The 56984-nt window shown below is 51.6% G+C and carries 57 protein-coding genes and 1 tRNA gene (1 of these 58 cut by a window edge); 45 read left to right on the top strand and 13 right to left on the bottom strand.

Annotated features, from left to right (window positions below):
* Positions 1 to 240: 240 nt before the first annotated feature.
* Complete coding sequence (locus WKJ03_RS05545) at positions 241 to 1179, bottom strand: LysR family transcriptional regulator (RefSeq protein ID WP_337841174.1); 939 nt, start codon at positions 1177 to 1179, stop codon at positions 241 to 243.
* Positions 1180 to 1268: 89 nt separating this feature from the next.
* On the opposite strand from WKJ03_RS05545, the gene WKJ03_RS05540 reads away from it, so the two are divergent.
* The 5 genes from WKJ03_RS05540 (at position 1269) to WKJ03_RS05520 (ending at position 8813) form a co-directional block, all read left to right on the top strand.
* The gene (locus WKJ03_RS05540; protein WP_337841173.1) at positions 1269 to 2030 is read left to right on the top strand and encodes a type 1 glutamine amidotransferase domain-containing protein; all 762 of its coding nucleotides are present in this window, start codon (positions 1269 to 1271) and stop codon (positions 2028 to 2030) included.
* Positions 2031 to 2249: 219 nt separating this feature from the next.
* On the top strand, positions 2250 to 4727 hold the full coding sequence (locus WKJ03_RS05535; protein WP_337841172.1) for an EAL domain-containing protein: 2478 nt from the start codon (positions 2250 to 2252) through the stop codon (positions 4725 to 4727).
* Positions 4728 to 4837: 110 nt separating this feature from the next.
* Complete coding sequence (locus tag WKJ03_RS05530; protein WP_337841171.1) at positions 4838 to 5251, top strand: hypothetical protein; 414 nt, start codon at positions 4838 to 4840, stop codon at positions 5249 to 5251.
* Positions 5211 to 6398 carry a hypothetical protein gene (locus WKJ03_RS05525; protein WP_337841170.1) on the top strand — a complete coding sequence of 396 codons (1188 nt, stop codon included), beginning with the start codon at positions 5211 to 5213 and terminating at the stop codon, positions 6396 to 6398. Before WKJ03_RS05530 ends, WKJ03_RS05525 begins: the two co-directional genes overlap by 41 nt.
* 3 nt (positions 6399 to 6401) lie before the next feature.
* Positions 6402 to 8813 carry an EAL domain-containing protein gene (locus WKJ03_RS05520; RefSeq protein WP_337841169.1) on the top strand — a complete coding sequence of 804 codons (2412 nt, stop codon included), beginning with the start codon at positions 6402 to 6404 and terminating at the stop codon, positions 8811 to 8813.
* A gap of 36 nt (positions 8814 to 8849) precedes the next feature.
* On the opposite strand, the gene WKJ03_RS05515 is transcribed toward WKJ03_RS05520, so the two are convergent.
* From WKJ03_RS05515 to WKJ03_RS05500, 4 genes are all read right to left on the bottom strand, one after another.
* On the bottom strand, positions 8850 to 11915 hold the full coding sequence (locus WKJ03_RS05515; protein WP_337841168.1) for a transglycosylase domain-containing protein: 3066 nt from the start codon (positions 11913 to 11915) through the stop codon (positions 8850 to 8852).
* Between the two features lie 86 nt (positions 11916 to 12001).
* The gene (locus tag WKJ03_RS05510) at positions 12002 to 12820 is read right to left on the bottom strand and encodes a TIGR02285 family protein (RefSeq protein WP_337841167.1); all 819 of its coding nucleotides are present in this window, start codon (positions 12818 to 12820) and stop codon (positions 12002 to 12004) included.
* A gap of 128 nt (positions 12821 to 12948) precedes the next feature.
* Positions 12949 to 13431: a peptidylprolyl isomerase gene (locus tag WKJ03_RS05505; protein ID WP_337841166.1), complete on the bottom strand. Its 483-nt coding sequence runs from the start codon at positions 13429 to 13431 to the stop codon at positions 12949 to 12951.
* Between the two features lie 48 nt (positions 13432 to 13479).
* A complete protein-coding gene (locus WKJ03_RS05500; RefSeq protein WP_337841165.1) occupies positions 13480 to 14301 on the bottom strand; it encodes a M90 family metallopeptidase in 822 nt (273 codons plus the stop codon).
* 113 nt (positions 14302 to 14414) lie between these two features.
* Between WKJ03_RS05500 and upp the strand changes: the two genes are divergently transcribed.
* On the top strand, positions 14415 to 15065 hold the full coding sequence (upp, locus tag WKJ03_RS05495) for a uracil phosphoribosyltransferase (protein ID WP_337841164.1): 651 nt from the start codon (positions 14415 to 14417) through the stop codon (positions 15063 to 15065).
* On the opposite strand, the gene torT is transcribed toward upp, so the two are convergent.
* Complete coding sequence (gene torT, locus WKJ03_RS05490) at positions 15008 to 16087, bottom strand: TMAO reductase system periplasmic protein TorT (RefSeq protein WP_337841163.1); 1080 nt, start codon at positions 16085 to 16087, stop codon at positions 15008 to 15010. The genes upp and torT overlap by 58 nt on opposite strands.
* Before the next feature lie 46 nt (positions 16088 to 16133).
* Positions 16134 to 17405: a DUF3422 domain-containing protein gene (locus tag WKJ03_RS05485; protein ID WP_337841162.1), complete on the bottom strand. Its 1272-nt coding sequence runs from the start codon at positions 17403 to 17405 to the stop codon at positions 16134 to 16136.
* 227 nt (positions 17406 to 17632) lie between these two features.
* Between WKJ03_RS05485 and WKJ03_RS05480 the strand changes: the two genes are divergently transcribed.
* Genes WKJ03_RS05480 through WKJ03_RS05470 form a run of 3 tightly spaced genes read left to right on the top strand, consistent with a single transcriptional unit; the run spans position 17633 to position 19190 of the window.
* Positions 17633 to 18148 (top strand): hypothetical protein, encoded by a 516-nt coding sequence (locus WKJ03_RS05480; RefSeq protein WP_337841161.1) that lies wholly within the window; start codon positions 17633 to 17635, stop codon positions 18146 to 18148.
* Complete coding sequence (locus tag WKJ03_RS05475; protein WP_337841160.1) at positions 18148 to 18468, top strand: hypothetical protein; 321 nt, start codon at positions 18148 to 18150, stop codon at positions 18466 to 18468. Before WKJ03_RS05480 ends, WKJ03_RS05475 begins: the two co-directional genes overlap by 1 nt.
* A gap of 59 nt (positions 18469 to 18527) precedes the next feature.
* Complete coding sequence (locus tag WKJ03_RS05470; RefSeq protein WP_337841159.1) at positions 18528 to 19190, top strand: LysE family translocator; 663 nt, start codon at positions 18528 to 18530, stop codon at positions 19188 to 19190.
* Positions 19191 to 19197: 7 nt separating this feature from the next.
* On the opposite strand, the gene WKJ03_RS05465 is transcribed toward WKJ03_RS05470, so the two are convergent.
* Positions 19198 to 20373, bottom strand: a complete 1176-nt coding sequence (locus WKJ03_RS05465; protein WP_337841158.1) for a hypothetical protein — start codon at positions 20371 to 20373, stop codon at positions 19198 to 19200.
* Positions 20374 to 20585: 212 nt separating this feature from the next.
* Between WKJ03_RS05465 and WKJ03_RS05460 the strand changes: the two genes are divergently transcribed.
* The 6 genes from WKJ03_RS05460 (at position 20586) to WKJ03_RS05435 (ending at position 25611) form a co-directional block, all read left to right on the top strand.
* Positions 20586 to 21209, top strand: coding sequence for a methylamine utilization protein (locus WKJ03_RS05460; RefSeq protein ID WP_337841157.1), 624 nt, complete (start codon positions 20586 to 20588; stop codon positions 21207 to 21209).
* A gap of 39 nt (positions 21210 to 21248) precedes the next feature.
* Positions 21249 to 21746: a thiol peroxidase gene (tpx, locus tag WKJ03_RS05455; protein WP_337841156.1), complete on the top strand. Its 498-nt coding sequence runs from the start codon at positions 21249 to 21251 to the stop codon at positions 21744 to 21746.
* A gap of 60 nt (positions 21747 to 21806) precedes the next feature.
* The gene (locus WKJ03_RS05450) at positions 21807 to 22268 is read left to right on the top strand and encodes a GNAT family N-acetyltransferase (RefSeq protein WP_337841155.1); all 462 of its coding nucleotides are present in this window, start codon (positions 21807 to 21809) and stop codon (positions 22266 to 22268) included.
* A 246-nt stretch (positions 22269 to 22514) separates the two neighbouring features.
* Positions 22515 to 23609, top strand: a complete 1095-nt coding sequence (locus WKJ03_RS05445; protein ID WP_337841154.1) for an iron-sulfur cluster-binding domain-containing protein — start codon at positions 22515 to 22517, stop codon at positions 23607 to 23609.
* The gene (locus tag WKJ03_RS05440; protein ID WP_337841153.1) at positions 23609 to 24703 is read left to right on the top strand and encodes an acyl-CoA desaturase; all 1095 of its coding nucleotides are present in this window, start codon (positions 23609 to 23611) and stop codon (positions 24701 to 24703) included. The genes WKJ03_RS05445 and WKJ03_RS05440 overlap by 1 nt, the downstream gene beginning before the upstream one ends.
* Before the next feature lie 95 nt (positions 24704 to 24798).
* On the top strand, positions 24799 to 25611 hold the full coding sequence (locus tag WKJ03_RS05435) for a transporter substrate-binding domain-containing protein (RefSeq protein WP_337841152.1): 813 nt from the start codon (positions 24799 to 24801) through the stop codon (positions 25609 to 25611).
* Here the strand turns inward: WKJ03_RS05435 and mutH are convergent.
* Positions 25602 to 26273, bottom strand: a complete 672-nt coding sequence (mutH, locus tag WKJ03_RS05430) for a DNA mismatch repair endonuclease MutH (protein WP_337841151.1) — start codon at positions 26271 to 26273, stop codon at positions 25602 to 25604. The two genes, WKJ03_RS05435 and mutH, sit on opposite strands and share 10 nt — an antisense overlap.
* A gap of 367 nt (positions 26274 to 26640) precedes the next feature.
* Between mutH and rppH the strand changes: the two genes are divergently transcribed.
* The 8 genes from rppH (at position 26641) to WKJ03_RS05390 (ending at position 33545) form a co-directional block, all read left to right on the top strand.
* A complete protein-coding gene (rppH, locus tag WKJ03_RS05425) occupies positions 26641 to 27144 on the top strand; it encodes an RNA pyrophosphohydrolase (protein ID WP_337841150.1) in 504 nt (167 codons plus the stop codon).
* Positions 27145 to 27157: 13 nt separating this feature from the next.
* Positions 27158 to 29425: a phosphoenolpyruvate--protein phosphotransferase gene (gene ptsP, locus WKJ03_RS05420; RefSeq protein WP_337841149.1), complete on the top strand. Its 2268-nt coding sequence runs from the start codon at positions 27158 to 27160 to the stop codon at positions 29423 to 29425.
* A 74-nt stretch (positions 29426 to 29499) separates the two neighbouring features.
* Positions 29500 to 30309: a prolipoprotein diacylglyceryl transferase gene (lgt, locus tag WKJ03_RS05415; protein WP_337841148.1), complete on the top strand. Its 810-nt coding sequence runs from the start codon at positions 29500 to 29502 to the stop codon at positions 30307 to 30309.
* Complete coding sequence (locus WKJ03_RS05410) at positions 30306 to 31139, top strand: thymidylate synthase (RefSeq protein ID WP_337841147.1); 834 nt, start codon at positions 30306 to 30308, stop codon at positions 31137 to 31139. The genes lgt and WKJ03_RS05410 overlap by 4 nt, the downstream gene beginning before the upstream one ends.
* A gap of 111 nt (positions 31140 to 31250) precedes the next feature.
* The gene (locus WKJ03_RS05405) at positions 31251 to 31820 is read left to right on the top strand and encodes a FlgO family outer membrane protein (protein WP_337841146.1); all 570 of its coding nucleotides are present in this window, start codon (positions 31251 to 31253) and stop codon (positions 31818 to 31820) included.
* Positions 31820 to 32551 carry a FlgO family outer membrane protein gene (locus WKJ03_RS05400; protein WP_337841145.1) on the top strand — a complete coding sequence of 244 codons (732 nt, stop codon included), beginning with the start codon at positions 31820 to 31822 and terminating at the stop codon, positions 32549 to 32551. Before WKJ03_RS05405 ends, WKJ03_RS05400 begins: the two co-directional genes overlap by 1 nt.
* 1 nt (position 32552) lies before the next feature.
* Positions 32553 to 33365 carry a FlgO family outer membrane protein gene (locus WKJ03_RS05395; protein WP_337841144.1) on the top strand — a complete coding sequence of 271 codons (813 nt, stop codon included), beginning with the start codon at positions 32553 to 32555 and terminating at the stop codon, positions 33363 to 33365.
* A 105-nt stretch (positions 33366 to 33470) separates the two neighbouring features.
* Positions 33471 to 33545, top strand: a tRNA-Arg gene (locus WKJ03_RS05390).
* Here the strand turns inward: WKJ03_RS05390 and WKJ03_RS05385 are convergent.
* Positions 33546 to 34697, bottom strand: a complete 1152-nt coding sequence (locus WKJ03_RS05385) for a flagellar assembly protein T N-terminal domain-containing protein (RefSeq protein ID WP_337841143.1) — start codon at positions 34695 to 34697, stop codon at positions 33546 to 33548.
* Between the two features lie 151 nt (positions 34698 to 34848).
* Between WKJ03_RS05385 and WKJ03_RS05380 the strand changes: the two genes are divergently transcribed.
* Positions 34849 to 35307 (top strand): flagellar biosynthesis protein FlgP, encoded by a 459-nt coding sequence (locus WKJ03_RS05380; protein WP_337841142.1) that lies wholly within the window; start codon positions 34849 to 34851, stop codon positions 35305 to 35307.
* Positions 35308 to 35331: 24 nt separating this feature from the next.
* Here the strand turns inward: WKJ03_RS05380 and flgN are convergent, their stop codons facing one another.
* The 3 genes from flgN to flgA all read right to left on the bottom strand — a co-directional run bounded on the left by flgN (position 35332) and on the right by flgA (position 36853).
* Positions 35332 to 35757, bottom strand: coding sequence for a flagellar export chaperone FlgN (flgN, locus tag WKJ03_RS05375; protein WP_337841141.1), 426 nt, complete (start codon positions 35755 to 35757; stop codon positions 35332 to 35334).
* Positions 35754 to 36095: a flagellar biosynthesis anti-sigma factor FlgM gene (gene flgM, locus WKJ03_RS05370; protein ID WP_337841140.1), complete on the bottom strand. Its 342-nt coding sequence runs from the start codon at positions 36093 to 36095 to the stop codon at positions 35754 to 35756. The genes flgN and flgM overlap by 4 nt, the downstream gene beginning before the upstream one ends.
* Before the next feature lie 74 nt (positions 36096 to 36169).
* Positions 36170 to 36853 (bottom strand): flagellar basal body P-ring formation chaperone FlgA, encoded by a 684-nt coding sequence (flgA, locus tag WKJ03_RS05365; protein WP_337841139.1) that lies wholly within the window; start codon positions 36851 to 36853, stop codon positions 36170 to 36172.
* 158 nt (positions 36854 to 37011) lie between these two features.
* Here flgA and WKJ03_RS05360 point away from each other — a divergent pair, with 158 nt between their 5' ends.
* From WKJ03_RS05360 to WKJ03_RS05260, 21 genes are all read left to right on the top strand, one after another.
* Entirely contained in the window at positions 37012 to 37941 is a 930-nt protein-coding gene (locus tag WKJ03_RS05360) for a chemotaxis protein (protein WP_337841138.1), read from the top strand.
* Positions 37942 to 37948: 7 nt separating this feature from the next.
* Positions 37949 to 38788 (top strand): protein-glutamate O-methyltransferase CheR, encoded by an 840-nt coding sequence (locus tag WKJ03_RS05355; protein WP_337841137.1) that lies wholly within the window; start codon positions 37949 to 37951, stop codon positions 38786 to 38788.
* A 64-nt stretch (positions 38789 to 38852) separates the two neighbouring features.
* A complete protein-coding gene (gene flgB / locus WKJ03_RS05350; RefSeq protein ID WP_337841136.1) occupies positions 38853 to 39257 on the top strand; it encodes a flagellar basal body rod protein FlgB in 405 nt (134 codons plus the stop codon).
* A complete protein-coding gene (flgC, locus tag WKJ03_RS05345; protein WP_337841135.1) occupies positions 39257 to 39679 on the top strand; it encodes a flagellar basal body rod protein FlgC in 423 nt (140 codons plus the stop codon). Before flgB ends, flgC begins: the two co-directional genes overlap by 1 nt.
* Before the next feature lie 14 nt (positions 39680 to 39693).
* Positions 39694 to 40437, top strand: coding sequence for a flagellar hook assembly protein FlgD (locus WKJ03_RS05340; RefSeq protein ID WP_337841134.1), 744 nt, complete (start codon positions 39694 to 39696; stop codon positions 40435 to 40437).
* A gap of 26 nt (positions 40438 to 40463) precedes the next feature.
* Entirely contained in the window at positions 40464 to 41807 is a 1344-nt protein-coding gene (gene flgE, locus WKJ03_RS05335) for a flagellar hook protein FlgE (RefSeq protein ID WP_337841133.1), read from the top strand.
* A 123-nt stretch (positions 41808 to 41930) separates the two neighbouring features.
* Positions 41931 to 42674 (top strand): flagellar basal body rod protein FlgF, encoded by a 744-nt coding sequence (locus WKJ03_RS05330; protein ID WP_337841132.1) that lies wholly within the window; start codon positions 41931 to 41933, stop codon positions 42672 to 42674.
* A gap of 21 nt (positions 42675 to 42695) precedes the next feature.
* Positions 42696 to 43484, top strand: a complete 789-nt coding sequence (flgG, locus tag WKJ03_RS05325; protein WP_337841131.1) for a flagellar basal-body rod protein FlgG — start codon at positions 42696 to 42698, stop codon at positions 43482 to 43484.
* Between the two features lie 10 nt (positions 43485 to 43494).
* Positions 43495 to 44175, top strand: coding sequence for a flagellar basal body L-ring protein FlgH (gene flgH, locus WKJ03_RS05320; RefSeq protein ID WP_337841130.1), 681 nt, complete (start codon positions 43495 to 43497; stop codon positions 44173 to 44175).
* A 14-nt stretch (positions 44176 to 44189) separates the two neighbouring features.
* On the top strand, positions 44190 to 45284 hold the full coding sequence (locus tag WKJ03_RS05315; protein ID WP_337841129.1) for a flagellar basal body P-ring protein FlgI: 1095 nt from the start codon (positions 44190 to 44192) through the stop codon (positions 45282 to 45284).
* Complete coding sequence (flgJ, locus tag WKJ03_RS05310) at positions 45285 to 46286, top strand: flagellar assembly peptidoglycan hydrolase FlgJ (protein ID WP_337841128.1); 1002 nt, start codon at positions 45285 to 45287, stop codon at positions 46284 to 46286.
* Positions 46287 to 46334: 48 nt separating this feature from the next.
* Complete coding sequence (gene flgK, locus WKJ03_RS05305) at positions 46335 to 48374, top strand: flagellar hook-associated protein FlgK (RefSeq protein WP_337841127.1); 2040 nt, start codon at positions 46335 to 46337, stop codon at positions 48372 to 48374.
* Between the two features lie 2 nt (positions 48375 to 48376).
* Positions 48377 to 49606: a flagellar hook-associated protein FlgL gene (gene flgL, locus WKJ03_RS05300; RefSeq protein WP_337841126.1), complete on the top strand. Its 1230-nt coding sequence runs from the start codon at positions 48377 to 48379 to the stop codon at positions 49604 to 49606.
* An 830-nt stretch (positions 49607 to 50436) separates the two neighbouring features.
* A complete protein-coding gene (locus WKJ03_RS05295) occupies positions 50437 to 51441 on the top strand; it encodes a flagellin (RefSeq protein ID WP_337841125.1) in 1005 nt (334 codons plus the stop codon).
* Positions 51442 to 51743: 302 nt separating this feature from the next.
* Positions 51744 to 52754, top strand: coding sequence for a flagellin (locus WKJ03_RS05290; protein WP_337841124.1), 1011 nt, complete (start codon positions 51744 to 51746; stop codon positions 52752 to 52754).
* Between the two features lie 294 nt (positions 52755 to 53048).
* Positions 53049 to 54053, top strand: coding sequence for a flagellin (locus tag WKJ03_RS05285; RefSeq protein ID WP_337841123.1), 1005 nt, complete (start codon positions 53049 to 53051; stop codon positions 54051 to 54053).
* Positions 54054 to 54109: 56 nt separating this feature from the next.
* The gene (locus WKJ03_RS05280; protein ID WP_337841122.1) at positions 54110 to 54535 is read left to right on the top strand and encodes a flagellar protein FlaG; all 426 of its coding nucleotides are present in this window, start codon (positions 54110 to 54112) and stop codon (positions 54533 to 54535) included.
* Positions 54536 to 54581: 46 nt separating this feature from the next.
* Positions 54582 to 55985: a flagellar filament capping protein FliD gene (gene fliD / locus WKJ03_RS05275; protein ID WP_337841121.1), complete on the top strand. Its 1404-nt coding sequence runs from the start codon at positions 54582 to 54584 to the stop codon at positions 55983 to 55985.
* 17 nt (positions 55986 to 56002) lie between these two features.
* On the top strand, positions 56003 to 56428 hold the full coding sequence (gene fliS / locus WKJ03_RS05270) for a flagellar export chaperone FliS (protein WP_337841120.1): 426 nt from the start codon (positions 56003 to 56005) through the stop codon (positions 56426 to 56428).
* On the top strand, positions 56429 to 56728 hold the full coding sequence (locus WKJ03_RS05265) for a hypothetical protein (protein WP_337841119.1): 300 nt from the start codon (positions 56429 to 56431) through the stop codon (positions 56726 to 56728). It begins immediately after the preceding gene.
* Positions 56712 to 56984 carry the 5' portion of a 6-hydroxymethylpterin diphosphokinase MptE-like protein gene (locus tag WKJ03_RS05260; RefSeq protein ID WP_337841118.1) on the top strand. Its footprint extends 1818 nt past the window's final position, so only the first 273 of its 2091 coding nucleotides appear in the window; it begins with the start codon at positions 56712 to 56714; its stop codon lies beyond the right edge, outside the window. Before WKJ03_RS05265 ends, WKJ03_RS05260 begins: the two co-directional genes overlap by 17 nt.

Genomic DNA, 56984 nt, shown 5'->3' with positions numbered 1-56984 from the left:
AATTTTTAATTTTTTTCCGTTGGGCAACAAATCCCTTGCATGGGGCAGCGCCGGGCTGATAGCAGGTCGCTACAGGCTCCAGCGGGGGCGCCTTTCTGTTCAGTTTGGGTACAGCCAGACAGCTTAGACTTCAGAGGTCAGCCTGATTGCACTCCAGCTGACAACTCCGCTTTTGCATACTGCTGGTATGCATCCGCAGTACTCCCCGCAAGGGAGTACTGACAAATGGCAGGAAGGGGTTCAGGGACGAACCCGATTTTTCTGTGGCTGGTTGGTCAATAGCTGATGAATTTGCCGCCTGAGCCAGGCCAGGGCAACATCGCCCTGTGTCCTTGAATGCCAAATCTGAGATACCTGGATCTGCGGCAGTTCGACCGGGCAAGCCCGGATCTGCAGCGCGGCATTGGTGTGACAGGCCTTTACGGCAATGGACTCTAAGCAGGTCAGTAACAAATCCGTGCCTTGCAGCAGTGTGGCCGGTGTCATAAAGCTGGACAGCCCAGCCACCACCTGACGTTTTAATCCCAGTTTCGCCAGCGCCTGATCCACCAACCCGTTTAAATCACCGGTCAGAGTTGTCATCAGATGCCGTGCCTGACAATAGCTGTCGACAGAAATCTCCTTTTCTCTGGCCAGCGGATGACTGCTGGACATCAGTACCACAAAACCTTCCTGCTGCAGCTTTTGCTGAAACAGAGTGGCCGGTAAATCCTGATAAAAACCTGCAATAGCCAAATCGCAGTCGCCACGCTCCAGCTCCGTTTTAGGCAACTGGCCTTGGGTATTACGAAAAACCAGCTGCAGCAATGGCGCTTCCTCGGCGAGCACCGGCAGCAGCTCAGGCAGCACTAACTGTTCAATATAATCGGTGCTGTAAATCTGGATCTGCCGCTGCAGCCGCTGTAGCTCTGGCGATTGCGCATTTTGATAAAACTGCTCCACTTGACTGACGACTGCCAGCACCTCCGCGGCGAGCCATTGAGCTTTGGGGGTTGCCGTCAGGCCGCGGGCAGCCCGGACAAACAGAGGGTCGCCAAATTCCTTACGCAGCTTGTTCAACTGATGGCTTAAAGCGGGTTGACTCAGATGAAGCCGCTGCGCAGCTTTGGTCAGGTTGAGTTCTTCGTACAGCACTTTAAACAGCAGCAACAGGTTCAGATCGTGGGTTCTGATATTCATAAAATTGATAACTTTTATTGAATCAATTCATTTTACCTGAATTTATCTGTCCTCTAGACTGAACGCAATCAAAACAGGAGGAGCATGACATGAACAAATACCTGACGAGTGCCGTGGCGGCATTATTGACCGCGACCAGTTTGGCCACTCAGGCCGCGGACAAAGTACTGATCGTGGTAACCAGCCACAGTCAGATGGGAAGCAGCGGGGAGAAAACCGGGTATTGGCTCAGTGAAGTCACGCATCCCTACAAAGTGCTGACAGAGGCCGGTTTTGAGGTGGATATTGCCAGCCTGGCCGGTGGTCAGGCTCCAGCCGACCCACGCAGTCTGTCAGAAACCGACGCAGTGAATCAGTGGTTTCAACGCGGCTCTGCGCATCAGCCTAAGTTAGATCATAGCCTGCAGTTAAGTGGTCTGGACCCGAAAAATTACCAGGCTGTGATCTATGCTGGTGGCCACGGCACTATGTGGGATTTTCCGCAGGACAAGGCGGTGCAGCAGTTTACGGCAGCTTTGTACGAACAAGGCGGTATTGTCGCCGCGGTTTGCCATGGTCCGGCGGCACTGCTGAATATTCGTCTGAGCAGCGGGGATTTATTGATCAAAGGCAAACATCTGACAGGCTTCAGTAACGAGGAAGAGCAGGCCGTCAAGCTGGAAAAGGTGGTGCCGTTTTCGCTGCAGGACGAGCTGACACAAAGGGGGGGTCTGTATTCAGCGGCTGGTTTATGGCAGTCTCATTTGGTGGTTGACGGGCGGCTGGTTACAGGGCAAAACCCTCAGTCGGCAGAAGCTGTCGGTCAGGCGGTCCGCAAATTGCTGCTCAGCGCAAAAATGTCATCGAACTGATAGCGGGCTGTCATCAGGCTGCAACCTGTTTATTTCACTCTGAACAGGCTTGTTGCATGCTGTTTCAGGGGTCTGTACAGACCCTTTTTTTATCCTGTTGAACCTGGTCTCAGATCCGCTGCCGCCGGTCGCATCAACCGCCTTTGTGTTGGCTGCTGTCATAAAAACGCCATTTATCCCCTTTATGCTGAGAATACCTGGTGTTTTTGCCTGCCTGTTATGATAAAAGCCCGCTACCTTCCTGTATTAGTTGCCCTGGTGGTTTTGCTGCTGACTGCTTTGTTCAGCGGCTATATCCGTTATGCGGAGCTGAAAAACTCCGAAGTGAAATCTGCTGTCATTGCCCAGCAGGTGGGCAACAACCTAGAAGTGTTCTCGGCAGACCGGGTCAGGGCTATGCAGGATTTGATTGGCAGCTGGCCGGTAAACCATTTTAATCACGTCGACTGGTTTAATGTCCGTTCCCGCACGCTTGCCCGCATGCTGCCGGGCTTTGCCGATATTCTGCTGTTGGACAAACAAGGGCGCCTGTTGTGGTCCATCAACAAAGAATTTCGTGAACAAACTGCAGTGGCCGACTGGCCTGAGCTGAGACAGGATTTGCCAAAGCTGGCAGGTGAGGCGAAAGCCCTGTTGATCCAGCTGCCCGAACGAAGTTACAACCTGATGATCTGGCCTGTGCTGTCGGAACATGCCAAATACGGTTATATAGCGGCTGTGTTTGATACGGCACAAATTCTGACCGTACTGACCGGCGGCCTAGAGCAGGACGATTTAAGTTTTGCTGTGCTGGACGAACAACGACTGGTCAAACAGCACAATGTGTTTTTCAGCGAGCGCAGTGTCAGTGAACAGCCGCTGGAGTTTGCCGGCCGTCCCTGGTTATTCAGGGTGCAGTCGCAACCTGTTGGCCTGAGCATCAGTGTGCTGGTGCTGTTGCTTGGGGTCTTTATTGCCTGTATTTCTGCCCTGATCCTGACCCATTCTTTGGGCAAACAACGCCTGCTGGCCAGCCATGAAGCCAAATACCGCCGTCTGGTTGAAGGCTTACAGGGGCATTTTATTTACCGGGCGTCACGCGACTGGCAGGTTGAGTTTGTCAGCGAAAGTGTCAGCCATATTCTGGGCTATTCAGCGGCAGAGTTTCAGCAACACCACCTGGACTATATCAGCAAGGCGCCGGAAGAGCGGGCCCTGGCCCAAGCCGTCATTGCCAGAGGAGAAACGCCTGAACCTTACCTGGTGGAATACCGCACGCCCGGCGGGGACCATCGGCTGATTGAATACCGGGATGCCCCTGTGTTGGGTGACCAGGGGCAACTGATCGCTATTGAAGGTATAGGCAGGGATGTGACGGCTGAACATGCGATGCAACAGAAGATCCGGTATCAGGCCGATCACGACCAACTGACAGGTTTGTTGAACCGGTATGCCTTTAACCGGCAACTGGAGCAATTGCTGACCAAAGGTGCCGATTGTTGTTTGTGTTATATCGATATGGACCAGTTCAAACTGGTGAATGACAGTTGTGGTCATTTGGCTGGGGATGAACTGTTACGGCATATTGCCGGCATTCTGGCGCTGGATTTGGGCGAAAAAGATGTATTGGCCCGGGTCGGCGGTGATGAATTCTGTCTGATTTATTTTGGTTTGACACTCGAACAGGTGGAGGATCGCTTACGCAGCCTGCTCAGGCGGATCAGCGAATACCGTTTTGTCTGGCAGCAGCATGTGTTTGAAATTGGCGCCAGCATTGGAGTGATGGCACTGTCCGGCAAAGGCCATAATGCGGTCAGTGTGGTGCAGGCCGTGGACAGCGGCTGTTATCAGGCCAAAGTGTCCGGTAAAAACCGTTATTTTGTAGTGCATGACAAAATGGAGCAGCTGAACCACAGGCAGTTTGAGCTGAAATTATTGCATACAGTGCAGCAGGCGCTGACTCATCAGCAGTTCCAGCTGTATTACCAGCAAATCAAGCCGCTGGATCCACACTGTCAGGAGCTGCATTACGAGGTTCTGCTGAGGTTACAAAGTGCGGAAGGGGAATGGATAAGCCCGGCTATTTTTATTCCGCTGGCCGAACGTCATGGCCTGATGCAGCAACTGGATGCTTATGTGTTTGACCGGGTGATGACGGAGCTGGAACGTCAGCCGGACCACCTGGGCCGCCTGACCAAATGTGCGATTAATCTGTCCGGGCTGTCTCTGGGGGACGAGCAGTTGCTGGCGACTATCTCACAACGTTTTGCCCGCTCCAAAGTGCGGCCGGATCAGATCTGTTTTGAAATTACTGAAACGGCGGCGGTCAGCAATATGGCCAGTGCCAGCCGTTTTATCAACAACCTGCGTCAGATCGGCTGCCGTTTTTCGCTGGATGATTTTGGGGTAGGTATGTCCTCATTCAGTTACCTCAAACATATGAAAGTCGATTACGTCAAAATTGACGGCTCTTTTGTGCGCAATATGAAACTGGACAGTGCGGACAGGGCCATGGTGAAAGCCATTGCAGAGATTGCTCAGAGCCTGGGCAAAGAATGTATTGCCGAATTTGTGTCCGACCCGGAATCTGTCTACTGGCTGCAGCAGTTTGGGGTGCGTTATGGTCAGGGGTACAGCCTGCATCAGCCTGAACCTATGACCCGGCTTTGGTCGGCTGAGCCACAGATTTTTGCGTTGCCTCAGGCAGGAAACGCCTGATTTTCCATGTTTATTTACTCTTTCGTCCTTTAATTTCATTGGCGGCTGGCTATACTGCGCATCACTTACTGAATTTTTCAAATTCTGATTTGCGAAGGGAACGCTGCGACGTGAGCCGCCGACTGGTCACTTGTTTGTTGTTGCTTTATTCAGGCTGCAGTTTGGCGCTGGATGTGATTGTGCATCCCGGCGTCGCAATGACTGAACTGAATGTCATACAGCTGCGCAGTATCTATTCCATGCGCCAGCAGAACTGGCCCGACGGTAAACCGATCCGGGTCTTTGTGTTGCCTGCCAAAACACAGCTGCACCAAGAGTTCAGCAAGCAAAAACTCCAGATGTTCCCTTACCAGCTGGACAGGATCTGGCAAAAAATTACCTATTCAGGTCTGGGGTCGGCGCCCGTTGTGGTGAACTCCACCGCACAAATGCTGGAAATGGTCAGCAGCACCACAGGTGCCATAGGATATGTTGAGGATGCCGATGAAGATTCATCCGTTACTGTGCTGCCTGTTCGCCATTAATCTGGCGTTGCCATGGAGTGGCAAGGTGCAGGCCACTGAGCCCAGCTGGCATGGTTTTGTCTCGCAGGGACTGATGCAGGCCAAAGACACCAATTTTGTCAATCTGGATGACAAGGTATCCGCAGAACTGACTGAAGTGGGCCTGAATGCGGCCTGGACACTGACCGAAGAGCTGCGTCTGGCGGGGCAGGTGGTTTATGTGGACGGCGGCCGTCGTTTTGTTCAGGGCAGTAAACTGGATTATCTGTTTCTGGACTGGACTGTACACAGCAGTTTTGACTGGCGGCTGGATCTGTATTTTGGCCGTTTTAAAAATCAGCACTGGCTCTATTCGGCCACCCGCGACGTGCCCTTTACCCGCAATGCCATTGTGCTGCCTCAGTCGGTCTATTTTGATTCGTTCCGTGATATTGCCATGGGCAGTGACGGCCTGGCGCTCAAAGCCATCCGGATGACGGATAGAGGCGAATGGGAACTGAACTGGAGTTATGGCGCCACCAACCTCAGCAAAGAACAAAGCCAGTTGCTGATCAGTACTCTGGCACAGGGCGATGCCGAACAGGATTATGTCCACCAGATGAGCCTGTACTGGCGACCAGCCAACAGTGGCTGGCAGTGGGGCATTTCGTTGCTCGATTCTGATTTCAGTTATGACAGCGCTGAGCAGGATTATTACTTCGACGGGGGTATTACGGTGCAGCGGGTGATGGCGAACTTTCGGTATGCCGCTGAGTTTTGGGAACTGTCCGGCGAATGGCTGCAGGAGCGGATGAGCATTTATGACTTTTTTGCCCCTGGCTTTCGCAGAGGCAGCTTCAGTCAGGGCTGGTATCTGCAGGGGCGTTATCAATGGCTGGACAACAGTTGGTTCAGCCTGACCTATGACAATTTCGATCTGGACAAAGATAACCGCAGTGGCAGCAATTTCCCTGCCAGCACGGGCGGTTTGGTTCCGGCTTATTTTGGGTATCAGAACGATCTTAGCCTCGGCCTCAGTATTGACCTGGACGATAACCTGAGGTTGATGCTGGAGCACCATTGGGTTGAGGGTACTGCACGGCTGGCCTATCCGGTGTTGCCTGATGTTCAGCACAACAGGGAAAAACACTGGGAACTCTGGGCGCTGCAACTGATGTACTGGTTTTGAGTCATGAAATCGGCGTCGTTGTCTTTACCGCTGAAATTTCTGCTTTTAACCAGCACAGTGCTGCTGGTGATGACTTTATTGCATACAGGCTTGAGCCTGTTCAGGATGGATGCCGCCTTTGAGCGGCAGCAGCAATTACGACGTAATTACGCTGAGCAGCAGTTTATGCAGCAGAACCAGATAGCAGAACAACAGATCCGCTTATGGCTGGAAAGTTTTGTTGATTTAATTCAACTGAATCAGCACAAGGATTTCAGCAGCTTCAGCCGCCAACTGGCGGCACAAAGTGCCACTATGCAGCTGCATCTGAATATTGATCAGCTCTGGCTGCATGACGCCAGTCAGCGCATGTTATTTGCCAGCCAGCCCACTCCAGGTTTGTTTGACCCGGCCCTGGTACAACAGGTGCTGCGCCAGCAGAGCCCTGCCAGCGCGTACTTGTGCAAGGACTATTGCGTACGCCAGCTCAGCGTGCCAGTGCTCAATGCCAATGCAGATATTGCGGTGATCAGTGTGACCACTACCCTGGTGGATATGTTGTCGGCGCTGCATCAGAGCCTGGCCGCGGATCTGGCGCTGGTCCGCCTGGACGCAGGCCAGGGGGACGTCAGCCATCAGTTGCTGTCCGGTTCCAATCCTCTGCTGGCCAGACAGTTGCTGCAAAAATTACCGGATGAACTGAACACAGTGCTGCTGCATAAAGGCGTGCAGATGGAGCAGGGGGGCCGTTATTACCTGCTGTCTGCTTTTATGCTGCAGCCCAGAGGGATCTATCTGGCGGTGATTGAAGATATCACCGACTTTGTACAGACAGACCAGCAGTACCGCAGCCAGCTCTGGTGGTCCAGCGTGGCCTTATTGGTGGCTATGTTGCTGCTGGTGTATCTGATGATGCGGCGGATCAGCCTGCGACTGAGCAGTCTGACCCGGGCCTTGCCCCTGTTGTCACAAAAGCAGTACCAGAAATTCCGTCTGGACAGCCAGAGCCGTGACGGTCTCTTGACTGACGAGGTGGACTATTTACGCGAAGCCGCGGTGGAATTGTCGGTGGAGCTGGAACAACTGAACCAACGGCTGGAACTGCACACCCAGGAACTGGAAAAAGTCGCGATGTATGACTTACTGACAGGCCTGCCTAACCGGAATATGTTGCAATCCCAGTTGGGGTTGTTATTGAAGCAGGCTAAGCCTCAAGGCTTTATCAGTCTGCTTTTTGTTGATTTAGACGATTTCAAACGCATCAACGACAGTCTGGGCCATGCGCTGGGCGATGACCTGCTGAAACAGGTGGCTGAACGGCTGAAGTCTGTGCAGGCTGAACAATTGCTGTTGTGTCGCTTTGGCGGGGATGAGTTTGTGTTGGTGCAAAGCCAGTGCAAAGAGGCAGATTTACCCTTTCAGCTCGCCAGTACCCTGCTGCAATTGCTGGCGCCACCTTTTAATCTGGATGGCCGCGATTTTTTGATGACTGCCAGTATTGGTATTGGATTGTGTGACGATGCTGAATCGGCGGCCGATGATTTGATCCGTCAGGCTGATATTGCGATGTATGCAGCCAAGCAGAATGGTGGTAACGGCGCTCAGGCCTATAACCTGGATATGTACCAGCGGGTACGGCAACGCGTCGGGTTGGAGCAGGATTTAACTCTGGCTTTGAGCCAGCAACAATTCAGTCTGAGTTTTCAGCCACAAATGGAAGTGGGCACTGGCCGGCTGGTCGGCTTTGAAGCCTTGATCCGCTGGAAGCATCCGGAGCGGGGCCATGTACCGCCGGACCAGTTTATTCCTATTCTGGAACAGAACCGCCAAATCATTCCGCTGGGCTACTGGATTATTGAACGCTGCCTGCAGCTGAGTCTGAGCCTGCAATACGCCGGCTGGCGTGACTTACGGATAGCGATCAACCTCTCGGCGGAGCAGTTCAGCGATCCGGAGTTGTTCAGCCGTCTGACCGCGTTGTTGCAGCAGTATGAAGTGGACGGGCGTTTTATTGAGCTGGAACTGACCGAACGTACCTTAGTCCAGGACATCGACAGCATGCTTAAACGCATGCAGCAAATTAAGACCTTGGGTGTGTACCTGGCCATTGATGACTTTGGCACCGGCTATTCATCGCTGAACTACCTGAAGCAAATGCCCATGGACAGCATTAAAATTGATAAAAGCTTTTTGTCCGGCATGCTGGAAAACAAAGCGGATGGCCAGATCATTACCTCTATTATTGCGATGATGCATCAGCTAGAACTGCAGGTGGTCGCTGAAGGGGTGGAGACCCCTCAGCAGCTGGAGTTTTTACGCCGGCATGGCTGCGATATGGCGCAGGGCTACCTGATAGCACGGCCTGTGCCACAAGCGGAACTTTTAGGTTATATCGAACAGCATTTCAGCGGCGGTGTCTGGCATCCGGCTTCCTGAACAGAACAGCCAGCCTGAGGCTGGCTGCATGTCGTACTATTGACATAACTCCGGCTGTTGCAGATAAGGCGTCAGCAGCGGGGCCATACCCTTGAGCACCTGCAACGGCAGGGCAGAGGTAAAACTGAAGTTTTCCGCGCTTTTGCCCGGCACAAAAGCGGTCAGGGTACCGAAGTAGTTTTCTCCCAAATAAAACACAAAGGTGGCGGTGCGGCTGACTTTGGTGGCGGCCACGGTTTTACCGCGAATAACCTGTGTCGCCACTTTGTTATCGCCTGTACCGGTTTTTCCACCTATGGCCATAGCACTTTGGTCGCCATTCAGAAATGCCCCCTGCAGACGACGGGCTGAACCGTCGGCCACCACCATTGAAAGGGCGTGTTTCAGTGCCTGTGCTACTTCGGCTTTCATCACCCGCTCTGGGGCAGCCGGCTGGTAACGCAGCTGGGTTTCATAAGGCGTGCCAGCGGCAAAATGCAGTGCGTCGACACGTACAGTCGGCAGGCGCAGGCCACCATTCTGGATAATACCAATCAGCTCTGCCAAAGCGGCAGGGCGGTCGCCCGAACTGCCCAGCGCAGTGCCAAGGGACGGCACCAGGAAATCAAAGGGGTAACCCAGTTTTTTCCAGCGCTGGTGAATATCGAGGAAGGCTTCAACCTCCAGCATAATACGCACGCGGGTGTCGCGGGCCGATTTATTCGAGGTTTTAAATAACCAGCGGTACACCTGCTGGCGTTGTTCTTTGGAATTGTCGACTGCATCCTGGAAGCTGGCTTCCGGGTTCTTCTGCAAGTAGCTTAACAGCCAGAGTTCCAGCGGGTGGACCCGGGCTATATAACCCTGATCCGGCAGGCTGAATTTACCCGGGCCGTATTTGTTGTACAGCTCATCAATGTCTTTGACGGTCAGGTTTTCCTCTGGCAGACGCTGCTGCAAAAAGGCACTGAATACAGCAAAGTCAGACTCGGGCAATAAATAACGGTGCACTGCAGCCAGCCGGTCCGGCGTTTGTTTTAAGCCTTCAAAAAACATATCCAGGCGCTCGGCTTCAGTTTTTTTCTGGTACTTGCGCCAGAAGCGTGACAGGAAGGTGGTGCCTTCTTTATCGACAAACTTACGCAGGTACTCTTCCCGGCGCGGATCGTTGTCGTTTTTCAGCAGCTGCGAGCTGCTGCCGGCCGTCTGGTAACTGCTGCTGTACGCCACAATGTCACGCATCAGCCGGACAAAGGGCAGGTTCAGCGATTCCTGCAGCGACTGCAACACAGTCGCGACTTTGGCGTCGTCCTTTTTCTGGAAGTTCCCAAACACTTGCGAACCGCCACCGGTAAAAAAGCGCTCATGCGGCGAAGCGGAATAGGTACGCTGTAACGCGGCATCCAACATTTTGCTTAAATCGCGGTCTGTAGTGTGCGCCATGTACTGAGCTGCCCAGCGGGTTAACTGGTCATTGGGCGCAATTTCCAGATTCAGCAGGTTTTCCGGTAATTCTTCGGCAAAGGCGTCATGCAGCTCAGCAATAATTTCCAGATAAGTGGTCAGTACCCGCAATTTGGCGGTTGACCCGAGTTCCAGCTTACTTTGTTCATTTAAATCAAAGGGCTGGTCTGTATTGTCGGTTTGCACCCGCACCCTGTTTCCACTGGGGGTGCGCTCAAACAAGGTAAAGCTGTAAGTGACCTGCCCTGTACTGTCCGCTGATAAGAGGCGCTCGCCCAACAGACCGACTTTTTCAGCAAAAGCAGGGGAGGCCAGGTTGTTCAGGTACTGGCTGACTTTCTGTTGCAGCTCATTGTGCAGGGCGACCTTGGCCGTCAGATCCAACCGGTCCAGATCATAAAGCTGTTGGTTCAACAGATTGCCAAGCCGGCCGCGGGCCACATTAATGCCTTTCAGCTCCTGCGCACTTAACTTCAATACCGGGGCTTTGCCGCCTTTAAACACCAGACGCTGCGCCAGCGCTGCATCGGCAATGGCTTTGTCGACCACCCGGGCATTGGCCAGCACCCGCAGGTGGCTGTCGGTCAGTTGCTCCAGATCGTCGTGGCCCTGCAGCAAATAATAGGAGGGGCGACGCTGGGCTATCATCAGCGCCAGCACCTGACGCAGCGCCAGTCCTTTGAGTTTCAGGTTTTGTTCGGTCAGTGGAGCCCGCATCACTTGATTAAAGCGGCCAAAGTCGGTGCCAAACCAGGCCCAGAGTGCATCCCCTACACCGTGCACTTCGCCAAAAGCCGGCGCCGAAGACAGAGGGACAGAGTTCAGATAATCCAGCACAATTTCATGCCGGCTGAGCGACGTATCGGCGCCATAGCGGTAAGCCCGCACTGAACCTGACACCATTTGCAGGAATTTATCAGTAAAGTTACGGGTCAGCCCCTGAGGTGAATGCCGGTATTTTTCAATCTGTGTGGCTAAGGTACTGCCACCAGCGGACTGACCTTCCAGGTTCAGCACTTTGCCGACCTGAGACACAGCCGCCATCATAAAACGTGGCCAGTCTACGGCCGGGTTGGCTCGGGGCGGCGACGTCAGCAGTTTCCTGTTTTCAATAAACAGCAGGCTGTCGCGCACCAGTGCCGGTACTTCGGCAGGGTGCTGATACACCCGCTGAGGGTGAGCAAACGAAAACAGTTCTTCATTGCGGCAGTCGCCAATCAACAAGCCTGCCTGAGCTTTTTCGCGGTAGGGGGGGAAAAAGCCCAACTGGCTATAGAAGTGCATCTGTGGTGAAAACTGTGCCTGACGTTCAATCTGAAAGTTATTTTGTGTCAGTCTGGGTAAAAATTTTGGTAGTTTGGAATAGCCGAGGCGCTGATCAAAAGGGCCAGCCACAGGGTAAACCACCTGATCGGTTGGACCTTCACGCAGTTGATAGGTCAGGTTTCTGGCGTATTTACTGATTTCAGTCGACTGATAATGGGCTGTATGTAATTCGTAAGCTACCAGCGCAGCAATGGACAGCAGCAGTAATAAAAACAGCCATGGGATCAGGCTCCTACGTTTGCGTACAGGCAACGCAGTGGCTGCAGCTTCTGCTGCTCTGTCTTCACGGTAATTATCAAACTGTATCTGATTCATTTCTGGTGGGGACGACAAATTGGGTTCCATGGCACTGTGCAACTGTCCGTGATTTCGATTCTAACGTGATTACCAGCCTTGTGCAGCTGAATTTTCCAGACTTATCAGTGCTCAATAGCGGCGGTTGGCGCAGACGGGGCCAGCCAGAGTTTCTGTGCCTCTGTAAAGTCGGGGTCCTGTTTGACTTTCTGCAGTACCTGATTGATCAGCCGGACTTTTTGTTGTCCCCACTCGCTGTTGGCGCAGCCTATAGCGCCGGCAACAGGCTGTCGTAATTCTGCAATTGGCAGGTAAACCAGACCTTGGGCCATCTGCGGCGCCGTTTGCTGCAGGTAACGCAGCACCATGGGGTAATCCAGGCTGTAATCCAGTTTGCCAGACTGGATCATCTGCAGCAGCGCTACCATGCTGCCATCACCCGAGCGTATCCATGGGTCTTGCGCATACTGCTCTAACAAAGGCTGCAGACTGCCATAGCGCCGCCCGGCAGCAAGGCCCAGTTTGAAGCTGTTGCTTTTCAGTACGGCGGCCAGCGAGACCGGTGAGCCAAATTGCTGGCGCAAAAAGTCGGCCAGCGCTTTTCGGGTTAAAATACCCTGCGGCGGATAATAATGGGTGGGCTTGGTAAATACAGCCGTCTTGGTTGCTTTGTCCTGATGGATCATGCAAGGGAAACACAGCTGTTGGTCTTCATTCAGCAATTGGTGAATACGGGGTTGCGGGATGATTTGCTGTGGTTGTGCGATATCGGGTAGCTGGCGTCTGACACTGCGGACCAACGCGTCACAGAGTCCCCGTTGTTTCAATGGCCCTTCCGTAATATGGAAAGGCGGCGCCGCATTAATGGCCCAGTTCAGCTGGTCTTTGGCTGCTGCAGAAAACGGCAGGCTGCAACAGATCAGCAGGCAACAGAGTCTGGCCATGGCTTTCCCTTGAGTGTGAACCAGATGAAGTGAATGACTAAGTTAATGGATCATATCGGGACGGGCAATGGGGTTGCGCGCATTAAAAAGCCCGCACAGCGGGCTTTAAACAACAACAGCAGACGAGATTAGTGATGGTGGTGACCGCCAACGCCATGGGCATGGCCGTGTTCGATCTCTTCGGCACTGGCTTCCCGCACATCAAGCACGTCAATGTGGAAAGTCAGGGTTTTACCGGCCAACGGGTGATTGGTGTCCACTTCGGCTTTAAACATACCCACTTTCACTACAGTGACCTGGCGCTGACCTTCGCTGGTATTGACCACAGCGACCATACCTGGTTTCCATTTTTTAGCGCCCATCAGGTGTTTCACCTGCACAGTCTGGATCGCATCGTCGCGACGTTCGCCGTAAGCGTCGGCCGGAGCCAGGGTCACGCTGAAACTGTCGCCGGCTTTTTTTTCGGCCAGTGCATTTTCCAGACCCTGGATCAGGTTCTGGTGGCCGTGCAGGTACAGCACCGGCTCTTGTGTTTTTGAACTTTCTAGCTGACCGTTTTCATCATGAAGGGTGTAGTGAAATTGCACTACGCTGTTCTGGCTGACTTGCATCTGGGCAATCCTCGGCAAAAAAAGAGGCGCTATTATGGCCGATGGACCCTACCAGCTCAATGGATCGAGCGCATAATACTGCCTCAGCAGTTGGTAAAGTTGTGGATGCCGCACCGACAATTCCTTCGGTTGTTCGAAAAATACTTCCGAGAGCACGGCAAAAAATTCGGCCGGATTGGTGGCCGCGTACGGGTCGATAAAGGTCGTTTCGCCGCGGGCCAGTTGTTGTTGCAACTGCTGCAGTTCAGCCGAAAATACATCGGTCCAGCGTTGGTAAGCGCCTACAGTGGCGAGCAGTGGCACCCCTGTGGCTGCGCCTTTTAGCTGGTCCAGCTGATGGGCAAATTCATGGATCACCAGATTATGACCATCATTGGTGACAGCCGCTGATTGCAGGGTGTCGAGCCAGGACAGTACCAACTGACCACTTTGCCAGGATTCACCAAGCCGCACCTGCGGCTCTTCACGCACCACGCCGGCGGCATCCTGTTGCTGGCTTGGCACCACAAAAGCACTGGGGTAAATCAGGATTTGCCGCAGCTTAGGGTAAAAATGTGCTGGTTTGTTCAGCAGCAACAAACAGGCCTGCGCCGCTATGGTGACCCGCATTTCGTCTGTCACCTGCAGACCGTCACAGCCGACAAAGTTCTTTTCGGCTACAAAGACCTGGATCAGTTTTTTCAGCTGCAGCTGTAAATCGGCCGGTAAGGCGCGGAAATAGGGCATACGCTGTTTCAGAATTTGTCGCCAGGCATGAGGAAAAGGTTGCTGCATCAGCCGGTAACGCTGGTAGCGGCGCCAATAAGGCGGAACAAAAATGGCGGCCAGCACCCCAAGGGTTAAACTGGCAAGAACAACAAGTGCAGTCATTACAGGCTCCGTGGTTTTTACTGAAATGGCTGCGGCTGGCGCCGCTTTCAAGACGGCTTGCCGGAAAGCGTGAAAAAGTTCTAGTCTGTAGTGAAACAACCAAAGGATTGCCCATGAATATTTTTCAGTTAAATCAATCGCCTGGTTTGGTGCATCAAATCCTGTTTCAGTTGCGGGACCCACAGATCCAACAAGACAGGTTACGTTTTAAGTTCAATTTGACCCGGCTTGGTTTTTTATTGGCGGCTGAGATTGGTAAGCAACTGCCCACTACGGAACAGCAGGTACAGACAGTGCTGGGGGACACAACTATTCCGCTTCTGCAGCAGCCACCGGTACTGGTCACAGTGTTGCGGGCCGGACTGGCGTTTTATCAGGGCTTTGCGGATGCGTTTGACGGGGCTGACAGTGGTTTTATCGGCGCCTACCGGGTGGAAAGTGACGGTGAAGCACTGCAGATAGCGCTGAATTATCAGGCGCTGCCAAGCCTGGCTGGCCGGGATCTGATCCTGATTGATCCTATGCTGGCGACAGGTCAAAGCCTGCTGAAGGTCTGGCAGAACCTGCAGTCCTATGGGGTGCCACGTTCTGTGCATATCGCCTGTGCCATCGCAGCTCCGGAAGGCGTGGCTCTGCTGCAACAACAGTTTCCCCCTCACTGCCGGTTATGGCTTGGGGCGCTGGACCAGTGCCTGAACGACAAGGCTTACATAGTACCGGGTTTGGGCGATGCCGGTGATTTGTGTTTTGGCTGCAAGCTCTGAACCTGTTCCGTGAGCGCTGGTAACTGTTGCCGGATCATCCATTGCTGTCTGGGCGCAATAATCTGCTGCAAATCCAGCTCTTTGATGGAACTGGCCGTCAGCAGGCGGATTTGTGGGCTGACCTGTTTGGGGTAAGGACGTTGCTCCAGTGCCCGGATCGCCAAATCAACGGCGATACGGGCTTGCAGCACAGGCGAGTCGGTGGCCGCAGCCAGCAGTTGGTTGTTCTCTAACAGCTGGACGACGTCAGGGTTGGTGTAAAACGACACGATACCGGTGTGCTGTTCCGGGTGGTTTTGCAGGTATTCTGCAGCAACCGCCGCTGCTACTGCATTGGCCAGCACATAGTCCGGTTTATGCTGGCGGAACAGCTGACGCACCAGCGTTGCCTGAGAAAATTTGTCGGGGGCACCATAGCCAGCATGGAGCACTGTCCAGGGCAGGCTGCTTTCCCTGAGTTTCAGACCTTGTTCTGCATCCTGTACCCAGGCCGCCTTTGCAGGCCCAGGTAACCAGGCCAGTTGGTGTTGCGGCTGTACCTGCTGGCTAAGTAAATAGTTCAGGCTATGGTCCACCATATCGGCAAAAGACACCGATGAGCGGGCATCTATCCTGTCGCTGCTGATGCCATTGATCAGATCAATCAGCACCAGGCCCTGTTGTTTGGCCTGCAGCAATAAATCATTCAGACCATGGCTGGAAATGGCGCCAATAATCAGCGCATCAGCCTGTTGTGCAAGGCAGTTTTGCAGCTGCTGGCGCTGTCGGTCCAGGTGCTCATAACCACCAGCTTCGTAGATCCCTAACAATACGCCTTGCCGCTCAGCTTCCTGTTGCAGCCCCCAGGAGACCCCCCACCAGTAATGATCCTTGCCATGAGGTAACAGAGCACAGAGCCGCCAGGGGTGATTTGCCATGGCCTGGGGCTGATAACTCTGTGGCTGGCCGTCGGCAACTACAGGTGCCGGAAACCAGTCTGAGGCCCAAAGCAGTGGGCAAAACAGTAATAACAACCAGTACATAGCGTCTCCAGTGCCAGTCACTGTCTCACTATAGAATTATTTTTGCTCAATGAGCACCGATTTGTTTTTTCAGTCGCCAGAAATACCACAACACCAGCGCGATAACTAATGGAATGCTGATGGCTTCAACCCAGTCGGCAGGCCAGGCAGGCCACCAGTGCAGCAGGCTCTGCTGGGCTTTATCCAATAATTGCAGCGCATAGTAGCTGATCGCCACCACAGACAGACGCTCCACTGCCGCCTGCAGCTTCAGTTGCAGCCCGACCCGCTGTTCCATCGAACTGAGCAGATGCTGGTTCTGCCGGGTCAGCCGAATGGTAATTTGGGTGCGTAATAATTCGGTACTGCGGCCCAGCCGATCCGATAATTGCTGCTGGCGGGTCAGCACGGAACGGGCAGTGCGCCAGGCCGGTGTCAGGCGCCGCTCGGTAAAATGCTGTAATGACATCAGGCCTTCCACCGGACTTTCATCCAGGCTTTTCAGCCGGTCCAGGGTGAGCTGGTAATAGGCGTGGCTGGCCTGCAAGCGGCTCGCGTTGTCAGCCTGTTGATGACCGGACTGCGCGGCCAGTTGCATCAGCTCATCCAGCAACCGGGTTTCATCGTCGGTTTTCTGTTCGATGCGACGGGTGATGTCGGCCAACTGATGTTCCTGCTGTGCTAACTGGTACAGTGCCTGTTTACAGTAAGGCCACCCCAGCAACGCCAGTTTGCGGTAATTGCCCAAATCAAACACCTGCTGCACTGTGGCGGCTAAAGCGCCCGGGCTCAGGCCCCGGTCGAGTAATAAAATGCGACCAGCCCCTTCACTGTGTTTGCGAAAGTCTGTCCAGAGCCTGGCTTTGCCAGCCGCCAGCTCACTGCTGATCAGGTGTTGGCTGGCAAACAGACTGGCTGGGTCACGCCCTGCCAGGTCGGCTGGGCTGACAACAGTCATCAGCACCACCCGGAACACCTGACCCGGCAGTTGTGCCAGCCAGTCAGGTTCAGGCACCAGTGCCATAGGGTCAGCAAACAAAGCAGCCGTCAGGCCCGGCCGGATAAAGGTCAGGGTGGAAAATTCATTGTGACGCTCCCAGCGTAACATCAGGTTGCCCCACTGCAGATTGGCATCCTGTTCATGTTCCAGCACTTGCTGCGCCAGACGCTGTGCCAGCTGTTGCATCATCTCCAGTTCCTGGGCTCTTGAGCTGGGCGACAATGTCAGCACAAACTGGCAGAGTTGGGCCGGGCTTTGCAGTGGCGGAAAAAAACGCTGCTGCAGTTCCTGCTCCAGCGCATCCCGTAACGGGTGCTGGCGTAAATGGGTCAGACTCATACAGACCTCCTGCGGTTAGCCATAACAGCCTGAAGCAGTTTTTGTTCCGCAGGTGACTGTTTGAGGGCAGTTTATTGATTTTTATCGTAAATTTTTAAGTCAGCCTGAAGTCAGCACCAGGGGTTACCTTGATACTGCACCAGCCTTGGGCGTGGTCGGGCCTTGGCAGCACAACAGCTATTGAGGGCTACACTTAACGCTCACCAAAGAGGCAAAGGAGTGCCATCATGTTAAAAACAGTGTTGATCTATGCAGGACCCTTGGTTGTGCCTGCCGCAATTTATGCCGAAGCCCTTCCCATGCTGCAACTGGCGACTCTGTATCAGGGCCAGACGGATCTGAGTGCGTACCTGGTCAGTCAGAAATACGATGGTATCCGGGTGTATTGGGACGGCCATAAGTTACGCAGCCGCTCGGGCAACTGGCTGGCGTTGCCAGCTGAACTGCAAGCGCAACTACCAGCCTTCCCCGTAGATGCTGAGCTCTGGCTGGGGGTGAAGCGTTTCGCAGCGCTGCAACAGCTGCTGCATCAGCCTGTGTCTGATCCGGCTTTTTCTTCACTGAAACTGATGGTGTTTGATGCCCCTCAGCATCAGGGAACTTTTGCCGAACGTCAGCTGTTTTTGCAACAGAGGCTGCAACAAACCGGGTTTGTTCAGCTGGTTCAGCAGCAGAGAGTCCGCAATGAGCAGGAACTTCAGCAACTGTTAGCCCAGGTTGAATCGGAGGGGGCGAAGGTCTGATGTTGCACCGGCAGGATGCGCCTTATCAGCCCGGGCGGGTCAGTCATCTGCTGAAAGTCAAAAGTTATGCCGATGCGGAAGCCCGGGTAGTGGCGCATTTGCCTGGCAAAGGCCAGTTCAGTGGCGTGCTGGGGGCTCTGTTGGTGGAGCTGCCAGATGGGCGGCGCGTTAAGCTGGGCAGTGGATTCAGTCTGGCTGAGCGCAGGCAGCCTCCTGCGGTTGGCCGCTGGGTACGTTTTAAGTACCAGGGGCACACCCATAAAGGGACTCCCCGTTTTGCGGTGTTTCTGCAGACATTGGATGACAGTCAAAAGCCTTAAGCTTGCCGAACTGAGCCTGCAGCGCCACAATAGTGCGTTCTGACCGGAGCCAGGTCAGCTTGGCAGCAGAGGTTGCTGTGTTCAGTGAGGACTTTATGGTCAATCTGGCATTGATGGGTGCATTTATTCCGACTTTTTTTCTGGTGTCTGTGTCACCTGGTTTATGTATGACGATGGCCATGACGGTGGGCATGAACCAGGGAGTACGCCGGGCTTTATGGATGATGGCGGGTGAGCTGCTGGGCGTAGGTTTGGTGGCGACTGCTGCCGTTTGTGGCGTGGCTGGGCTGATGCTGCAGTTCCCACAGTGGTTTTTTTATCTGAAATGCCTGGGGGCCCTGTATCTGCTGTATGTGGCTGCGCAAATGTGGTGGGCCAAAGGCAGTTTCCGTTTACCTCAGGCTGGGGAAGGCCGCAGGCTGCTGCCCCGCACACAACTGTTCAGCCAGGGCTTTGTGACCGCTGTTTCCAATCCAAAAGGCTGGGCCTTTCATATGGCCTTGTTACCCCCTTTTATCGACCCTGCACTGGCATTCTGGCCACAACTGTTGGTATTACTCTTTATCTTGCTGACGCTGGAGTTCAGCTGCTTGCTGTTGTATGCCGCCGGTGGCCGGGTGATGGCGCGGTTTTTCCAGAATCCAGCCAAAGCGCAGTGGCTGAACCGGATCTGCGCTGTGCTGATGGCTGGTTTGGCGCTCTGGATGGTCATGGGGGATTAACCTCCCGTCAGAGTTCAAACTGATAACTCAGTACCAGCTTCAGGCTGTTCTGACTGAACTCCACAGGCCAGCCGGCCCATTGGGCTCTGTTCGGCTGTCTGCTGTGGATCTGGTTGTACTCAATAGCGGTACTGAGCTGAGCGGTTAGCGGGTGAGTCAGCCTGACAGTCCAGCTGTGACCATCGCCGTTATTATCGTCTCCCGTCGTCTGGTCACGGTCTTTGACCCAAAAGTCATCATAACGCAAGGTACCGTGCCAGTGCTCCGCCTGAAAATTCAGCAGGACAAACCAGGACTGGTAATCAGCTTTGACCATTCCGGCACCCATTTCTGTCTCGCCGCGCAGCCATTGAGCCACGATACGCAGAGGCTCGTTCCATTGGTGCTGCAGTGCCAGATTACTGAACCTGGTGCGCCAACCATACTGATTGGTGAACACCAGCGGGTCGGCGTTATTATCGTAGTGGTACACACGCAGTTCAGTCTGGCGGTATAACCAATGCCAGCCGAGATAAAAACCTGTGCGGTGGTCCAGCTCCCGGGTTGGTTCGACCCAGGCCGGTTGGAGTGGCAGAGCACCCCGTGGCCCTATACTGGGGTAATAGGCAAAATTAACCCGTTCACCAAGTGCCGTCTGATAAGGATGAATGGCAAAACCCCGCCAGACCAGCAGGCTGCCAGCCGCGTCATTGCCCTGAAACATCCCCAGAACGGCCTGATGACTGTGCTCTGTGCGAAAGAAACGACCCGGGCGGCTCAGGCTGAATTCTATGCCCCTGGCTTTGATCTCTTCGGCTATCCAGCTGTTTGCCGCGGAAAAGTAACTGCTATAGGGGGATGTCCAGGCGATATCGGTGTTTTCCAGCGACAAAGCCGGGTAGAAATAACCGATGCGGCTGCGAAATCTATAACCTGAGCTGGGCAAGGGACTGTATTGTAGCCAGCCTTCGGTAATACCGGAACCGGCTTGAGGAGCCCTGTGCCATTGGGCATGCAGTTGGGCTGACCAGGCGCTGTCGGTCTCCAGGTGTGACACCAGATAGGCGGGGCCCGCACTGAACTGCTCCTGCTGAGCCAACTGGCCTGTGCCGTGTTGCCACCAGGGCAGGGCATAGGGTTCATGATCAGGGCTGGTGCTCAGGTAAACTTCAGCGCGACCGGCCATCGTCAACTCTGCGGCCATAGCTGTGGCTGGCAATAAAAAAGCAGTCTTGTCAGAGGCAGAACACGCATGCAGTTGTCCTTGTTTGGTTTTTTTGCAGCATAACCCGAATTTGGGGCGCTGGCAGGCAAAATTTAGTCATAGATTTCCGCAGCAAGGCCTTTTACACTGCTTACATCTGAAGGGCTTTGGCAAGCTGGCACATAGCTCCAGCACAACAGGGATACAGCGTGATGCAACATATGCTGCTGGTATTGGTGATGGGTCTGAGCGGAATTTGTCAGGCGGCTGTGACTGTTCAGGTGCAGGATCAGACTGGCCAGCCGCTGGAAGACGCTGTGGTGGAGCTGGTTGCCAGCACACCGGCTGTTCAGCCTGCAACCTCAGCTGAAGTGCGGCAGCAGGATTTGACCTTTGTGCCTTTTGTGTCTGCAGTGATGCAGGGGGCGCAGGTTGATTTTCCCAATATGGATAAAACCCGTCACCATGTGTACTCCTTTTCCCCAGCCAAAGAATTTGAGCTGAAGCTATACGTGGGAAAACCCGAAGCACCAATACTGTTTGATAAAGCCGGGATTGTCGCGCTCGGCTGCAATATTCATGACTATATGCAAGCCTATATTTATGTCGGTACCAGCCCTTACCTGGCGGTGTCCGGCGCTGATGGCAAAGTGCGGCTGCAGGTCCCTGCCGGGGAGTATCAGTTGCGGCTGTGGCACCCCTGGCAAAATGCCGACTGGCAGCCCTTGTCTTTGACTCTGGCTGAAGACCAGACCCATCAGGTGAGTCTGGCGATCACCCATCAGCAGAAACCGCAAAAGCCAAAAAAAGGTTTTGGCGCTTACACTGGCTCCTGAGCCACGAATTCTTATGCCATCGCAACTTTGGAGGACTCCATGGCAACTGTAACTTTAAAAGGCAACCCGTTTCAGACTGTTGGTGAATTACCGGCAGTGGGCAGCAAGGCCCCTGATTTTGTGTTGACCGGTGCCGGGCTTGCCGACATCAAACTGACTGATTTTGCCGGTCAGCGTCTGGTACTGAACATTTTTCCCAGTGTGGATACGCCAACCTGTGCCACCTCTGTGCGTAAGTTCAATGCAGCGTTGTCGAGCCTGAGTAATGCCACAGTGCTTTGTGTATCGGCAGATTTGCCTTTTGCTCAGGCACGTTTTTGTGGGGCAGAAGGTCTGGAGCAGGTGAAAAATGGCTCCAGTTTCCGCAGCAGTTTTGGCAAGGACTACGGCGTCAGTTTTGCGAATGGTCCTCTGGCTGGTTTATTGTCTCGTGCAGTGGTGGTGGTGGGTGCCGATGGAAAGGTACTTTACACAGAGCAGGTTGCTGAAACCGCAGATGAACCTTCTTACGAGCAGGCTCTGGCTGCATTAGCCTGAGCAGGGGGTGAGGCTGGCTTTACCAGCCTCACGCATCACCAGGACCACAAGAGCACTGTTATGTCCGTTGTTATTTGTCCCGCCAACCCCCTGTCTGCTGAAATAAAGCAAATTTTCCGGATGTCGGAAGCTTATCTGGCGGCACTGTATCCGGCTGAAAGTAATCACATTGAAAGTGCAGAAGCACTGACCAAAGACAATGTGGTGTTTTTAGGGGTGTATCTGGATGAACAACTGGCGGGTTGTGGGGCCGTCAAAATTCAGCACAACGATGGCCACTATGGCGAAATAAAGCGGGTCTTTGTGTTGCCACAGTTTCGTGGTCGGGGTTTATCCAAAACACTGATGCTGGAACTGGAGCAGCAACTGAAACAGCGAGCTGTCCCTTTGGCCCGTCTGGAGACTGGCATTTATCAGCCGGAAGCGCTGAGTTTGTACGAAAAGCTCGGTTACAGCTACAGACCCCCTTTTGCTGCCTACCAACCTGACCCATTAAGCGTATTTATGGAAAAGGCGCTGTAAGCCGCTAAGGGGCTGGCCGCTTTGCCCGGACGTGCCGCCAGAGTTTTATCCATTCCAGATTAATCTGAAACTCTCTGCGAACATCTGTTCGCAGAGAGTTTTTATTTTCTCAAGTAAACTCATAAAAAAATAAATATAATTCAAAATGTTATAGTTTTAAATCTTAACTGGTCAGATCTTTATCTGGAATTTTTATTTATTTGAGTGTACAAATGTACGCTCAAACTGCCCTGAAGGGAAAATTCCGTGCGTCGTTCTTTTGTGTTTCGCCAGTGCGCTATGTTGCTTGGGAATCAGCCGCGTTTGTCACTGGCGTTGCTGCCGTTGCTGCAATGGTTGTGGCCTGGTTACAGACCGGGTTTTTATCGCGCCCGACTGTTGTCTGTGGTGCAGGAGAGCCGTGGAAGCTACAGCCTTTGGTTGCAGCCGCAAGCTGGATGGCCAGGTTTTGTCCCTGGCCAGTCGGTGGAACTTGGCACTGAACTGAATGGGCGCTGGCTGACGCGCCGTTTCAGCATCAGCTCGTCGTTGCAGGACTGGCAACAAAAAGGACAAATTCGACTGACCATGAAGCTGAACCCTGATGGCGTGATGACCCGGGCTTTGCCTGCACTGCTCAGTGCGCAATCCGGGCTGAGGCTGAGTATTTCCAAAGCGGAGGGGGCGTTTGTCTGGGCTGAACCCACCCAAGCCAGCCTGATGCTGGCCGCAGGTTCCGGTATTACGCCTTTGGCGTCGATGTTGCTGAGTCAGCGCTGTTGGACCGCGCCTGCGACCTTGTTGTATTACGTGCGGGAGCGCAGTGAAGCAGCCTTGTTGGCGGAATTGGAGCAGCTTGCGGCCAGCCAGCCTTTCTTCAGTGTGCAGCTGGTGGAAACTGCCACACAGGGGCGCAGCTCCTTTGCCAGCCTGTTGCCCGGGCAGAAACAGTTTACCCAATTGCTCAGTTGTGGGCCTTTTGGCTTTACGGATAAGGCCCTGCAGTTTGGCGCCGCGCTTGGTCTTGAAGCCGGGCAGTGCCGGCGCGAGTTTTTTCGTCTGCCAGCGCCAGCGGAAAGTGAAAAGACCGGCAACTGGCCTGTATGGTGGCACACGGCTGAGGGTGAACGTCAAACCCTGGGAGGGGTCACAGAGCCTTTATTGCGTCAGGCCGAACAGAGCGGTCTGCAGCCGCGTTTTGGTTGTCGTATCGGGGTCTGTTACCAATGTGTCTGTCAGAAGGAGTCCGGGGTGGTGCTGAACTTGCGTACAGGGCAGCTTTCCACTGCAGGGGCTGAACAAATTCAGTTGTGTGTGTCTGTGCCACAAAGCGCAGTGTCAATCCGTCTGGGAGATGCCTGATGTCTATGTCTGACACTAAGCTGGAACAGCTGGCGCTTGAACTGAATGCTTTGAAAGCGTCCGTGATGGAGCAGGTCGGTGAGCGTGAGGCCCGTTACATCCGCCGGATGCTGTTGCTGCAGCGTCTTTGCGCTGTCAGTGGCCGGTTGCTGATGGTGTTGGGTTTTTTTACGCTCTGGTGCTGGGGCGTTGGGGTGTTGCTGCTGGCGCTGGCGAAAATTCTCGACAATATGGAAATTGGCCACAATGTGCTGCATGGGCAGTATGACTGGATGGATGATCCCGTATTGCACTCGCAGCGTTTTGAGTGGGATATAGCCTGCGACGCTGCCTCCTGGCGGCGCACCCATAACTTTGAACATCACACCTACACCAACATCATAGGTAAAGACCGGGATTTTGGTTACGGCCTGTTACGGCTCAGTAATGATTTTCGCTGGCGGCTGCGTAATCTGTGGCAGCTGGTCACCTACTTTCTGTTGTCGACCTTGTTTCAGTGGGGGGTGTCCTATCATGAGCTGGCAGGCGAGCGGGTGTTTTTTGGTAAGAAAAAAGCGGAGCGTCGCAGCCAGATCAGCCATAGTGCACTGAAAAAAGCTTTTTTTGCTAAGGGAACCCGGCAGCTGTTGAAAGATTATGTGGTTTTCCCTTTGTTGTCCGGACCTATGTGGGCCTGGGTGTTGCTGGGGAATCTGCTGGCCAATTTAGTGCGTAACTGGTGGACTGCCACTGTGATTTTCTGTGGTCATTTTACCGCCAAGGTTCACGCATTTAAGCCAGAACAGTGTCAGGATGAAACGCAGGGGCACTGGTATTACCGGCAGATGCTAGGGTCGTCTAATTTTACCGGACCGCGCTGGTTTCATATTCTGACCGGCCATTTGAGTTGCCAAATCGAGCATCATCTGTTTCCCGATCTGCCTGCAATGCATTACCCGGCACTGGCCATTCAGGTGCAGCAGATCGCCATTCGTTATGGCATTCCGTACAACAGTGGCAGTTTTTGGCGCCAGTATGGCACTGTGCTTGGCCGGATTTTGCGGTATTCCCTGCCGGGTGGACAGAGTGCTGTGCGCTTGGGGGCTGCTGGTTAAGCGGATAAAAAAGTCAGTGATTTCAAAAGGCTCAACTAAACTTTCTGATGGATAGACAAACCAGAAAGAGGCCATTTATGAACAATTACAGGCTGATGAGTAGTGTAGTTTTTTGTGTTGTGTTTGCCGGTTGCAAGCCGGCCCAAGTCCAGACCGAAGCGCCCCCGCCAACACCAGCTGTGGCTGCAGCACCTGCAGCGCCGGAGGTCAGCTGTCAGCTGAAGGTGGGTTATGAATCCTGGGAGCCGTATCAATTCCGGGGTTACGATGAGCAGGCTAATGGCCTGGATATCGATATTGTGAACGCGGTTGCCAAAGGGATGTCCTGCGAGCTGATATTCAGTCACGGTAACTGGCAACAACTGCTGGCTCAGTTCCGGCAGGGAGAGCTGGATGTGCTGCTGGGGGCTTCGAAAACACCGGCCCGCGAAGAATTTGCGTTGTTTTCCGAACCTTACCGTAACGAGCAATTCCAGTTGTTTGTCCGTAAAACCGATGCGGACAAGTTTGGCTTTGAGTCTGTGGCGCAGATGGTGGCGGCCAAACATAAAGTCGGGGTCGTCAGCGATTATTATTATGGCGATCAGGTCAGTGCGCTTTATGCGGATGAACAAATGCGTGGGCAATTTGTCGAGTCGGCCATGAGTGAACAGAATCTGGCGTTATTGTTGGACGGACAGGTGGATGGCATGCTGGAAGACAATTTTGTCGGCACGGCGTTGCTGCGCCGCAAAGGCCTGAGCGATGAGGTCAGTGCGCATCAGGTCAAACTGCCGGAGAGCCCCATTTATGTGATGTTCAGCAAACAAAAAGTCAGCGCTGAGCAGGTTGGGGCTTTTAATCAGCAATTGATGCAGCTCAAACAAAGTGGTCAGTACCAGCAATTGGTCGGCAAATATCAGGGCTGACCAAATTGTTGCCGCACTATGGCGGCGGTAAAGCTGGCTTTCAGATAAAAACCCCGGGGCAGGGCCAGAATGGGCTCCCCCTGGGCTCCAACCGCTTCGGTCAGTGCCTTGCTGTTAGCAGCCTTTGGCCTGAGCTGCAGGACTTTGCCATGGGCGCCACGAATATCTGCCAGGCCGCCCAGACTAATCAGCTCCATCAGCTCTTCCCAGTCCTGGCGAAGTAAACGCCATTGTTCAGCACTGGGTTGCCATAAAAACGCCGATCCAATCTGGCGCTCTGCCAGAGGAATACTGCGTTCAGCCAGCACAGGCACAAAAAGCACCCTGCTGAGTTTTTGGCATAACCAGGAATCCTCGAACTTCAGCCCTGTCACCTGGGTCAGCGGTGCCACGCAGACATAAGTGCTTTCCAGCGGTTTACCGTTCTGAGCCACCGGCAGGGTTTTCAGTTCCACCCCTAAGTGCGGGAAATCCGGTTCAGCTTTGCTGCCACTGCAGGCCCCGAGCGCCAGTTCCAATAGCTGGCCCACAGTGCCTTTATCCCGACGCAGGTCAGGTGGTAAAGGCGACTCGAGCTGAGCGGCCAACTGGCCTAATGTCAGTCCGGCTATGGCGTGGCAGCGTCTGAGTAAGTCATTCAAATCCTGGGGGGAACTGCGCATGGAAAGTCCTGTATGAGCTTTAAATAACCTTATCATTTTTAAGTAAAAATGACTGCTCAAAAAGGCATCATCTTGAGTTATTCACAGTTGTTATACTGCTGAAACACTGCGCAAAGTAAGCTATCCATATGTTTTATAATAATTTTTTATGGATTTTTTTTAAGCTTCTCTGCAGGGTGAGAAAGTTATACCAGAACAAAATTCAACTTACTCACAGGGTTGTGAACAGGTGCTGTGTAGAAGTGCACAGGTGAAGGTTTTTGTGGTGTGAAATTGTGGATAACCTGGTGCAAAAATACAGTTTGCCGATCTGAGGACTTTATGAAAGAATCGATGAACATCAGCTGTAGCTTAGCTTGAGGTTTGTGTGATCGACGCGGAAGGCTTTAGAGCCAACGTCGGCATCGTTATTTACAATCACCAGGGACAGGTGTTTTGGGCTCGCAGATACGGTCAGCATTCCTGGCAATATCCACAGGGTGGTATAGACGACGGTGAAACCCCGGAACAAGCGATGTTTCGGGAGTTGAATGAAGAAGTGGGGCTACGTCCTCAGGACGTGGAAATTATCGCAGTCACCAAACACTGGCTGCGTTACAAACTGCCGAAACGCTTAATTCGCCGTGACAGCAATCCTGTGTGTATAGGACAGAAGCAGAAATGGTTTTTACTGCGTCTGACCTGCAAAGATGAAGATGTGGATCTGAAAAAAACTTCGCATCCGGAATTCGATGACTGGCGCTGGGTCAGTTATTGGTATCCGGTGCGGCAAGTCGTTGCGTTTAAACGTGAGGTTTATCGCAAAGTGATGAAAGAGTTTGCCCCTATAGCGTTGCCGTCCATGAAAAAGGAAGTAAAAAAGCGGGTTTAATCGGGAGAGAGGTATGCTAAGCCAGTTAAGGCGCATAGTGCAGGATGTGGCGCAGGAGCCGGTACTGAATAAAGCACTGGCTGGCTTGGTTTCGAACGTTAAACGTGCATTAAATACAGAATGCTGCTCTGTGTATCTGGCCGACTACCAGCAGCAGCAGTTTACGCTGATGGCCACAGATGGCCTGAATCCTGAAGCTGTCGGCAGCATCAGCATTGGGTTTTCCGAAGGTCTGATCGGTTGGGTTGGTCAGCGTGAAGAGCCGATCAATTTGGCCCAGGCTCATTTACACCCCCGTTTTAAAGTCACTCCTGAAGTCAGTGAAGAAAAGTTTTCTGCTTTTTTGGGTTGTCCCATCATTCATCACCGTAAAGTGCTGGGTGTGTTGACCATTCAGCAGGCAGAAAACCGGGTGTTCAGTGAAGACGAAGAATCTTTTCTGGTCACCCTGGGGGTGCAGCTGGCGTCCGTGCTGGTCAATGCAGAAATGCGCCAGTCGATCAGCCAGAGTTCCAGCCAGCAAAAAGTCACAGGCCAGTTACAGGGCTTACCTGGCGCGCCAGGCATTGCCATTGGCGAAGGTTATGTGATGGAACCGTCCAGTGACTTTGACGATATTTCATTGCGCAAAACCGATGATCCGGAAAAAGAGCTGTCGCGTTTTTATAAAGCGGTCAAAATTACCAAAGCCGAGTTTAACCGGTTGGCGGAGCGGATGAGTTCGCATTTGCCGGCCGATGCTTTGGCCATTTTCGACGTCTACCACCAGTTGCTGGAAGCTGCCAGCCTGGGCAATGAAATTGAAGCGCAAATTCATGAAGGCTGGTGCGCCAAAAGTGCGCTGAAACGGGTGGTGGAAAAATTTGCCCGTCAGTTTGACGATATGGACGATCCTTACCTGCGCGAGCGTGGTACCGACATCCGCGATTTGGGTCAGCGGGTACTGAATCATTTGTTGGATACAGAGCAGCGTCATCACAAGTTGCCGGAAAAAGTGGTGCTGGTGGCTGAAAATGTCACGGCTACTATGCTGGCTGAAATTCCTCGGCCTCAGCTGGTGGGCATTGTGTCGCTGAAAGGCTCAGTGAATTCACACGCAGCTATTATGGCGCGCGCTTTGGGAATTCCGGCCGTGATGGGCGCCGATGAATTGCCACTGTTCCATTGGCAAGAACAGTTGCTGATTGTGGATGGTTACCGCGGTCAAATTTTAATGGCACCAGCGGACCCTATTCTGGCCGAATACCAGACGCTGATCAGCGAAGATGCTCAGCTGAGCGCCCAGTATCAGTCCGAAATGCATTTGCCGGCGCAAAGTGCCTGTGGTGGCCGGTTCAGCCTGATGATCAATGCGGGCTTGGCCATTGACCTGGAAACGACGCACCCATCTCACACGGATGGCATAGGCCTGTACCGTACTGAATACCCTTTTATCGTGCGCACCCGCTTTCCGACTGAGGCCGAGCAGGTGGAGCTGTATAGAACAGTGCTGGCGACGCAGCCCGGTCAGGCGGTGGTGATGCGCACTCTGGATGTCGGCGGCGATAAACCCTTGCCGTATTTTCCGATCAGTGAAGAGAACCCATTTTTAGGCTGGCGTGGCATTCGGCTGACCCTGGATCACCCGGAAATTTTTCTGGTACAAATTCGAGCCATGCTTAAAGCCAATATTGGTCAGGGTAATTTGCATATTCTGCTGCCGATGATTTCTGACCTGGCGGAGGTGGATGAAGCACTGCGACTGATTAAACAAGCCAGTTTTGAAGTGGCCGATGAGCTGGCCGGTACCGAAGTGCAACTGCCCAAAGCCAAGGTTGGGGTGATGGTGGAAGTACCGTCCATTATGTATCAATTGCCTGAGCTGGCCCGTAAAGTGGATTTCTGCTCAATAGGCACCAATGACTTAACCCAGTATTTACTGGCGGTTGATCGCAATAACCCACGGGTGGCCAGTTTGTATGACGCTATGCATCCGGCCGTATTGCGTGCTTTGCATCAGTTGTGTCTGCAAAGCCAGGCACTGCAGTTTCCTGTCAGTGTGTGTGGTGAACTGGCTGGTGAACCTGCCGGCGTCTTGATCCTGGCGGCCATGGGGTATGACAAGTTCAGTATGAACACCAGCAACCTGGCCAAAATTAAATGGTTGTTGCGGCGGGTACACTTGTCTGAACTGCAACTGTTGTTGCCGGAGATCCTGGCTTGCCAGTCACCCAAACAGGTACGGCAGCATATTCAGCGTTTCCTGGACCAAAAACATTTATTGAACCAATTACGTGCCTGATGGTTCAATAGTCGTTAGAATTCAGCCCCTGCCTCTGGGGCACTTCCCCGAGAATAACCACCATAGGATAACGAATGCCTGAGCAGTATATTATGTTTCCGCAGATTGACCCGGTGATCTTCAGCCTGGGGCCGGTCAGTGTGCGCTGGTATGGTCTGATGTATGTGATTGCCTTTGTGCTGGCCAACTGGCTGGCTAACCGACAGGCAGACAAAGCCGGTTCAGGCTGGACCCGCGATCAGGTCAGTGACCTGATGTTTTATGGCTTTTTAGGGGTGATAGTCGGTGGCCGTGTCGGTTATGTACTCTTTTATAATTTCAGTGCTTTCCTGGCCGATCCTTTGTATTTATTCCGCACCTGGGAAGGTGGCATGTCGTTTCATGGCGGCGTACTCGGTGTATTGGCTGCGATGGCTTGGTTTGCCCGACGCAACCAGAAAAAGTTTTTGGCCTTAGGTGACTTTGTGGTGCCTTTGTTGCCTCTGGGTCTGGCATTTGGCCGTTTAGGCAATTTTATCAATGGTGAGTTGTGGGGCCGTACCACCGATGTGCCCTGGGGCGTTTTATTCCCAAACGCCGGTATGTTGCCGCGCCACCCGTCGCAGCTGTATGAACTGGTCGCAGAAGGCATACTGCTGTTTATTCTGCTGCAGTGGTACAAAGGTAAAAATCCACCAGCCGGTAATGTCGGAGGGCTGTTCCTGCTGGGCTATGGCGTTGGACGCTTTACCATAGAGTTTTTCCGCGAGCCGGACGCCCATTTAGGTTTATTGTCGCTGGGCATGTCGATGGGGCAGTGGCTTTGTATCCCGATGATGCTGGCCGGTGCAGCGTTGATTCTGTGGGGGTACAGACGTGAAGCCAGGCAAGGAGCAAAAGCATGAAGCAGTACCATGATTTAATGCGCCATGTGCTGGAGCAGGGCCATCAGAAATCTGACCGCACCGGCACTGGTACCTTAAGTGTGTTTGGCTACCAGATGCGGTTTAATCTGGCGGATGGCTTTCCGCTGGTGACCACCAAAAAGTGCCATCTGCGCTCCATCATTCATGAGTTGTTGTGGTTTCTTAAAGGTGAGACCAATATCAAATACCTGAATGACCATAAAGTGACCATTTGGGACGAATGGGCAACGCCGGAAGGCGAGTTGGGGCCAGTGTACGGCGCACAATGGCGCAGCTGGCTGAGCCACGACGGTCGGGTCATTGATCAAATCAGCCAGCTGTTACACGACATTCAAACCAACCCGGATTCACGCCGGCTGATAGTCAGCGCCTGGAACCCGGCTGTGTTGCCAGACACCCGTATCAGCCCCAGTGCCAATGCGGCTTTGGGCAAGCAGGCGTTGCCCCCTTGCCACACCCTGTTCCAGTTTTATGTGCATAGTGGCCGCCTGTCCTGCCAGCTGTATCAGCGCAGTGCCGATATTTTCCTCGGTGTGCCGTTTAATATTGCCAGCTATGCGTTGCTGACTCTGATGATTGCACAGGTTTGTGGTTTAGAACCTGGCGATTTTGTCCATACCCTGGGTGATGCCCATCTGTACAGCAATCATCTGGAGCAGGTGAAGGAGCAACTGAGCCGTGAACCTTTTCCTTTGCCTCAGATGCGGTTAAACCCGGCCGTCACGGACTTATTTGCCTTTCGCTTTGACGATTTTGAGCTGCTCAATTACCAGGCTCATCCTGCCATTAAGGCGCCAATCGCTATTTAGTCAAGATGCCGGCAACAAGCTGGCATTTTTTTTGCTGCATCCACTACAAGTGCCAATTTTTTATTGCCCCTGCTGAGGTGTGCTGTGTTCTACAGAGCGAGTCTACTGAGTGTGTGCCTGTTAACAGGCTGCAGTTTATTGCCGGATGGGCAGGAAACTGCCGGCCGTGCAGCGGTCTCTGCGCCCAAAAAGGCTGAGCAGCCGCTGCTGTATTACACCGAACGCCTGGCCGACCAGCTGTTTGCAGAGCTGGGGCCTATAGCGCTTGGACAGGTGGCAGTGGTGACTTTTGTTGACGCCGACACACTCCAACCTGAACCTTATCATTTCCGTTTCCGGCAGTTAGGGTTGCAGTTGCAGGAAAGCATGCAGACGGTGGCGAGCCAGCTGGGCTATCAGGTGGTTGAACTACGTTCAACTGAGCAAATTAGTCTGTATTCCCAGCACGAACAGGGCCTGAGCCGCGAACTGGCTGAACTGGCACAGCAGCAGCAGGTGCGTTTTGTCATCGCTGGTACTATGACACAAGGTGATTACGACACTACAGTGAATGCCAAACTGGTCGATACAGAACGCAACAGAGTGGTGGCTGCCGCATCGAATCTGATCCCGCAGCTGGCCTTTGATCAGAATGAAAAAGTGCGGATGCGGCAGGACAGATTATACAGGTTGGAGTACTAATGATGACTTTCACAGGCAAAACCCCGCTCATGTTACTGCTGACGGCAGCTATGATGGCTGGTTGTAGCACTGGGCTGAATTATGGAACCAGTGATGAAGTGCAGACTACCGAAGGCATGGCCACCTCAGGCTTGACTCCGGCGGCGACCCAGACCGATCCATCCGGTGGTTTTGTCACGCCGGTGTACAGTGCGCAAAGTTATCAGGCAACCCGGTTGCAGCAACGGGCTTTGCAGCAGGCACATCAGCAGGTGCCTGCCCAAAATGTGAATCACTATGTTCAGGGCATGACCCATGATCTGATTGCCAATATGGACTTGTCGCGCCAGCAGTCTGTGATTGGGGTTACCAGTTTTGTGTTTCTGGATTCGCCGCTGGACAGGACAGACTTGTTAGGCAATCAGCTGGCTGAAAGTTTTATGCATGAAGTGCATTTATTTGGTTTGCCTGTGGTGGATTTCAAAACCACAGATTATATCCGGGTCACCCCACAAGGGGATTTCACTTACAGCCGTGACTTTCTGGAGTTGCAACAGGAGCAACCTATTGAGTATGTACTGGGCGGCACTATGGTACAGCATCAGGGCGGTGTATTGGTGAATGCCAGGCTGGTGTCGGTGGGGTCGAAAAAAGTCATAGCCACAGCCCAAAGCTTTATTCCTGCCGCTGTGCGCGATGCATTACAACATTCAGAATCGCCTCAGCGTCTGTTGCTGAAAGCCGGAGGCTGATATGCGTTGGATCTTACCAGCTCTGGTGCTGATTGGTTTAGCGGGTTGCAGTCAGACCTGTGATTGCGACAATCCTCAAACTGCGCAGCAAAATAACGCTGAACCTGTTCGCCAGGACAGTGATGAGTCGCTGTACCAGCAAGAATTTGTTGAAGCAGTTCCTGCAAGTTCGGAGCCTATGCCTGAGCAATTTGATGCCTTGTTGGCTGAAGAGCGTAAAAAGGGTCCGGCCATAGTGGCCTACACCACAAGACCGGCACGACCAGGCGAAGTCGGCACCCCGGTGCAGGAGCAGCTCAGACCGGTTCGTGCCACTTTGCCATCAGAGCAGGGGGGCGGCGCTGCGGGACTGATGGGGGCTCCTCTGCCTTACTCTGTGTCCGGGCACAAAAAAGTATCGGATTATGCTGAGCAACTGGCGTTCAAACTGGCCGCCAATGACAAGCTGACCGGCAGCCGGGTGGCTGTGGTGAGTTTTGTTGAATTTGATCATCAGCTCGAACAAAGCAATCCATTGGGTCAACAAATGGCGGAAGCGCTGGTCACCCGTCTGCCGGATTACCAGGTGGCAGCCATTGAATACAAATTGGGCCGTAAACTGCGCATTGGGGAGCAAGGGGACTATGCCTTATCCCGCGATTTAAGCAAATTACGCAGTGAAGTACAGGCCGATTATGTGCTGGTTGGAACCCTGGTGCCTAGCCACAGAGGTGTGCAGATCAACGCCCGGGTGGTCAGTGCAGTGGATCAGGCGGTGATCAGTGCAGGGCAGGTCTTTATACCCCATTCTGTGCTGGAACAAATGCGGCCATAATTGATGTTCTTTTAGCCAAGCAGCTGTATTTCAAAAAGAAAACAGCTGCTTTGTTTTTCAGTTAAATTCCCAAACCTGCTTTTGTTTGTTAGACTGCGCCGCAACCGCTCCATAGTTAAATGGATATAACGGCCCCCTCCTAAGGGGCAGTTACAGGTTCGATTCCTGTTGGGGCGGCCACTAATTTTTTGCTGGCTCTGGACTGGCCAAATCGCCAACCTGCACATTAGCCAGATACGCCGCATTCACAGCTTCAGCCCAGGCGGACTGATGAGATAATTCGGTGATCTTCAGTTTTAAATCGCTGATGGTCAGCTGATCCTGCCATTGCCCTGTGCTGTCTTTATGTTGACGACGATACAACACTGTCAGTTCATCACCGATTTTTAGCCCCTGAGCACTGCCAGCGTTGAGCATCAAACGTTCTGCATCCACCAGTACGACCTGAGTTTGCACCGATTCGCAGCGCAATACCTCTTCTATATCCTGCGCTGCCGCATTCAGTACCCGGTCGATAGATTTGCCATAGCCAGTGCGCCAGAAACGCTGGCTGTGAGGACTGATCACAGTTCTGTCCTGAAAATCCCAAATAGCGGATGTCTGATAAGTCTGACTAAAGAGTTGTTTTTGCTGTTGAATATCCAGCAGTTCCAGTTCCAGCCGGTAGAAACGCTCTCGCTCGGCGTCGGACCAAAAACTCCAGTTTGTACCTACCCGCTCCCCCAGGGACACATCTTCTAACCGGGCCCGCAATAAATAAGGACTGCCATACTGGCGTTGCAGGGCCTGACGGTCCTGATAACTCAGGTCTGTTTGACGGATACTTTGAGGTAACAGTTTGCTGGTACTGGAGTGGGAGAACTCCTGTAGCTTCTGGATAAATAATTGAGTACTGCTGCTTCCCAGTTCATACAACTGACCTGTTATGGCCTGTTCAGGATGACTGAGCTGAAAGGGGCTGATCATCAGGAGCTTTTTCAGACGGACATTACTGCATTGCTTCTGATCCGGGAAAATATCGGCCCGAATAGTGACCAGAATATAGCCATGTTCTTCGGTTTCGGAGATGATTTGTACATTCTGTACTTCGCCCTGTGTCTGTAAAAACAGGGTTTCCTGAGTCAATAATCCGTCGGTGACCTGTTGCACACTGCGAACAGATGCGCCGGAATACAACAAGGCTTTGCGGACAGCATCCTGCACGGCTTCTGCTCTGGCATCAGCACGGTCTGCACTGCGGATCACGGCCTGGCCTGTTGCTTCATACCAGTCCGCTGATGCCGGGGCAGACAGCAGGCAAAGCAGCGGAACAATAACAGTGGATTGACGCATAATGCACCTCAAACTAGTAACGACAGACTCAAGCAAAAGCCGTGCCGTCTGCAAAATTTTATCAGAAGCAGGCAACTGGGCACAGAAACTGCATTGAAATGGATGGAAAACCGGCAGAGCGCTGTGATGATCATCAATTGAGGTAAAAGGGATGAAAAAAAGTTCCTGTGTCGCTGTCATACTGCTGAGCCTGCTGTCTGGCTGCAGTATGGTGGCCGATCGCCATATAGAGTGGGAAACCGTCGAGCCCAAAAGCTTTCCGGTGTTAAAAGCCATAGGCTATGCCCCTATGAGTCAGCAACCTGGGGCCAATGATCAGGAGCGGATGCTGCTGGCGATGAAGGCATCCAAGCTGGAAGCTTATCGGGAGTTGGCTGAACAGGTCTATGGTCAGCGGATCAATGCTGAAGCCAATATGCAGCAGGTGCTGATTGGGGATGACCAGCTGAATGCGTCGGTCTCCGGTATTATTCGGGGGGCCAGGGTGGTGAAAACTTACCCTGTCGGGGATATTTATGCCACCGAGCTTGAGCTGGATTTTAAACAGGTTTATGACTTGTATCTGAACAGTCAGCCGACACGCCGGATTAAAAATGTTAAGTACTACTAAATCTTATCGCATCAAGGCCAGTGATCAGGCCTTGATGCCAGGGCCTTTATCGGCAATAGCGGGTTTGCCCTTAGCCGTGTAGGTTAAGCCTGAGCGGCCGTGGCTTTGTAATAATTCAGACTTTAATCGGGCAATCACGACCTGGCTCTGTTCGACAATCTGCTGATTGACCTGTGTTTGCTGCCGGCATTCTGCCAGCAGGCTTTGCAGTTGTGCGACCTGCTGATGAAACCAGTCTTGTGTTTTCAGTTGGGCCAGGTCTTCATGCTGGCTGAATTGTCGGTCTAATTCGGCAATACGATCAGTACAGAGTTGTTTCTCTGGCAACAGCATTTCCAATTGTTCGACCTGACGTTCGCCTAATGCAGAATATTCCTGCTGTAAAAGCAACAAGAGCAACTCAAGTTGCTCTTGTTGGCTGGATAGGAGGTGATGGATGGTATCGTTCATTTTTTACCGAAAAAGTCCGATTCAAACTGCACTATACGGCGTGCCAGTTGTTCAATATTAATTTTGTATTTGCCATCAGCAATATCCTGCTTAATCCGGTCAACTTTTTCCTGATCAATGCCTGAACTGTTTTTCGCTTTGTCGGCAGCTTTGCTGAATTGCTGTGCCTGAGATGTCAGGGAGACAGAATCCTGCTTTTGTGTAGCCGAGCCCGTTGTAACTTGCTGTTGTGTGGCCTGCTGCTGCACAACCTGCTGTTTTTGCAGGTTTTGCTGCTCAGTCTTATCCGCCTTCACTTGGGGCGTGGCTGGCAAGCCAGTGTTCACGTTAATTGCCATTTTGATACCTCATCACCTATTTCCCGGTTCCATACACTGGTTAACGGCAGCAACTGAAAAAACTTTAGGACATTCTACAACTTTATTGCTACTTTTTTCACCGCTATTACTTCAGCCAGCAGGGGTTTTTGTGTGTGTCTGTTGGTGATCGCAACCTGTTGACCCAAAATCGCATCTTGCTGCGCTATGCCTTGGGTCTGCACTTCCAATGTACCCTGAGTGCTGACTATTGTAACCAGATCCCCTTTACATACAAGGCAGAGATCCTGAAGCGTGATAGCCTGCCCTGCAGACAAGCTCCGTTTAACCCTGGCGCCCACTATACTGGACGGGTCGCTAACCAGCGAGCCTCTGCTCAACCGAACTTCGGTTTCAACCTGTTCCAGCATATCGGCTGAAATGACAGAGCCTGCAGCAATATTTTGTCTGCTGCTGACGGCCTGCACTGTCTGGGCAATTCTGGCACTCAGATAGAGCTGCCATTTTGGCGCTCCACAACTCAGTTGCAAGGTGACCGTCTGGCTGCTGCCGATCCGCTTCCACTGTAAAGGTCCTGTGCAGTCTTTACTGCCGAGCCGGCTATCCAGCGCCGTGATGTCAACTTTATCACCAGCCTGCAGCTGGCTTTCCAGCCATTGCCTGGACAGTTCAGTCAGTTGCTCCGGGTTATAGCTTTGCCCCTGCACAACAGCAGAAAACAGCAACAGCAGCGGCAGGAGTTTGCCGGGGCAGCGGAAAAAATTATCGTACATTTTCATAGGCTTTCGGCTATGCTTTATCAGCAAAGGGTTATAACATACTTAAGTATGTCAATTTTCAGTCATTTTTCTGGAAAATCACCAGTTCTGATACAACAAAGCAAGAATCAGGCCTGATTGTTTATTCAGACTCATCTTCAGACCTTTGGGAGTGCTTTATGGCCAGTATTCTGGATTCAGTCAATCAACGCACCCAGCTGGTTGGACAAAACCGGTTGGAGCTTTTGATGTTTCGACTGAATGGCCGGCAGCGTTTTGGCATTAACGTATTTAAAGTGCGGGAAGTGCTGCAGTGCCCGCCGCTGACAGCTATCCCAAAACGAAACAAGTATGTGAAAGGCATAGCCCATATTCGTGGTCAGACGATTTCTGTCATTGATTTAAGCCTGGCAACAGGTGGCCGGGCCATCGAAAACACCAAAGACTGCTTTATTATCATCGCCGAATACAATCGCTCAGTGCAGGGCTTTCTGGTCGCGTCAGTGGACCGCATTATTAATATGAACTGGGAAGCCATTATGCCACCGCCAAAAGGCACCAGTGGTAAACAGAGTTATCTGACGGCGGTGACCGAGATTGATAATGAGCTGGTCGAAATTATTGATGTAGAGAAAATTCTTGAGGAAATCTCGCCATCTCCAACCACCATCAGCAGCCATGTGGTCACTGAGGGGATTAGTACTGATTTGGGCGACAGGATTATTCTGATTGCCGATGATTCTGCTGTGGCACGCAATCAGGTCAAACGAGCCTTGGAGACTTTGGGGGTTCAGATGCATCTGGTTAAAAATGGCCGGGAAGCTTTAACCTTTTTGCAGGAAGTGGCCGGGCAGTGTCAGAATTCAGTCACTGAAAAGGTAGGTTTGCTGATCTCGGATATCGAAATGCCGGAAATGGACGGCTACACCCTAACTGCAGAAATCCGTGTTGATAGCAAATTGAAGCCTTTGCATGTTATTTTGCATACCTCGTTAAGTGGCGTATTTAATCAGCAGATGGTGCAAAAGGTTGGTGCGGATGATTTTATTGCTAAATTCAATCCGGATGAGTTAGCAGAATCTGTTCGTAAGTGGTTGCACACAGATTAGGGGCTTTATGCAGGCAGCAAACAAAGATCTGCAGGACAGTGAGTACCGCTTATTCCGGGATTTTCTCGAACAGCAATGCGGTATTGTGCTGGGCGACAATAAACAATATTTGGTTAAAAGCCGGCTAGCGCCATTAATGCAGCGTTTTGGTCTGGCGTCGTTGTCTGAACTGCTGAATAAAACCTTAAGTCCGTTTGAGCGTCAGTTGCGTTCCGCTGTGATCGACGCAATGACTACCAATGAAACCCTGTGGTTTCGTGATAATTACCCTTATGAGCTGCTGAAAAAACAAATTCTGCCTGAATTTGAGAAAGAGCAAAAAAGCGTCAAAATCTGGTCGGCGGCCAGCTCATCTGGCCAGGAGCCCTATTCCATTTCAATGACTGTACTGGAATACCAGCAGAGCAGGCCTGGTGCCTTTCCCGGCGGAGTCACTGTGCTGGGAACTGATATTTCCAATGCGATGCTGGAACACTGCCAAAAGGCGGAATATGACGGCCTGGCTTTATCCCGTGGTTTGTCACCGGAGCGGCGCAGCAAATTTTTTGATGACAGTGGTCATGGCATGATGCGGCTAAAAGATGCCGTTCGCCGTAACGTTTCTTTCCGCCACCTGAACCTGCTGGACAGTTATACCCTGTTAGGCAAGTTCGATATTATTTTCTGCCGCAATGTGCTGATCTATTTTTCCCCCGATGTGAAAGCGAAAATTATCCGCCAGTTCGCCCAGGTGCTGAACCCGCGTGGATACTTGTTTCTCGGGGCTTCGGAGTCGCTGTCCAGCCTGAACAATGACTTTGAGATGTTGCGTTGTAACCCGGGAATTATCTACCGCAAGAAAAACTGACACTTCACTTGGCCCGAGTTTTGCTTGCTATTTGCCATCAGTGTAAACAGCAGGTGATAAAGCTATGGCTATCAGTTTCGAAAAAGCCTTTGGCGTACATCCGGAAGCCCTATTAGTCCGCGACCAGCGTTCTTCTTTATTGGCGGAAAATATCGCCAATGCCGACACGCCAGGCTACAAGGCCCGTGATCTGGATTTCCAGTCAGCGCTGGAAGGCGCAAAGGCGCGGCAAAGCGGCGAACTGGGGCGAACGGATCCCCGTCATTTCGAGATTTCCACCGCCAGTCGCCGCGCTGAAGCACAATACCGAATGCCAGGCCAGACCGATACCGGGGATGGTAACTCTGTGGATATTCATGAAGAGCGCAATGCCTTTACCCGCAATGCCATGGAGTACCAGAGCACACTTAACTTTCTGAATAGTCGGATCAGTGGCCTGAAAAAAGCCATCACCGGAGGACAGCAATAATGAGCATGTACAACGTCTTTGATATTGCGGGCAGTGGTATGTCTGCCCAGCAGGTCCGTCTGAACACCACGGCCAGTAATATGGCCAACGCCAACAGCGTCAGCAGCAGTGTTGGTGAGACATACCGGGCACGTCATCCGGTGTTTGCCACAGCGCTGGAGGAGGCATTGGGTGAAAACGGTGAACAAAGTGCCAAAGTCAAAGTGATGGGGATCGTCGAGTCGGACGCTCCGCTGAATGTTGAATATGCGCCGCATCATCCGATGGCGGATGACAAGGGCTATATCTACAAGCCGAATGTCAACATTATGGAAGAGATGGCCAATATGATTTCGGCATCACGCTCTTATGAAGCCAATGTGCAGGTGGCTGACGCCGCCAAACAAATGGTCAGCCGTACCCTGATGTTAGGTCAGCGCTAAGCAAGGAGTAGAGCATGAGTAGCGTAAACAACAACGGTATCAGTGATCTGTACTGGAATACAGATACCAAAACGACCACCACAGACAACAGCAACGGCGCCCTGACCCAATCTGATTTTTTTGCGCTTTTGACACAGCAGTTGGCCTATCAGGACCCGACCAAACCTGTCGAAAACGATCAAATGATTGCGCAGATGACCAACTTCACCATGGCCGATGGTATTGCCTCGCTAAATACCAACTTTAAAGACTTCGCCACCAGTATGAACTCCAGCCAGGCGCTGCAGGCGTCATCTTTGGTTGGGCAATATGTACTGGTGAAGTCTGACGATATGGTTTACAGCGGCGAAGATGATGTGGTGGTTGCCAGCGCCAATTTCCCGGCAGCCGCAACCAACGTCAATATCAAGATTAAAGATGAAAACGGCGTGGTGGTGCGTTCAGTCAATCTCCCTTCGGCGGATGCCGGCCGTTTGCAGCTGCCGTGGGATGGGACTACTGACACCCAGGCCGTCAATGAAGATGGCACCCCTAAAGTGGATGAAAAGGGAAATCCTGTGATGGAACTGGCAAAAGCTGGCAATTACACCATCTCTGTGGAAGCGACCATTGCTGGAAAAAATGAAGCGATAGAAACCGGTGTGTATGCCCCTGTCTCCAGCGTCAGTTTAGGCAATGGCACTACCACGGGTTTGGTACTGAATGTGTTTGGCCAAGGCCAGAAAAAACTGTCTGACATTATTGAAATCGCGACCTAAGTTGCACACAGAGTTGAGGTGACATTATGAGTTTTAATATAGCGTTAAGCGGCCTGGCTGCAGCTCAGAAAGATATCGATACCACGGCAAACAATATTGCCAACGTGAATACCACGGGTTTTAAAGAATCCCGCGCTGAATTTGCAGATGTGTATGCCGCGTCTGTGTTTACATCCAATAAAACCAAAGTGGGTGATGGTGCGACCACCACCAAAGTGGCGCAGCAGTTTTCGCAAGGTTCGCTGAAATTTACCAATAACTCACTGGATCTTGCGATCACCGGAGATGGTTTTTTTGCCCTGTCGCCTGAAATTGGTTCCCGCGAGCTGAGTTATACCAGGGCCGGCGCATTTAAACTGGATAAAAACAGCTTTATTACCGACAACAACGGCAACTTCTTGCAAGGGTACCCTGTGGATCCCTCCACTGGGGATACGACGTCCGTTAGTTTGAGCACAACCAATCCAATCCAAATTCCGTCAACAGCAGGTGCACCACGGGCGTCCAGCAATGTGTTTGTCACGATGAACCTGGATGCGCGTGAGACTAACCCGACTGTGGCTTTTGATCCGACGGATTCTGCATCTTATAACTCGACCACCTCCACCACTATTTATGACAGTTTGGGTGAGCCTCATGTGCTGACGATGTACTTCAGACGCAATGATCCTCCAGCGCCAGCTGCACCAACCAACGAGTGGCAGGTTTATGCTGTCTTGGATGACAATGATGCGGTACCGGCGGCGCCTTCAGGTGGCCCGCTGACACCTGGTGCCGCCATTGGTCCTGTGACTTTGGACTTTGATGCCAATGGTTTGCCCCAGGTTTCGCCATTTCCAAACGTGGTATTACCTATGGCCGACTTGAACAACCCGGTCAACGGTTACCTGACCAATGGGGCTCAGTTTACCAGTGATTTAAATATTCAGTTCCGCGACGAATCCGGTACCCGGGCGCCGACCCAATACGCATCCAAATTTGAAGTAGGTAGCCTGAGCCAGGATGGCACTACAGTTGGCCGTTTAACCAGTGTCGATATTGATGCTGCAGGTAAGGTGATGGCCTCTTACTCGAATGGTGACCAGACTTATCTGGCACAAGTCGCAATGGTGAAGTTTGCCAATCCGCAGGGCTTAACCCAGATTGGTAACACCTCCTGGAAAGAGAGCCTGACGTCGGGAGAAGCTTTGGCGGGTGAGGCGAACTCTGGCACCTTTGGCGCGGTAAACAGCTCGGCGCTGGAGCAATCCAACGTGAACCTGACCAATGAGCTGGTCGACCTGATTGCCGCACAGCGTAACTTCCAGGCGAACTCAAGGGCATTGGAAGTGAACAGTACGCTGCAAACCACCATCTTGCAGATCCGTTAATTCATTTCGTGTCAAAAAGCCACCTTCGGGTGGCTTTTTCTTTTTAAACCTCTTACTAAACAAAACATTACAAATGTGGCATTGCTCTTGCTTTCACTGAAGTAAGCAAACAGGAGATCCGTTATGGACCGTTTACTTTATATCGCGATGAGTGGTGCCAAAGAGAATATGAATGGCATCAGTATCAAAGCCAATAACCTGGCCAACAGCGGCACCACAGGCTTTAAAGCCGATTTGGAGCAGGCCAGGGCGATGCAGGCCTTCGGTGAGGGGTTACCCACCCGGGTGTTTTCATTGACGGAGCGACCAGGTCAAAATTTTGACGATGGTGCTTTGATCATGACAGAGCGGGATTTGGATATTGCAGTCACTGGTCAGGGCTGGTTTGCGGTGCAGGATGCGGATGGCAACGAGGCCTATACCAGAGCAGGTAACCTGCAATTAAGCCCTACAGGGGTGTTGCAAACGGCCTCTGGCTTGCCGCTGATTGGTGAACAGGGGGTGATCCAGTTGCCTCTGCCTATTCAGAAAATGGAAATAGGTAATGACGGCACCATCAGTATCAGGCCACAAGGCGCTCCGGCCAACGTGATGGAACCTGTGGCCCGAATCAAACTGGTTCGCCCAGAGTTTGAAGATATAGAAAAAGGTCTGGACGGTTTGTTCCGACGTAAAGACGGTGCTCTGGCGGAAGCCAATGCCGCAGTCACAGTACAGAGTGGTGCTTTGGAAACCAGTAATGTGAATGCGGTCAGTGAAATGACTCAGATGATCAGCCTGCAGCGTCAGTTCGAAGTGCAGGTGAAAATGATGAAAACCGCCGAAGAGATCGATCGGCAACATAACCAGATTATGCGGATAATCTAGGGCTAAGCCCAGGAGGATTTTATGCATCCGGCTTTATGGATCAGTAAGACTGGCTTAGATGCCAAACAACGCGATATTTCGGTGATTTCCAACAATCTGGCCAACGCCAGCACAGTGGGTTTTAAGAAGAGCCGGGCTATTTTTGAAGACTTGCTGTATCAGAATGTGAACCAGCCAGGCGGGCGCTCGTCACAAAACTCAGAACTGCCCAATGGTTTGATGTTAGGGGCCGGTACCAAGGTGGTGGCCACCCAGAAGAGTTTTACCCAAGGCAATATGATCACTACGGACAACAGCCTGGACGTGATGATCCAGGGCCATGGTTTCTTTGAGGTGTTGATGCCGGATGGCACTATTTCTTACAGCCGTAATGGGCAGTTCACCACAGACAGCGATGGCAATCTGGTGACGTCGGGTGCTGGTTATCAAATCCAGCCAAATATAGTGATCCCGGAAGATGCTCAAAGCATTACCATTTCGCAGGACGGCGAAGTGTCGGTGCGGTTGCCTGGGCAAACGGAAAATACCGTGCTTGGCCAATTGACGCTGACCAATTTTGTGAACCCGGCCGGTTTAGAGCCTGTGGGCCAGAACCTGTTTACTCAGACGGCAGCCAGTGGCGATCCGATACAGGGTATTCCCGGACTGGAAGGCCGCGGTATTCTGGTGCAGGGCTCGTTGGAAACCTCCAACGTCAATGTCACCGAAGAGCTGGTCAGTCTGATTGAAAGCCAGCGGGTGTATGAAATGAACTCCAAAGTGATTTCCACCGTCGATCAGATGATGGGAACCCTGATCCAGCAGTTGTAGGAGTAGAACCATGCGAGCCCTATTGCTTAGTGTCTTGGTGCTGTCATCTGTGGTGGGTTGTGCATCAGGCTTTAAAGAGCCCATGCCGGATGATCCGGCGTTTGCCCCATTGCCGCCGGAGCCGGAAGCTGTGCCTATTTCCAATAACGGCTCCCTGTTTGCGCAAGGCTTGTCCAATGGTTTGTATTCTGACAATAAAGCCCGTCGTCCCGGTGACATTATTACGGTGGTGTTGCGTGAAAACACTCAGGCCAGCAAACAGGCGAAAACCGAATTTGGCAAAGACAGCTCGGCGAGCTTTGACCCTATGGTGGGTTTGGGGGGCCGTGACGTCAGCGTACTGGGTAACACCCTGCAGTTTGGTGCCAACTCCACCAGCGATTTTAAAGGTGATTCGAAAGCGGATCAGAGCAATAGCCTGACCGGCAATATCTCGGTCAATGTATTGCGGGTGATGGCCAACGGCAACCTGGTGATCCGGGGAGAGAAATGGGTCACACTGAATACAGGCAAAGAGTTTATCCGCCTGACCGGCGTGATCCGGGCTGAAGATATCGACGCTCAGAACACTGTAGCCTCCACCAAAATTGCCAATGCCCGTATTGAATACAGTGGCACAGGGTCTGCGCATGGCGGGCAAAGCCCGGGGTGGCTCAGCCGGTTCTTTACCAGCGTGTTATGGCCTTTCTGACCGGAGCAACCAAGATGAAATTACTGCAATCTGTTGTTGTGATGCTGGCTCTGAGTCTTTGTACACCGCTGCAGGCGGCCCGGGTGAAAGACCTGGCGTCAGTACAAGGGGTGCGGAGTAATCAGCTGGTGGGTTATGGCCTGGTGGTGGGGTTGCCTGGGACGGGTGAGCAAAGCCCGTTCACTGAACAAAGCTTCAAAACCATGCTGAGTAACTTTGGTATTAATTTACCGCCCACCATGAAAGCCCAGATAAAAAACGTGGCGGCCGTGGCTGTGCATGCTGAACTGCCGGCTTTTGCCAAGCCGGGCCAGACCCTGGACATTACGGTGTCTTCGATGGGCAATGCCAAAGGGCTGCGGGGCGGCACCTTGTTGCAAACCTTTCTAAAAGGGTTGGATGGCAATGTGTACGCCGTTGCCCAAGGCAGCCTGATTGTTAGCGGGCTAGGGGCTGAAGGTGCTGATGGTTCCCGTGTGGTGGTCAATACCCCAACGGTTGGGCGTATTCCCAATGGGGCCATAGTTGAACGTGAAGTACAGTCGCCTTTTGCTGAAGGGGATTTTATTACCTTCAATCTGAACCGCTCAGACTTCACCACGGCCAAAACCCTGGCGCAAACCATTAACCAGTTTATTGGTGAAGGCACAGCCCAGGCACTGGATGCGGCCTCGATTCAGGTGCGAGCTCCCCGTGATATCAACCAGCGGGTGTCTTACTTATCGACGCTGGAAAACCTGGAAATGGAACCTGCCAGCCAATCCGCCAAAATTATTATCAATTCCAGAACCGGTACCATCGTCATAGGGAAAGACGTGCGTTTGTTTCCCGCCGCAGTCACTCATGGTGGTCTGACAGTCACTATTGCCGAAAACCCGACTGTAGTGCAGCCCAACCCGCTGGCCGGAGGGGACACTGCGGTAGAGCAAAACACCATCATTGACGTGCGGCCAGATAAATCGCGGATGTTTAAATTCGACCCCGGTGTCACACTGGACGACCTGGTCAGCACCGTCAATGCTGTGGGGGCGGCGCCTGGTGATCTGATGGCTATTCTGGAAGCGCTGAAAGAAGCCGGCGCCATCCACGGCGAGTTAGTGGTGATCTGAATGAAACGACTCGAGCAACAGGTCAATTACCATGACCTTGGCAGCCTGCAGCAACTGAAAGCCAAATCAGCACAGGATGACGATGCCGCATTGCAGCAGGCCGCCAAACAGTTTGAGTCGATTTTTATGAGCATGCTGCTGTCCAGTATGCGTAAGGCCAATGAAGCCTTCGAAGCCGATGGTTTGATGAACAGCCAGACCACCGAGTTTTATCGTGATATGTACGACAAACAGCTGGCGAGCGAATTGTCTGAAAATGGCAGCCTGGGGTTGGCCGATTTAATAGTGCAGCAGCTGAAACCACCCGCAAGCAAAAAGCGTATCGGTGACGACGCCCACACAGAGTTGAACATGCCTCAGGGGCATGGCGCCAGGGTGCAGAGCTCAAATGACGTGCAGAGCCTGGCGGCAAAGCCAAGCTCGTCTTTACCAGAAGCTGTGCCTTATACCGCAGATCCTCAGGTGATAGCATCCGGGTCCGCTGAGTCTGACGCCAATGACTGGAGTTTTACTGAACCGGCCGATTTTGTCCGCAAGTTGTTGCCGGCTGCAGAGCAGGCGGCGGCAAAACTTGGCCTGGAGCCACTCGCTTTGCTGGCGCAGGCTGCGCTGGAAACCGGCTGGGGGCAGCGTATGTTTAAAACGGGGGAAGGGGAAAACAGCTTTAACTTCTTTGGTATTAAAGCCAGTCACGGCTGGCAGGGTGATGTTGCTGTTGTCGACACCCTGGAATACCGTCAGGGGGTTGCAGCGAAAGAGAAAGCGAGATTCCGCGCCTACAGTTCGCCGGAACAGAGCCTGAACGACTATGCTGACTTTATTCAGAACAACCCGCGTTACCAGCAGGCGTTGGAAGTCAGCAGCAATCCAAAAGCCTATTTTCAGCAATTGCAGGCGGCAGGTTATGCGACTGATCCCAACTATGCGCAAAAAATCTGGGCTGTATTTAACAGCGATACTTTTAAACAGGCACGAAACCTGCTTGCAATAACGAAGTCTTAAAGAAATTATACCCGCTGCCGATAACGCAGAACTGAGCTGGAGCCTGGTATGTCGGATAACTTATTAAAAATTGGCACCTCGGCTATTTTGTCGAGCGCAGCTCTATTGTCTACCACCAGTAACAATATTGCGAACGTCAATGCCGAAGGTTATACCCGTCAACGCACTGAATTTGAAGCCAATATTCTGGGGCTAGGGGTTGGCAGGGGGACTACGGAACGTCTGGTCAATAATTTTGCACTGAAGCAACTGTGGCGTGATACCAGTGCTGTGGGGTATGCCAGCCAATACGTCTCCGAAGCCGGTCGGGTTGATTCCTTGTTTGCCGACTCATCCAACAGCATTTCCACCGGCATCTCCAATTTATTTACCCAGCTGCAGACTGCTATTAATGACCCGTCCAGCAGCGCTGCCCGCCAGCTGGTGATTGGAGGCGCTCAGACGCTTTTAAACAAATTCAGTACTTTGTCCAGTCAGGTGTTGGACCAGGGTACTTATGTGAATGAACAGCTTGCGGTGTACGCGAAAGAAGCGAATTCCTACATCAATTCCATTGCCACGCTAAACCGCGAGATCCTCAACTACGGGACCAATCCGGCCAAGCCACCGCCGCTGGATTTGCTGGACAAAAGGGATGAAACCATTCGCAAGCTGTCCGAGCTGATGGATATTCAGGTTCTGGATGCTGCCAATGGGGAAAAACAGATTTTTATGGGCACGGGTCAGTCTCTGGTGATGGAGGATGGTAAGTTTAATCTGTTTAATATTGCCGGCGACCCAGACCCGCAGCGCCAGACGCTGCAGCTGCAGGTCAACGGTAAAAACACCATTGTCGCCAGCGTCGATGAAAATGATATAGGGGGTAAAATTGGCGGGTTGCTGAAGTTCAGGTCGGAAATTCTGGAGCCAGCGCAACTTCAGCTGGGCCAACTGGCTATTTCGTTTGCTGACGCCTTTAACACGCAAAACAAGCTGGGTATGGATGGGGACGGACTGATTGGCCAGGATATTTTTAAATTGCCCGCTTTTTCCGGTCTGCCACTAAGCAGAAACACAGGTGATGGCACTGTAGCCGGCACTTTTGTACCGACACTTGGAAAGGAGATTCCAGCCAATAACTTTAAGGTGGTGTTTTCGAATGCCACTCAGTTTACGGTGCAGGCGCTGGATTCAGACGGGAATGTGGTCAGCACCAGACCTGAAGCTCCAGCGACCGAGTACAATTTAGTTGGTGCAGGCCCTTACACTTTTACCTCGTCCGCTACTGAGGATTTATTCGGTCTTGAATTTACCATCACTAACGGTGGCACTGCCTTTGCTGCCGGCGATGCGTTTGAACTGAAACCTTTGGCTGATGCGGCGGCCAATGTTCAACTGGCCACCAACAGACCCAATGCGATAGCACTGGCGTCACCTTTGGTGGGCGATACTGCAAACAGTAATCTGGGCAATGCAAAAGTTGAAGGACTTGTCGTTAGCAGTATAGGTGGTGCCACGGATCTGCTTAGCGCTCCTTCGACCTTTAATGCTGGCCAACCGCTGACTATTACCTATTTGGGTGGCAACCAATTCGAAGTGAATGACAATAACGGCACCACTGAAACTTATACCTTTCCCAGCAATAACTACGAAGATTTTTTAAGTAATTTCCCGTCTTTTGCCAATGCGGGCTTTGAGTTTGCCATCAGTGGTGTACCGACCGCAGGCGATACCTTTACCATTGATTACAATGTGGGCGGTTTTAAAGACAACCGTAATGGACTTTTGCTGGGGCAGCTGCAAAATTCAGACACGGTGAGAATTTCTGCAGAAAATATTCCGAATGCCGATAAGTATCAAAGCTTCACTCAGGCTTATGGCAGTATGGTGGGTTATATAGGGGAGCGGACCAGCCAGGCAAAAATTAACCTGAGCGCGCAGTCTGCACTGTTGGAGCAGACATCGGCCTGGAATGAATCCCTGTCTGGTGTCAGCATGGACGAAGAGGCGGCCGATTTAGTGCGTTTCCAGCAAACCTATGCTGCAGCGGCTAAAATTTTATCCGCGTCGCAATCTATTTTTGATACGTTGTTGCAGGCAACGAGGTAACCATGCGCATCACCTTTAATATGCAATATAACCAAGGTATTAACTCTATTACCTCAACCCAGGAGCGCCTGCTGAAAGCGTCTGCCCAGTTGGAAAAGCAAACCAGGATCCTGACGCCTTCCGATGATCCTTCTGGCTCTGCCCGCGCTATTTCGCTGGAACAGAACATTCAGCAGACCACTCAGTTTCAGGTGAACAATCAGGCTGTTAAAAACAGCCTGACGTTGCAGGAAACGGTGCTGAGTAACATTAAAAGTGCTGTTCAGCAGGCCAGGACTCTGACCCTGTCGTTGGGGAATGGTTCGTTCGATCCGGATGACAGAGAGGCAGTCACCAGCCAGCTGACAGCCATCCGGGACCAGATTTTTGATTTGATGAACAGCCGCGATGAATTAGGTGGTTATTTATTCTCCGGTTACAAAGATCAGACCCAGCCGTATGAATACAACAGTGCCACCGGCAAATACGAGTTTCGCGGCGATGAAGGGGTAAAAGAACTGCAGATTGGCTTATCCGTCACTATCCCGTCAAATGCCAGCGGTAAAGAGGTGTTCGACGGCGTGGATAAACGTTTTACCACAACAACGCCTGCGGTGACTGCCCCCGTAACGGCCGCTCAGGTAGATGTATCCAATCAGAGTCTGTACGACAGCTTTTTCCGTGCCAACTACAGTGGTTTGCCTGCAGCCGATAATTCAGTTCGGGTGGCCTTAGTGCCTGGAGCGCCAGATACCTATGAGGTGTATGTGGGCGGCAGTGCGACGCCGGCAGCGACAGGGAATTACACGGCTGGCCAGCCGGTGAATTTTGCGGGGCTGGAAATTGAGCTGACAGGCGCAGTGGTTGGCGGCGAAGTCACGTTTGATATGGCGCCGCCGGAAAAAACCAATATTCTGGATTCGTTGACAGAGCTGATTAATCAGGTCAATTCAGGGATTGAAGGCGATGTATTGGCTGCCCAGGTCTCAGACAGCATTGTTGAGCTGGACAATGTCAGCCTGAAAATAGGTGCTGCCCAGTCTTTGGTGGGGGGAAACATCAATATTCTGGACAGTATTTTTGGGGGCAATGAAGATTTGCAAATTGCGACCAAAAGCCATAAAGCCAGTATTGTGGAAGTTGATTATGTGACAGCTATTACGGCTATTACCAAAGAGGAAACTGCCTTGCAGGCGGTACAGGCCACTTTCACTAAAATTACCGGCCTGAGTCTGTTTGATTATATTCGTTAAGACAGAATTCCTGGTTTCAGTTAAAAGACGCTCTGAATGAGCGTTTTTTTATTTCTGTAGTAATTATTTATTAAATATCAATTCACTAATAATTCGGTTATTCATCTAAAGTTTCGTCCTTTCTCCCCGATACAGAACATAGAGAACCAGAAAACCTGAGGTTTTATATGTAAATTCATTCATCCTTCTGTTTGCTTATTTTTAGAGTTGCCAGGCCAGATACAGGCAACAGCAACCTATTGAATGCAAAGGTATGTCATAGCTATTGATGCGGTCAGGGCTACAGCTACTCAGGCATTTTTATGCCGCAGTGGCTGGGGTTGTTGCCGGTGCACGGCTGCAAGTTGCCGTTGTAGGTCGATCGCTATTGTGCCTCGTCCGCAGATGCTCTGTGTATTTCGGACCTTTAATTTCAGGCAGGGTAGAGGGGTGAAAGTTCAGAGTAAACGCGGAGGCGGCGTGGAGAGCGCCCCCTGAACGGAAGGGGTAGGTTCAGGGGGCGCGATTCCAGTGACTTCAAGCGGAGGCAATTGCTTAGAGTTCCTGGTGCGTCAATTACCCGTCGGGTGACTGACGCCTATGGACTATGCGATTTGTATGCCATTTTTTTCGGAAAAGTGTTTGTTTACTGCCAGTGGGGCGGTGGCGGCATTTTTTTGCCCGAAGAATTCTGGTTTTTATGTAGATAAATCATAGGGATGTGTAAGTGAGTGTGGCAGCGGCAATAAAAATTTTTCTAAAGGAAATTCTTTGCCGCCCGATAACCTGTTTAAGCCGGTGACAATAGTTGTCCGGTGTCACTACCTAACCGATAGATTGAGGGTGTAATTATGGCCTTATATGTCAATACCAACGTCAGCTCATTAAACGCTCAACGGCAGTTAATGGGTTCAGGCAACCAGTTAGATACAGCGTTCCAACGTTTGTCTTCAGGTTTCCGTATTAACAGTGCCCGCGACGATGCCGCCGGCTTACAAATCACCGATCGCCTGGGTTCACAAATCCAGGGTTTGCAACAGGGTAACCGTAACGCGAATGACGGTATCTCTCTGGCGCAAACCGCTGAAGGGGCGATGAACGAAGTGACCAACATGTTCCAGCGTGTACGTACTCTGGCGTCACAGGCTTCCAACGGTTCCAATACGGATGAAGACCGTCTGGCCATTCAGGAAGAAATCCGCTCCTTGATGACAGAAGTCAACCGTATTGCTGAAGATACTACTTTTGGTGGTACCAACTTACTGGACGGCAGCTACAAAGCCAGTTTCCAGGTAGGCGCAGATGCGGTTCAGACCATTGGCTTTAGTATGCAAACCGTTGGCGAAACCACCAATGGTGATAACTCCCTGACGGCTAATGGTGGCTTTACTTTGTCTGGTATCGCAGCCATTGCCAGTGCCGTGACTGGTAAATCGCTTTATGCGACAGCGGCCAGCGCAGGGATTTTAGTGAATGGGGATTTGTCTGCATTACAAGAATTGGACTCCTCAATCTCTGCTGCAGACCTGACGTTTACATCTTTTGGTGCGACCTCTATCAGTGTGTCCTCTCAAGTCAATGCTCAGCGGGTGTTGGCGGGTATGGACGCATTAATTGCGGTGGTGGATAAAAAACGTGCGGAGCTTGGTGCTGTACAAAACCGGTTTCAATCCACTATCAATAACCAGTCAAACGTATCTGAAAACTTATCAGCAGCATCTTCCCGCATTAAAGATGCCGACTTTGCGGCTGAGACTGCCAAACTGACGCAGTACCAGATCCTGCAACAAGCCAGCCAGACCATTCTGGCCCAAGCCAACCAGCGTCCTCAGGCTGCCTTGAGCTTGTTAGGCTAAGTTGTAAAACTCTCTCTTATTCTCTCTCAATCTCTCATTCAAAACCCGCGCCTGGCGCGGGTTTTTTTATCGGCAATTTATTGCCTGCGGCATTGCCGGTTTTGGCAAAAAAATTCCGCAAAAAAATTATATAAGCTATTGATTTTTAACAGAAAAAATTAGCAAAAAATTCCTTAAAGTTATTTTTCCAAGCGCCGTTATAAAGGGTGTCCGGAGGTGAGAGCCCGGGCATCGAGAGAGCAAAATGGTTGGGGGTGAGAGCCCAACCGCTTTGAAAGAAAATGAGATGAGGAGAGTTAAAAATGCCATTATATGTTAATACCAACGTCAGTTCATTAAACGCCCAGCGTCAGTTAATGAGTTCAGGTTTAGGTCTGGATCAGGCCTTCTTAAGATTGTCATCCGGTTTCCGGATCAACAGCGCTGCCGATGATGCAGCAGGCTTGCAAATTAGCGACCGGTTACAATCGCAAATCATGGGTTTGCAACAAGGTAACCGTAACGCGAATGACGGTATCTCTCTGGCTCAAACCGCTGAAGGTGCCATGAACGAAGTGACCACTATGTTTCAGCGGGTCCGCACCCTGGCGTCTCAGGCGGCAAACGGTTCAAACACCGATGAAGACCGTATCGCTATTCAGGAAGAAATCCGTGCTTTAATGAGCGAAGTAAACCGGATTGCGTCAGATACGACCTTCGGTGGTCAAAATCTGTTGAATGGTGGTTACGAAGCCAGTTTTCAGATTGGTGCGGATGCAGTCCAAACCATTAGTTTCAGTATGAAAGAAGTCGGGTTAACAACAAACGGCTCAAATTCTTTAACAGCCAATGGTGGTTTCACTTTGTCAGGTATTGCCAGTATAGCAAGTGCTGTTGTTGGCAAATCTCTTTACGCAACGGCAGCCAGTGCAGGTTTATTGGTAAATCAGGATTTATCAGCCTTGCAAGCTCTGGATTCGACAATTTCTGCTGCAGATCTTGCATTTACTGCGGCTTTCGGTGCGACGTCCATCAGCGTGTCATCTCAGGTCAATGCTCAGCGGGTGTTGGCTGGGATGGACTCGTTAATTGCGGTGGTGGATAAAAAGCGGGCTGAGCTGGGTGCTGTGCAAAACCGCTTCCAGTCGGCCATCAATAACCAGGCAAACATTGCTGAAAACCTGTCTGCTGCCCGTTCACGGATTAAAGATGCAGACTTTGCGGAAGAAACAGCCAAACTAACCAAAAATCAAATTCTGCAGCAAGCCAGCCAGACCATTCTGGCTCAGGCCAACCAACGGCCTCAGGCAGCGTTAAGTTTACTGCAGGGGTAATTCCCCACTGAAAAGCACAACTTTTCCCATCTCCTTCTCCCGCTCAGGGTTACCTGAGCGGGAGTTTGTTTTTTATCCGCCATAGAAATTTTTTGAAAATTTAACTTGTTTAAATTCAATTGTTTATTTTTTATTTTGGCAAATAATTAAAAAAAATCAAAAAAAAAGCTAAAGCCTTTAGATGTGCCGCCGATACACAGCTTAGAGGACTTGTATTAGTTACTCTGAGCGTTCGGCATTTAACTTAGGGGTAGGTTGAATGCAGATCAACAAAGAAATAAAGCGGAGGCTATTATGGCTTTATATGTCAACACTAACGTCAGTTCGTTAAATGCCCAGCGCCAGTTAAATGCATCTGGCGGGCAACTGGATAAAGCATTTCAGCGTTTATCTTCAGGTTATCGTATTAACAGTGCATCGGACGATGCGGCAGGTTTGCAGATCTCTAACAGATTATCTGGTCAAATCAACGGCTTAAACCAAGGGATCCGAAACGCGAATGACGGTATCTCTCTGGCGCAAACCGCTGAAGGGGCGATGAATGAAATCACCAACTCTTTTCAGCGCGTACGTACTTTAGCTTCTCAAGCCTCAAATGGTTCTAACACTGATGAAGACCGCCTGGCCATTCAGGAAGAAATCCGTGCCTTGATGACGGAGGTCAATCGTATTGCTGAAGATACCACTTTTGGTGGTCAAAACCTGTTAGATGGCAGCTATGAAGCGAGCTTTCAGGTTGGCGCAGACGCTGTTCAGACAATTTCATTCAGCATGAAAACCGTTGGCGAAACCACCAATGGTGATAACTCCCTGACGGCGAACGGCGGCTTTACTTTGTCTGGTATCGCAGCTATTGCCAGTGCGGTGATTGGTAAATCGCTTTATGCGACAGCGGCCAGTGCAGGGGTTTTAGTCAATGCAGATTTATCTGCATTGCAAGAATTGGACTCCTCAATCTCTGCTGCAGACCTGACGTTTACCTCTTTTGGTGCGACTTCCATCAGTGTGTCCTCTCAGGTTAATGCTCAGCGGGTGTTGGCGGGTATGGACGCATTAATTGCGGTGGTGGATAAAAAACGTGCTGAGCTTGGTGCAGTGCAAAACCGTTTTCAATCCACCATCAATAACCAGTCAAACGTATCTGAAAACTTATCTGCAGCACGTTCTCGTGTTCAGGACGCCGACTTTGCGGCTGAGACTGCTAAACTGACACAGAACCAGATCCTGCAACAGGCGAGCCAGGCTATTTTGGCTCAGGCGAACCAGCGCCCTCAACTGGCGTTAAGCCTGTTAGGTTAATCTGAATAGTGGGAAGCCGTCGCTTTTCGGCTTCCCCTCTCAGTGTTGGAGGTCGTATGATTAACATAGGTACGAATATTGCAGGTGTTGTGGGCAACAATGCAGCACTTAAGCTGGATGGTGTTTCAGTACCCAAAGCAGAAGCTGCTGCGGTCAACCAGGTTGCGGACGCTCCGCTTGAAACACTGGCAGATGCTGAAAAGACTACAGCGCTTAAGCCAGCGGACAAGGCGGAAGAGCTGACAGCATTGTATGATGCGGTCGATATGGTTAACCAGAAACTGATGGTGAAGTCGACTAATCTGGTTTTTGAGTTCGACGACGCAAAAGATCCGCCTATTGTCAAAGTGGTCGATAAAGCAAATGGCGAGGTCATTCGCGAAATTCCTTCGAAAGAATTAAGGGAAATTGCTAAGGCTTTGAATAGTATTGCCGATAACTTAAATAGCAGCTCAGGAGTTTTGCTGAACGAGCATTGGTAATGAGTGACTGAAGTGCGGTGCAAAAGTAGAGTGAGGTGATGACAATATGGCAACAGTAACCAGTGCGGGTGTCGGTTCAGGTCTGGATCTGGAAAGTATTATATCTGCTACTTTACAAGCCGAGTATCAACCCAAAGCACAACGTATAGCGACTCAACAATCTTCATTAAAGGTGGAGTTGACGGGGTTAGGTGCTATCAAATCGGTACTTGCCAAGTTGCAGGATGTTGTCAAAGACTTGTCAAAAACCTCAGTGTTCGAAAATCGGACTGCGTCAGTGCGACAACCTTCAAACGCGAGTGATGAAGGTGATCTGATTTCGGTGACTACTTCTACGACGGCCACACCTGGTTCATTCCAGGTGGAAGTGGAACAATTAGCCAAAGGCAGCCGAGCTGTTTCCGCACCTGGCTCGACTTTTTCGGCATCGACCGATGTGGTCAGCGCTTCGGGCGGGACCTTAACGTTTGAAGCTGGCGATAAATCCTTTACGTTGGATATTGCGGCTGGAGCGACTCTTGAAGATATCCGGCAGCAGATTAACAAATCAAAAAGCAACTTCGGTTTATCCGTCAATATAATTAATACCGGTACCGAGTCTCAGCTGGTGATCAGTTCAAATATCACGGGCACTGGCAACGATTTAAAAATAACAGGCAGTTCAGCAGAATTTGATAAGGTGACGACTGAGGCCTTTGGGGGCGGAGCCGGTGGTTTGGCGATAGCCGCAGCGGATCAGGCGCAGGATGCCATTATTAAAGTCGATGGGCTCCAAATTACCAGTGACACCAATACGTTTAAAGATGCAGTGCAAGGCCTGACTATTAAAGCGTTGAGAGAAAGTGTTGCGGATGAAACGGCTAAGGCGACAGTGGACTACGATAGAACAGGAGTCAGCAGTAAAATTGATGCCTTTGTTACCGCATACAACAATGTGGTAGAAACCATCAATCAGCAGTCTTTGCTGGTAAGTGCTCCGCTTTATGGGGATCCGACAGTCCGGGCTATCAAAGACCAGCTCATCAATGCATTGTCTTCTTCGGTAAAAGATGCGGGTGATTTTGAAACCATTTTCGACGTTGGTCTCAAATTGAACGCAAGTAACAAACTGGAAAAAAGTAGTTTGGTCCGTAGTACGAACGATGCGCTGGACAGCAACTTTGCCGACGTGGGTGCGCTGTTTACCAATGCGGGAGGTATTGCCGAAACGTTTTCAACAATGTTATCCGGTTATGTGGATTCTGGCGGCGTGATCAAAGGTCGCCAGGATGACATTAATGTTGAATTGCGTGACTTGGACGATGATACAGAAAACTTGAATTATCGTATGACCACACTGGAAGCTAATTTACGCAAAAAATATTCAGCACTGGACGTATTAATTGCACAAATGAACAGCACCAATAATTATCTGACCAGTCAGTTAGCATCTTTGTCGAAAACTAAATAACAGAAGAGATTACATCTATGTACGGTAATAAGGTTAAACACTACCAAAAAGAGGCGTTAAAAACGCGCTTGGCTAGTGCAGATCCCCATCAGATTATTCAGATGCTGATGGAAGGAGCTATAGACAGTATGAAAGTGGCCAAAATTACCATCGAACAAAAGGATTATGAGAATAAGAGTAAAGCCTTGTCCAAAGCTACCAGCATTATTGATTCATTACGCCTGAGTCTGGATACTTCTGTAGGCGGTGATATGACCGAAAATCTGGCTGCTCTTTATGGTTATATGTCCAGACGTTTAATGGAAGCCAGTATTCAGAATGATATTGCTATTGTTGATGAAGTGATCGGGTTACTGTCCACTATCAAGTCTGCTTGGGATCAAATCCCTGAGTCTGCTAAGCAAGAAGCTTACCAGCAGCTTGAGCAGCAACAAGCTGTTTAAATGACTGACAAGCAAGAGATTTCTGACAAGATTGTTGTTGTATCTTCATTGATCGACCAGGGGTTGGTGGAACAAGCCGCTGTGGTTTTTGACGATATTGCCCAGTTTGTGACCCGGCTCCAGTTGGACAGCACGACGAGCAAACAAGACATTTATTTTTATCAGGGTATCAGCGACCAGTTACAAAAACTCGAAAGTGTTTTGTTGGAGACACAAGAAAAGATTAAACTGCAGCTGTCCCCTTTTAATCAGAATAGTCAACTGCTTGACGGAGAAGTATACAGTGGTAGACGAAAATGAATTTTCGGAACTGATCCAGACCTTAGAACAGAAAATCTCAAAAATTGAGCAGTCCCAGCAGCAAGAGCAAGAGTTTGCCAGGCTGTCCGAGCAGCGTTTTCAATCCAACCTGGCTGCTTTTGAAAAGTATCAGCCCAACGTGGCCGAATCCATTAAAAAGTATCAACCAGAACCTGATTTCAAGCTGTACGTGACCCGCAGCGGTGAAGGGAATTTCATACCAAGGGGCAGCAAATTTCCTCTATACAGCGATTCC

The organism is Rheinheimera sp., from assembly GCF_037442525.1.
Taxonomy (GTDB): Bacteria; Pseudomonadota; Gammaproteobacteria; order Enterobacterales; family Alteromonadaceae; genus Pararheinheimera.
This window is presented reverse-complemented; position numbering and strand designations above follow the sequence as displayed.

Coding starts and splice junctions, on each gene's coding strand:
- flgM (WP_337841140.1), bottom strand. CDS start 36,095: ATGGCAATTAACGTGAACACTGGCTTGCCAGCCACGCCCCAAGTGAAG.
- WKJ03_RS05510 (WP_337841167.1), bottom strand. CDS start 12,820: ATGGCCAGACTCTGTTGCCTGCTGATCTGTTGCAGCCTGCCGTTTTCT.
- mutH (WP_337841151.1), bottom strand. CDS start 26,273: ATGCGCAGTTCCCCCCAGGATTTGAATGACTTACTCAGACGCTGCCAC.
- WKJ03_RS05545 (WP_337841174.1), bottom strand. CDS start 1,179: ATGAATATCAGAACCCACGATCTGAACCTGTTGCTGCTGTTTAAAGTG.
- flgN (WP_337841141.1), bottom strand. CDS start 35,757: ATGAACGATACCATCCATCACCTCCTATCCAGCCAACAAGAGCAACTT.
- flgH (WP_337841130.1), top strand. CDS start 43,495: ATGCGAGCCCTATTGCTTAGTGTCTTGGTGCTGTCATCTGTGGTGGGT.
- flgJ (WP_337841128.1), top strand. CDS start 45,285: ATGAAACGACTCGAGCAACAGGTCAATTACCATGACCTTGGCAGCCTG.
- WKJ03_RS05380 (WP_337841142.1), top strand. CDS start 34,849: ATGAAAAAAAGTTCCTGTGTCGCTGTCATACTGCTGAGCCTGCTGTCT.
- WKJ03_RS05410 (WP_337841147.1), top strand. CDS start 30,306: ATGAAGCAGTACCATGATTTAATGCGCCATGTGCTGGAGCAGGGCCAT.
- WKJ03_RS05385 (WP_337841143.1), bottom strand. CDS start 34,697: ATGCGTCAATCCACTGTTATTGTTCCGCTGCTTTGCCTGCTGTCTGCC.
- tpx (WP_337841156.1), top strand. CDS start 21,249: ATGGCAACTGTAACTTTAAAAGGCAACCCGTTTCAGACTGTTGGTGAA.
- WKJ03_RS05435 (WP_337841152.1), top strand. CDS start 24,799: ATGAGTAGTGTAGTTTTTTGTGTTGTGTTTGCCGGTTGCAAGCCGGCC.
- WKJ03_RS05505 (WP_337841166.1), bottom strand. CDS start 13,431: ATGCAAGTCAGCCAGAACAGCGTAGTGCAATTTCACTACACCCTTCAT.
- WKJ03_RS05540 (WP_337841173.1), top strand. CDS start 1,269: ATGAACAAATACCTGACGAGTGCCGTGGCGGCATTATTGACCGCGACC.
- WKJ03_RS05520 (WP_337841169.1), top strand. CDS start 6,402: ATGAAATCGGCGTCGTTGTCTTTACCGCTGAAATTTCTGCTTTTAACC.
- WKJ03_RS05285 (WP_337841123.1), top strand. CDS start 53,049: ATGGCTTTATATGTCAACACTAACGTCAGTTCGTTAAATGCCCAGCGC.
- WKJ03_RS05440 (WP_337841153.1), top strand. CDS start 23,609: ATGTCTATGTCTGACACTAAGCTGGAACAGCTGGCGCTTGAACTGAAT.
- flgL (WP_337841126.1), top strand. CDS start 48,377: ATGCGCATCACCTTTAATATGCAATATAACCAAGGTATTAACTCTATT.
- WKJ03_RS05265 (WP_337841119.1), top strand. CDS start 56,429: ATGACTGACAAGCAAGAGATTTCTGACAAGATTGTTGTTGTATCTTCA.
- WKJ03_RS05475 (WP_337841160.1), top strand. CDS start 18,148: ATGTTGCACCGGCAGGATGCGCCTTATCAGCCCGGGCGGGTCAGTCAT.
- WKJ03_RS05460 (WP_337841157.1), top strand. CDS start 20,586: ATGCAACATATGCTGCTGGTATTGGTGATGGGTCTGAGCGGAATTTGT.
- WKJ03_RS05295 (WP_337841125.1), top strand. CDS start 50,437: ATGGCCTTATATGTCAATACCAACGTCAGCTCATTAAACGCTCAACGG.
- WKJ03_RS05450 (WP_337841155.1), top strand. CDS start 21,807: ATGTCCGTTGTTATTTGTCCCGCCAACCCCCTGTCTGCTGAAATAAAG.
- flgE (WP_337841133.1), top strand. CDS start 40,464: ATGAGTTTTAATATAGCGTTAAGCGGCCTGGCTGCAGCTCAGAAAGAT.
- flgB (WP_337841136.1), top strand. CDS start 38,853: ATGGCTATCAGTTTCGAAAAAGCCTTTGGCGTACATCCGGAAGCCCTA.
- WKJ03_RS05500 (WP_337841165.1), bottom strand. CDS start 14,301: ATGACTGCACTTGTTGTTCTTGCCAGTTTAACCCTTGGGGTGCTGGCC.
- WKJ03_RS05395 (WP_337841144.1), top strand. CDS start 32,553: ATGCGTTGGATCTTACCAGCTCTGGTGCTGATTGGTTTAGCGGGTTGC.
- flgA (WP_337841139.1), bottom strand. CDS start 36,853: ATGAAAATGTACGATAATTTTTTCCGCTGCCCCGGCAAACTCCTGCCG.
- WKJ03_RS05330 (WP_337841132.1), top strand. CDS start 41,931: ATGGACCGTTTACTTTATATCGCGATGAGTGGTGCCAAAGAGAATATG.
- WKJ03_RS05485 (WP_337841162.1), bottom strand. CDS start 17,405: ATGAGTCTGACCCATTTACGCCAGCACCCGTTACGGGATGCGCTGGAG.
- WKJ03_RS05355 (WP_337841137.1), top strand. CDS start 37,949: ATGCAGGCAGCAAACAAAGATCTGCAGGACAGTGAGTACCGCTTATTC.
- flgK (WP_337841127.1), top strand. CDS start 46,335: ATGTCGGATAACTTATTAAAAATTGGCACCTCGGCTATTTTGTCGAGC.
- WKJ03_RS05340 (WP_337841134.1), top strand. CDS start 39,694: ATGAGTAGCGTAAACAACAACGGTATCAGTGATCTGTACTGGAATACA.
- WKJ03_RS05290 (WP_337841124.1), top strand. CDS start 51,744: ATGCCATTATATGTTAATACCAACGTCAGTTCATTAAACGCCCAGCGT.
- WKJ03_RS05280 (WP_337841122.1), top strand. CDS start 54,110: ATGATTAACATAGGTACGAATATTGCAGGTGTTGTGGGCAACAATGCA.
- lgt (WP_337841148.1), top strand. CDS start 29,500: ATGCCTGAGCAGTATATTATGTTTCCGCAGATTGACCCGGTGATCTTC.
- WKJ03_RS05400 (WP_337841145.1), top strand. CDS start 31,820: ATGATGACTTTCACAGGCAAAACCCCGCTCATGTTACTGCTGACGGCA.
- upp (WP_337841164.1), top strand. CDS start 14,415: ATGAATATTTTTCAGTTAAATCAATCGCCTGGTTTGGTGCATCAAATC.
- torT (WP_337841163.1), bottom strand. CDS start 16,087: ATGTACTGGTTGTTATTACTGTTTTGCCCACTGCTTTGGGCCTCAGAC.
- WKJ03_RS05315 (WP_337841129.1), top strand. CDS start 44,190: ATGAAATTACTGCAATCTGTTGTTGTGATGCTGGCTCTGAGTCTTTGT.
- WKJ03_RS05525 (WP_337841170.1), top strand. CDS start 5,211: ATGAAGATTCATCCGTTACTGTGCTGCCTGTTCGCCATTAATCTGGCG.
- ptsP (WP_337841149.1), top strand. CDS start 27,158: ATGCTAAGCCAGTTAAGGCGCATAGTGCAGGATGTGGCGCAGGAGCCG.
- WKJ03_RS05360 (WP_337841138.1), top strand. CDS start 37,012: ATGGCCAGTATTCTGGATTCAGTCAATCAACGCACCCAGCTGGTTGGA.
- WKJ03_RS05480 (WP_337841161.1), top strand. CDS start 17,633: ATGTTAAAAACAGTGTTGATCTATGCAGGACCCTTGGTTGTGCCTGCC.
- flgC (WP_337841135.1), top strand. CDS start 39,257: ATGAGCATGTACAACGTCTTTGATATTGCGGGCAGTGGTATGTCTGCC.
- fliD (WP_337841121.1), top strand. CDS start 54,582: ATGGCAACAGTAACCAGTGCGGGTGTCGGTTCAGGTCTGGATCTGGAA.
- WKJ03_RS05535 (WP_337841172.1), top strand. CDS start 2,250: ATGATAAAAGCCCGCTACCTTCCTGTATTAGTTGCCCTGGTGGTTTTG.
- flgG (WP_337841131.1), top strand. CDS start 42,696: ATGCATCCGGCTTTATGGATCAGTAAGACTGGCTTAGATGCCAAACAA.
- fliS (WP_337841120.1), top strand. CDS start 56,003: ATGTACGGTAATAAGGTTAAACACTACCAAAAAGAGGCGTTAAAAACG.
- WKJ03_RS05465 (WP_337841158.1), bottom strand. CDS start 20,373: ATGGCCGCAGAGTTGACGATGGCCGGTCGCGCTGAAGTTTACCTGAGC.